This is a genomic window from Actinobacillus equuli, from assembly GCF_900636745.1.
GTDB classification, from domain to species: Bacteria; Pseudomonadota; Gammaproteobacteria; order Enterobacterales; family Pasteurellaceae; genus Actinobacillus; species Actinobacillus equuli.
Genome location: NZ_LR134310.1, coordinates 807,203 through 864,873, shown reverse-complemented (window position 1 = coordinate 864,873; position 57,671 = coordinate 807,203). Strand labels below are relative to the sequence as shown.

55 protein-coding genes and 8 tRNA genes (2 of these 63 running past the window's edge) are annotated in these 57,671 nt (G+C 40.5%); 39 read left to right on the top strand and 24 right to left on the bottom strand.

Annotated features, from left to right (window positions below; translation table 11 throughout):
- Positions 1–302, bottom strand: partial view of a virulence factor BrkB family protein gene (locus tag EL121_RS03975; RefSeq protein WP_039197858.1) — the 5' end (the start) only. 529 nt of this gene lie to the left of the window's left edge; the window shows 302 of its 831 coding nt (coding positions 1–302); it begins with the start codon at positions 300–302; its stop codon lies off the left edge, out of view.
- Between the two features lie 81 nt (positions 303–383).
- Complete coding sequence (gene proA / locus EL121_RS03970) at positions 384–1,622, bottom strand: glutamate-5-semialdehyde dehydrogenase (protein WP_039197856.1); 1,239 nt, start codon at positions 1,620–1,622, stop codon at positions 384–386.
- 200 nt (positions 1,623–1,822) lie between these two features.
- On the opposite strand from proA, the gene EL121_RS03965 reads away from it, so the two are divergent.
- On the top strand, positions 1,823–4,117 hold the full coding sequence (locus EL121_RS03965) for a TonB-dependent hemoglobin/transferrin/lactoferrin family receptor (protein WP_039197854.1): 2,295 nt from the start codon (positions 1,823–1,825) through the stop codon (positions 4,115–4,117).
- Between the two features lie 249 nt (positions 4,118–4,366).
- On the opposite strand, the gene EL121_RS03960 is transcribed toward EL121_RS03965, so the two are convergent.
- Entirely contained in the window at positions 4,367–5,308 is a 942-nt protein-coding gene (locus EL121_RS03960; protein WP_039197852.1) for a transferrin-binding protein-like solute binding protein, read from the bottom strand.
- Positions 5,309–5,320: 12 nt separating this feature from the next.
- Positions 5,321–6,514 (bottom strand): transferrin-binding protein-like solute binding protein, encoded by a 1,194-nt coding sequence (locus tag EL121_RS03955; protein ID WP_039197851.1) that lies wholly within the window; start codon positions 6,512–6,514, stop codon positions 5,321–5,323.
- A 259-nt stretch (positions 6,515–6,773) separates the two neighbouring features.
- Here EL121_RS03955 and mutL point away from each other — a divergent pair, with 259 nt between their 5' ends.
- The 5 genes from mutL (at position 6,774) to EL121_RS03930 (ending at position 11,789) form a co-directional block, all read left to right on the top strand.
- Positions 6,774–8,642, top strand: a complete 1,869-nt coding sequence (gene mutL, locus EL121_RS03950) for a DNA mismatch repair endonuclease MutL (protein WP_039197849.1) — start codon at positions 6,774–6,776, stop codon at positions 8,640–8,642.
- A 78-nt stretch (positions 8,643–8,720) separates the two neighbouring features.
- Positions 8,721–9,665: a tRNA (adenosine(37)-N6)-dimethylallyltransferase MiaA gene (gene miaA / locus EL121_RS03945; protein WP_039197847.1), complete on the top strand. Its 945-nt coding sequence runs from the start codon at positions 8,721–8,723 to the stop codon at positions 9,663–9,665.
- A gap of 67 nt (positions 9,666–9,732) precedes the next feature.
- Complete coding sequence (gene hfq / locus EL121_RS03940; RefSeq protein WP_039197845.1) at positions 9,733–10,011, top strand: RNA chaperone Hfq; 279 nt, start codon at positions 9,733–9,735, stop codon at positions 10,009–10,011.
- 37 nt (positions 10,012–10,048) lie between these two features.
- Positions 10,049–11,416: a ribosome rescue GTPase HflX gene (gene hflX / locus EL121_RS03935; RefSeq protein WP_081978371.1), complete on the top strand. Its 1,368-nt coding sequence runs from the start codon at positions 10,049–10,051 to the stop codon at positions 11,414–11,416.
- Between the two features lie 49 nt (positions 11,417–11,465).
- Positions 11,466–11,789 carry a MazG nucleotide pyrophosphohydrolase domain-containing protein gene (locus EL121_RS03930; RefSeq protein ID WP_039197843.1) on the top strand — a complete coding sequence of 108 codons (324 nt, stop codon included), beginning with the start codon at positions 11,466–11,468 and terminating at the stop codon, positions 11,787–11,789.
- A gap of 46 nt (positions 11,790–11,835) precedes the next feature.
- On the opposite strand, the gene crp is transcribed toward EL121_RS03930, so the two are convergent.
- The 5 genes from crp to coaBC form a co-directional block, all read right to left on the bottom strand.
- Positions 11,836–12,513 carry a cAMP-activated global transcriptional regulator CRP gene (gene crp / locus EL121_RS03925; protein WP_014992167.1) on the bottom strand — a complete coding sequence of 226 codons (678 nt, stop codon included), beginning with the start codon at positions 12,511–12,513 and terminating at the stop codon, positions 11,836–11,838.
- Positions 12,514–12,589: 76 nt separating this feature from the next.
- Positions 12,590–12,808, bottom strand: coding sequence for a YheU family protein (locus tag EL121_RS03920; RefSeq protein WP_039197841.1), 219 nt, complete (start codon positions 12,806–12,808; stop codon positions 12,590–12,592).
- 5 nt (positions 12,809–12,813) lie between these two features.
- Positions 12,814–13,422: a nucleoid occlusion factor SlmA gene (gene slmA / locus EL121_RS03915; protein WP_014992166.1), complete on the bottom strand. Its 609-nt coding sequence runs from the start codon at positions 13,420–13,422 to the stop codon at positions 12,814–12,816.
- Positions 13,423–13,524: 102 nt separating this feature from the next.
- Positions 13,525–13,980, bottom strand: coding sequence for a dUTP diphosphatase (gene dut / locus EL121_RS03910; protein WP_039197839.1), 456 nt, complete (start codon positions 13,978–13,980; stop codon positions 13,525–13,527).
- An 8-nt stretch (positions 13,981–13,988) separates the two neighbouring features.
- Positions 13,989–15,194 carry a bifunctional phosphopantothenoylcysteine decarboxylase/phosphopantothenate--cysteine ligase CoaBC gene (gene coaBC, locus EL121_RS03905; protein WP_014992164.1) on the bottom strand — a complete coding sequence of 402 codons (1,206 nt, stop codon included), beginning with the start codon at positions 15,192–15,194 and terminating at the stop codon, positions 13,989–13,991.
- Between the two features lie 203 nt (positions 15,195–15,397).
- On the opposite strand from coaBC, the gene radC reads away from it, so the two are divergent.
- The 9 genes from radC (at position 15,398) to EL121_RS03860 (ending at position 22,206) form a co-directional block, all read left to right on the top strand.
- Complete coding sequence (radC, locus tag EL121_RS03900) at positions 15,398–16,072, top strand: RadC family protein (RefSeq protein WP_039197837.1); 675 nt, start codon at positions 15,398–15,400, stop codon at positions 16,070–16,072.
- A gap of 155 nt (positions 16,073–16,227) precedes the next feature.
- Positions 16,228–16,464 (top strand): 50S ribosomal protein L28, encoded by a 237-nt coding sequence (gene rpmB / locus EL121_RS03895; protein ID WP_005599762.1) that lies wholly within the window; start codon positions 16,228–16,230, stop codon positions 16,462–16,464.
- A gap of 11 nt (positions 16,465–16,475) precedes the next feature.
- On the top strand, positions 16,476–16,646 hold the full coding sequence (gene rpmG / locus EL121_RS03890) for a 50S ribosomal protein L33 (RefSeq protein ID WP_005624479.1): 171 nt from the start codon (positions 16,476–16,478) through the stop codon (positions 16,644–16,646).
- A 370-nt stretch (positions 16,647–17,016) separates the two neighbouring features.
- Complete coding sequence (locus EL121_RS03885; RefSeq protein WP_039197835.1) at positions 17,017–18,381, top strand: diaminobutyrate--2-oxoglutarate transaminase; 1,365 nt, start codon at positions 17,017–17,019, stop codon at positions 18,379–18,381.
- A gap of 128 nt (positions 18,382–18,509) precedes the next feature.
- A complete protein-coding gene (gene ddc, locus EL121_RS03880) occupies positions 18,510–20,045 on the top strand; it encodes an L-2,4-diaminobutyrate decarboxylase (RefSeq protein WP_039197834.1) in 1,536 nt (511 codons plus the stop codon).
- 196 nt (positions 20,046–20,241) lie between these two features.
- Complete coding sequence (locus tag EL121_RS03875) at positions 20,242–20,574, top strand: DUF413 domain-containing protein (RefSeq protein WP_014992160.1); 333 nt, start codon at positions 20,242–20,244, stop codon at positions 20,572–20,574.
- A gap of 158 nt (positions 20,575–20,732) precedes the next feature.
- Positions 20,733–21,839: a tRNA (uridine(54)-C5)-methyltransferase TrmA gene (trmA, locus tag EL121_RS03870; protein WP_039197832.1), complete on the top strand. Its 1,107-nt coding sequence runs from the start codon at positions 20,733–20,735 to the stop codon at positions 21,837–21,839.
- A gap of 105 nt (positions 21,840–21,944) precedes the next feature.
- A tRNA-Ser gene (locus tag EL121_RS03865) sits at positions 21,945–22,034 on the top strand.
- A gap of 82 nt (positions 22,035–22,116) precedes the next feature.
- A tRNA-Ser gene (locus EL121_RS03860) sits at positions 22,117–22,206 on the top strand.
- A gap of 132 nt (positions 22,207–22,338) precedes the next feature.
- On the opposite strand, the gene corA is transcribed toward EL121_RS03860, so the two are convergent.
- The gene (gene corA / locus EL121_RS03855) at positions 22,339–23,289 is read right to left on the bottom strand and encodes a magnesium/cobalt transporter CorA (protein ID WP_039197830.1); all 951 of its coding nucleotides are present in this window, start codon (positions 23,287–23,289) and stop codon (positions 22,339–22,341) included.
- Positions 23,290–23,589: 300 nt separating this feature from the next.
- Here corA and ubiE point away from each other — a divergent pair, with 300 nt between their 5' ends.
- The 8 genes from ubiE to EL121_RS03815 all read left to right on the top strand — a co-directional run bounded on the left by ubiE (position 23,590) and on the right by EL121_RS03815 (position 29,815).
- Entirely contained in the window at positions 23,590–24,366 is a 777-nt protein-coding gene (ubiE, locus tag EL121_RS03850; protein WP_039197828.1) for a bifunctional demethylmenaquinone methyltransferase/2-methoxy-6-polyprenyl-1,4-benzoquinol methylase UbiE, read from the top strand.
- A 25-nt stretch (positions 24,367–24,391) separates the two neighbouring features.
- Entirely contained in the window at positions 24,392–25,024 is a 633-nt protein-coding gene (locus tag EL121_RS03845; protein ID WP_039197826.1) for a ubiquinone biosynthesis accessory factor UbiJ, read from the top strand.
- Positions 25,021–26,652, top strand: a complete 1,632-nt coding sequence (ubiB, locus tag EL121_RS03840) for a ubiquinone biosynthesis regulatory protein kinase UbiB (protein WP_039197824.1) — start codon at positions 25,021–25,023, stop codon at positions 26,650–26,652. Before EL121_RS03845 ends, ubiB begins: the two co-directional genes overlap by 4 nt.
- A 99-nt stretch (positions 26,653–26,751) precedes the next feature.
- Complete coding sequence (tatA, locus tag EL121_RS03835) at positions 26,752–26,976, top strand: Sec-independent protein translocase subunit TatA (RefSeq protein WP_014992155.1); 225 nt, start codon at positions 26,752–26,754, stop codon at positions 26,974–26,976.
- Positions 26,977–26,979: 3 nt separating this feature from the next.
- Positions 26,980–27,564 carry a Sec-independent protein translocase protein TatB gene (gene tatB / locus EL121_RS03830; RefSeq protein WP_039197822.1) on the top strand — a complete coding sequence of 195 codons (585 nt, stop codon included), beginning with the start codon at positions 26,980–26,982 and terminating at the stop codon, positions 27,562–27,564.
- Positions 27,554–28,300: a twin-arginine translocase subunit TatC gene (gene tatC / locus EL121_RS03825; RefSeq protein WP_039197821.1), complete on the top strand. Its 747-nt coding sequence runs from the start codon at positions 27,554–27,556 to the stop codon at positions 28,298–28,300. Before tatB ends, tatC begins: the two co-directional genes overlap by 11 nt.
- Before the next feature lie 60 nt (positions 28,301–28,360).
- A complete protein-coding gene (gene hemB, locus EL121_RS03820) occupies positions 28,361–29,380 on the top strand; it encodes a porphobilinogen synthase (RefSeq protein WP_039197820.1) in 1,020 nt (339 codons plus the stop codon).
- Between the two features lie 72 nt (positions 29,381–29,452).
- A complete protein-coding gene (locus EL121_RS03815; protein ID WP_018650859.1) occupies positions 29,453–29,815 on the top strand; it encodes a DUF4870 family protein in 363 nt (120 codons plus the stop codon).
- A gap of 65 nt (positions 29,816–29,880) precedes the next feature.
- Here EL121_RS03815 and mutM read toward each other — a convergent pair whose 3' ends face one another.
- The 6 genes from mutM to ispB all read right to left on the bottom strand — a co-directional run bounded on the left by mutM (position 29,881) and on the right by ispB (position 35,739).
- Positions 29,881–30,702: a bifunctional DNA-formamidopyrimidine glycosylase/DNA-(apurinic or apyrimidinic site) lyase gene (gene mutM, locus EL121_RS03810; protein WP_039197819.1), complete on the bottom strand. Its 822-nt coding sequence runs from the start codon at positions 30,700–30,702 to the stop codon at positions 29,881–29,883.
- A 58-nt stretch (positions 30,703–30,760) separates the two neighbouring features.
- Positions 30,761–32,047, bottom strand: coding sequence for a branched-chain amino acid transport system II carrier protein (brnQ, locus tag EL121_RS03805; protein ID WP_039197818.1), 1,287 nt, complete (start codon positions 32,045–32,047; stop codon positions 30,761–30,763).
- Between the two features lie 132 nt (positions 32,048–32,179).
- Positions 32,180–32,905, bottom strand: coding sequence for a 3-oxoacyl-ACP reductase FabG (fabG, locus tag EL121_RS03800; protein WP_039197817.1), 726 nt, complete (start codon positions 32,903–32,905; stop codon positions 32,180–32,182).
- 54 nt (positions 32,906–32,959) lie between these two features.
- Positions 32,960–33,895, bottom strand: coding sequence for an ACP S-malonyltransferase (gene fabD / locus EL121_RS03795; RefSeq protein ID WP_039197816.1), 936 nt, complete (start codon positions 33,893–33,895; stop codon positions 32,960–32,962).
- A gap of 65 nt (positions 33,896–33,960) precedes the next feature.
- Positions 33,961–34,707: an epoxyqueuosine reductase QueH gene (locus EL121_RS03790; RefSeq protein ID WP_039197815.1), complete on the bottom strand. Its 747-nt coding sequence runs from the start codon at positions 34,705–34,707 to the stop codon at positions 33,961–33,963.
- Between the two features lie 36 nt (positions 34,708–34,743).
- Positions 34,744–35,739: an octaprenyl diphosphate synthase gene (gene ispB, locus EL121_RS03785; protein WP_039197814.1), complete on the bottom strand. Its 996-nt coding sequence runs from the start codon at positions 35,737–35,739 to the stop codon at positions 34,744–34,746.
- A gap of 296 nt (positions 35,740–36,035) precedes the next feature.
- Between ispB and EL121_RS03780 the strand changes: the two genes are divergently transcribed.
- The 5 genes from EL121_RS03780 to EL121_RS03760 all read left to right on the top strand — a co-directional run bounded on the left by EL121_RS03780 (position 36,036) and on the right by EL121_RS03760 (position 39,194).
- On the top strand, positions 36,036–36,587 hold the full coding sequence (locus EL121_RS03780) for an NADPH-dependent FMN reductase (protein ID WP_039197813.1): 552 nt from the start codon (positions 36,036–36,038) through the stop codon (positions 36,585–36,587).
- A gap of 221 nt (positions 36,588–36,808) precedes the next feature.
- Positions 36,809–37,222, top strand: coding sequence for a DoxX family protein (locus EL121_RS03775; protein WP_039197812.1), 414 nt, complete (start codon positions 36,809–36,811; stop codon positions 37,220–37,222).
- A gap of 368 nt (positions 37,223–37,590) precedes the next feature.
- On the top strand, positions 37,591–37,902 hold the full coding sequence (gene rplU / locus EL121_RS03770) for a 50S ribosomal protein L21 (protein WP_005618624.1): 312 nt from the start codon (positions 37,591–37,593) through the stop codon (positions 37,900–37,902).
- A 20-nt stretch (positions 37,903–37,922) separates the two neighbouring features.
- On the top strand, positions 37,923–38,180 hold the full coding sequence (gene rpmA / locus EL121_RS03765) for a 50S ribosomal protein L27 (RefSeq protein ID WP_005621788.1): 258 nt from the start codon (positions 37,923–37,925) through the stop codon (positions 38,178–38,180).
- A 36-nt stretch (positions 38,181–38,216) separates the two neighbouring features.
- Positions 38,217–39,194, top strand: coding sequence for a DMT family transporter (locus EL121_RS03760; protein WP_197050926.1), 978 nt, complete (start codon positions 38,217–38,219; stop codon positions 39,192–39,194).
- A gap of 114 nt (positions 39,195–39,308) precedes the next feature.
- On the opposite strand, the gene cdd is transcribed toward EL121_RS03760, so the two are convergent.
- Together cdd and folB are read right to left on the bottom strand one after the other, a co-directional pair.
- Positions 39,309–40,202 (bottom strand): cytidine deaminase, encoded by an 894-nt coding sequence (gene cdd / locus EL121_RS03755; RefSeq protein WP_039197811.1) that lies wholly within the window; start codon positions 40,200–40,202, stop codon positions 39,309–39,311.
- Positions 40,203–40,343: 141 nt separating this feature from the next.
- The gene (gene folB / locus EL121_RS03745) at positions 40,344–40,706 is read right to left on the bottom strand and encodes a dihydroneopterin aldolase (RefSeq protein ID WP_039197810.1); all 363 of its coding nucleotides are present in this window, start codon (positions 40,704–40,706) and stop codon (positions 40,344–40,346) included.
- Positions 40,707–40,791: 85 nt separating this feature from the next.
- Between folB and plsY the strand changes: the two genes are divergently transcribed.
- Entirely contained in the window at positions 40,792–41,394 is a 603-nt protein-coding gene (gene plsY, locus EL121_RS03740; RefSeq protein WP_039197809.1) for a glycerol-3-phosphate 1-O-acyltransferase PlsY, read from the top strand.
- A gap of 382 nt (positions 41,395–41,776) precedes the next feature.
- Here the strand turns inward: plsY and pepN are convergent, their stop codons facing one another.
- The gene (gene pepN, locus EL121_RS03735) at positions 41,777–44,389 is read right to left on the bottom strand and encodes an aminopeptidase N (RefSeq protein ID WP_039197808.1); all 2,613 of its coding nucleotides are present in this window, start codon (positions 44,387–44,389) and stop codon (positions 41,777–41,779) included.
- An 825-nt stretch (positions 44,390–45,214) separates the two neighbouring features.
- Between pepN and EL121_RS11775 the strand changes: the two genes are divergently transcribed.
- From EL121_RS11775 to EL121_RS03690, 8 genes are all read left to right on the top strand, one after another.
- Positions 45,215–46,204 carry a calcium-binding protein gene (locus tag EL121_RS11775; protein ID WP_039197807.1) on the top strand — a complete coding sequence of 330 codons (990 nt, stop codon included), beginning with the start codon at positions 45,215–45,217 and terminating at the stop codon, positions 46,202–46,204.
- A 121-nt stretch (positions 46,205–46,325) separates the two neighbouring features.
- Positions 46,326–49,784: a transcription-repair coupling factor gene (gene mfd, locus EL121_RS03720; protein ID WP_039197806.1), complete on the top strand. Its 3,459-nt coding sequence runs from the start codon at positions 46,326–46,328 to the stop codon at positions 49,782–49,784.
- A gap of 167 nt (positions 49,785–49,951) precedes the next feature.
- A tRNA-Gly gene (locus EL121_RS03715) sits at positions 49,952–50,027 on the top strand.
- Between the two features lie 11 nt (positions 50,028–50,038).
- Positions 50,039–50,125: transfer RNA gene (locus EL121_RS03710), tRNA-Leu, on the top strand.
- Between the two features lie 26 nt (positions 50,126–50,151).
- Positions 50,152–50,227: transfer RNA gene (locus EL121_RS03705), tRNA-Gly, on the top strand.
- 22 nt (positions 50,228–50,249) lie between these two features.
- Positions 50,250–50,336, top strand: a tRNA-Leu gene (locus EL121_RS03700).
- A gap of 32 nt (positions 50,337–50,368) precedes the next feature.
- Positions 50,369–50,455 (top strand) — tRNA-Leu (locus tag EL121_RS03695).
- A gap of 46 nt (positions 50,456–50,501) precedes the next feature.
- Positions 50,502–50,577 (top strand) — tRNA-Gly (locus tag EL121_RS03690).
- Between the two features lie 188 nt (positions 50,578–50,765).
- Here EL121_RS03690 and EL121_RS03685 read toward each other — a convergent pair.
- The 4 genes from EL121_RS03685 to EL121_RS03670 form a co-directional block, all read right to left on the bottom strand.
- Positions 50,766–51,263, bottom strand: coding sequence for a thioredoxin family protein (locus EL121_RS03685; protein WP_039197805.1), 498 nt, complete (start codon positions 51,261–51,263; stop codon positions 50,766–50,768).
- A 32-nt stretch (positions 51,264–51,295) separates the two neighbouring features.
- Positions 51,296–52,315, bottom strand: a complete 1,020-nt coding sequence (locus EL121_RS03680) for a LacI family DNA-binding transcriptional regulator (RefSeq protein ID WP_039197804.1) — start codon at positions 52,313–52,315, stop codon at positions 51,296–51,298.
- A 72-nt stretch (positions 52,316–52,387) separates the two neighbouring features.
- Positions 52,388–53,821 (bottom strand): glycoside hydrolase family 32 protein, encoded by a 1,434-nt coding sequence (locus EL121_RS03675; RefSeq protein ID WP_039197803.1) that lies wholly within the window; start codon positions 53,819–53,821, stop codon positions 52,388–52,390.
- A 51-nt stretch (positions 53,822–53,872) separates the two neighbouring features.
- Positions 53,873–54,796 (bottom strand): aminoimidazole riboside kinase, encoded by a 924-nt coding sequence (locus EL121_RS03670; protein WP_039197802.1) that lies wholly within the window; start codon positions 54,794–54,796, stop codon positions 53,873–53,875.
- A gap of 143 nt (positions 54,797–54,939) precedes the next feature.
- Between EL121_RS03670 and nirK the strand changes: the two genes are divergently transcribed.
- Both nirK and EL121_RS03660 read left to right on the top strand, forming a co-directional pair.
- Positions 54,940–56,019: a copper-containing nitrite reductase gene (gene nirK, locus EL121_RS03665; protein WP_039197801.1), complete on the top strand. Its 1,080-nt coding sequence runs from the start codon at positions 54,940–54,942 to the stop codon at positions 56,017–56,019.
- Positions 56,020–56,198: 179 nt separating this feature from the next.
- Positions 56,199–56,834, top strand: a complete 636-nt coding sequence (locus tag EL121_RS03660) for a DUF417 family protein (protein WP_014992139.1) — start codon at positions 56,199–56,201, stop codon at positions 56,832–56,834.
- Between the two features lie 138 nt (positions 56,835–56,972).
- Here the strand turns inward: EL121_RS03660 and miaB are convergent, their stop codons facing one another.
- A protein-coding gene (gene miaB, locus EL121_RS03655; RefSeq protein WP_039197800.1) for a tRNA (N6-isopentenyl adenosine(37)-C2)-methylthiotransferase MiaB crosses the window boundary here: on the bottom strand, positions 56,973–57,671 show its final stretch. The gene runs 729 nt beyond the window's last position; only the last 699 of its 1,428 coding nucleotides appear in the window; the start codon falls outside the window, past its right edge; its stop codon occupies positions 56,973–56,975.

Sequence of the window (57,671 nt, the reverse complement as noted above, 5' to 3'; positions counted from 1 at the left end):
GCGACGACAAATAAGCCGATAATGCTGATTAATCCCATCTTTTTCGAATTGCTGACAAACAACTCAATATATTCTTCGACCATATGTCCCGCATTTGGCGCAAAGTTATCATAGATAAAATCTTTAAGTAATTCGGTGGCTTCGTGAAAGATTGGGAAAAAAGTAAAGACGGAAAACACCACCATGATTAACGGCACTATCGCTAACATTGTGCTGTAAGTCAGGTAGCCCGCCGAAATAGCAATTTTATTTTGCTGCCAGCGTTTAAAGAATATTTTGCAAAATAGAGTAAGCGTATTCATGGTAAAAATTTGATGAAATTTAACCGCTTACGAACACTCAAATTCAGCATTCGTAAGCAAGAAAAGGCTAGAGAGGGTGATTTATTTTCTAACCAAATAATCCCCTTCACAGACCCATTTATAGGTGGTGAGCGCCTCTAAGCCCATTGGACCTCGTGCGTGGAGTTTTTGGGTACTTACTGCCACTTCCGCCCCTAAACCGAATTCACCGCCGTCAGTAAAACGGGTACTTGCGTTGATATAGACTGCCGCCGCATCGACTTGGGCGACAAATTGGCGCGCCAGTTGGTAATCAGAAGTCAGAATTGCTTCCGAATGTTGCGATCCGTATTCACGAATATGTTCCACTGCCTTGGCTAAGTTATCGACCACCACCACATTTAAATCTAACGAGAGCCATTCTTGACGCATTCTTGCTTCATCAAGCGGTTCAATTCCCTCAGTTTTTTGCAAATCATCGGTATGTAATGTCACGCCTAATGCTTTCATTCGATTTGCAAGTTTCGGTAAAAATTCGACCGCTATTGCTTTTTCAACTAATAAGGTTTCGAGCGTGTTACAAGTGCTTGGGCGTTGCGTTTTGGCATTCGCAATCAGCTCTAACGCTTTTTGTTGGTCGGCACTTTTTTCGACAAACATATGGCAAACACCGATCCCACCGACAATTACCGGAATGGTCGAGTTCTCTTTACAGAACTGATGCAAACCGGCACCGCCACGAGGGATTACCATATCAATGTAGCGATCGAGTTTTAATAATTCGAGTAACAAAGCACGAGCCGGATCGGTAACCGCCTGAACCGCCAGTTTCGGTAAACCGGCGGTTTCTAACGCTTGTTGCACCACTTCTACTAACACAGCATTGGTAAATTTGGTTTCTTTACCACCACGTAAAATCACCGCATTGCCGGTTTTTAAACAGAGAGAAGCGACATCAATCGTTACGTTCGGACGTGCTTCATAAATCGTAAGAATAACCCCGAGCGGTACACGCTGACGTTCAATTTTCAGTCCTGAATCTAACACACCACCATCAATCACCTGCCCGACCGGATCGGCTAATTTCACCACATTACGTACATCGTTAGCAATACCTTGCAAACGGCTTTTATTTAATAACAAACGGTCGATGATAGCGGTCGAAATTCCCTGATTTTTTGCAAATTCAATATCTTTGGCATTAGCGGCAAGGATTTCAGTCGAGCGTTGTTCCAATTGTTCGGCAATAGTAAGAAGCGCTTGGTTTTTTTGAACGCTTCCGAATTGAGCAAGTTCGACACTGGCGGTTTTAGCTTGTTGGGCGAGGATAATCATTGACATAGTGGTATCTCTAAATAGTGGAAATGGACCACAGTCTATCATAGCTATTTAGATGGGTTAAAGCGGAAAATTTTAGCTAATTGGTAAGAAAAATAGTTCTCATTTATATAGATTGAGGCTGCAATTTATGTTTATAATTGTAATTATTTGTATTTAACGAAAATAAAAGTCAGTTGCAAGCAAAATAAAAAGGGAATCCAATGAAGACCTATCAAAAAATATCAATGGCGACGTTATTTGGTGTTTTTGGCGTAGTGAATACGACACAAGCACAAGAAACAATTGCAGAACTGGAGGAAGTTACTGTAACGGCTGAACAAGAACAATCTAAAAAAATTGGCGAAATTAAGAAAAATCGCCGAGCCATTCAAGAAGAGTTAATTGCCGATACCAAAGATCTCGTCCGTTATACCACCGATGTGGGGATTGCCGATAGCGGTCGTCATTTGAAAGGTTTTGCGATGCGTGGGGTGGAGGGAAACCGTGTAGGGATTAGTATTGACGGGGTAAACTTGCCGGATTCGGAAGAAAACTCGCTATACGCACGTTATGGTAACTTTAATACCTCACGTTTAACCATTGATCCTGAGTTAGTGACAGGGATTGATATTGTACGTGGTTCGGATTCATTTACCACAGGTAGCGGCTCACTTGGTGGCGGCGTGAATTATCGTACTTTAGATGCTGCAGATATTGTGTTACCCGGCAATAAAGTCGGTGTGTTATTAAAAAATAGCTACGCCAGCAAAAATAGTGAATGGGTACACACTGCCGGCGCTGCCTATAAAGATGAGAAGTTGGATGCGGTCTATTTATATTCCACCCGTTACGGTCATGAGCAAAAAAGTTTAGGTAACGGTAGAGTGGCTTGGAATAACACCAGCGGTGCACCGGATCCGTCATTTCATCGTAACCACAGTAACTTGGTGAAATTCGGCTACTTATTTAACGAAAAACATCGTGTAAGTGCTGCTTACAGTAATCAGCTTGCGAAAGCATTTACCGATGAACGCTCTTATAACTATTTGGACTCTTCTTGGCGTGATACTGATGATGAAGGTGAACGTCATAATGTAAATGTCGCTTATGAGTATTTTCCGACTAGTGGTTATCTGTCTTATTTAAAAACCGAATATGATTACCAAAAAACCGATGTTCGAGCGATTAACTACAAAGGAAGTAGTGATTTCCAAAAATTGCATATCAAAAAATCATTAGATGAAATTTATGATCGTAATATGAATAATGAATTTCATCGTATCGGTTTACGTTTAGATTCTATTCCGTTTGAAACGGAGTACGGTACGCATCAAGTGACTTTACGTACTGCCGTATCGCAACGTGATTTTAAAAATGAAAATACCGATACTTATTTATTCTCTGACTCAACATCTACTTCGACTTATGCGATTCAACACCCGATTCGCACTCGTGCGTTTTATATTGCCGCACAAGATCAAATTCAGTGGAATGAAATGTTCTCCGGTACGGCAGGGCTACGTTATGACCAAGAACAACTTGCCCCACAAGAGTTGAATGCTAAATGTTATAATTGCGATACCCGTGGTAAAGCAACGACATTTAAAAATTTAACCGGCTCATTAGGTTTGAATGCACAAGTGACACCAGTATGGCATCTAGGTTATTACGTTTCAACCGGCTATCGCGTACCGTCCGCTTCGGAGATGTTCTTCTCGTATAAACATCCTTCGGGTAACTGGTTGGCAAATCCGTATTTGAAAGCGGAACGCAGTGTAAATAATTCGATCAGTATTCGAGGCGAAAACCAACTCGGGCGTTTAAATGTGAGTCTATATCATATTCGCTATAAAGATTTCTTGTTTGAACAAGAAACTAATGGGTTAACCCAAATGGAATGTGATGCGCATTGCCAATATTACGGTTATAACTCAATTAATCCGACCATTTTCAACCAAGCGATTAATGTGGATAAAGCACGAATTTCCGGCTTGGAAGTGACGAGCAAGGTAAATTTAGACCAAGTTACCGCATATATTCCGAAAGGCTTTAAATTCTTAGGCAGCGTGGGGTATTCGAAAAGTAAATTATACGGTACGGAAGCAAGCTTACTTTCTGTTCAACCGGTAAAAGTGATTTTAGGCTTAAGTTATGAAGATCCGAATGATCTTTGGGGTATCCATTCTCGTTGGACTTATTTAGGCGCTAAACATGCCAAAGATGCAACCATTGTTACCTATGATGATTCTCGTACCAAACGAATAACGGAACCTTTCCCATATTTAAGCGGTTCGGCAACCTTAGTTGATGTATACGGCTTCTGGAAAGTACATAAAAATGTAACTTTACGTGCAGGCTTATACAATATTTTCAATCGTAAATATCATACATGGGACGCATTACGCGGTATCAACCGTTTAGGCACAACCAATACGGTTGATAAGGAGTTACGCGGTTTAGAACGTTTTGTTGCACCGGGACGTAACTATTCGGCTTCGGTAGAAGTTCGTTTCTAGTTTGATATAATCGTTTTAATAAACTACAGAAAACACGGATTACACAGTATTGCTGTAACCCGTGTTTTTTTATGGGCAAAGGGAATTGTGTGAGAAGAGGTGTTATTGATCGCGATGTAATTAAACGAACCTTAGCGTATATAAAGCTTTCCAGTGTACTCCGTGTATTCTATGGTTATAAAGATTAAAAAAGCGGTGTAATTTGCAAAAAATTTTACAAATTACACCGCTTGAGAGGATAAAGGTTAACTAAAACTCTGTAACTGTTGTGGTATCAGAACGTTTATTTGACGCACCAAATGCCCCATTCTTACCTTCTTTCGCATAATTAAATACACCGCCTACATCACGAGCCAATGAACCATAAAATGCGCCTTTGGTTTCAATACCATCTTTGCTTGTACCGCTAAAGGTATTACCGTTAATATCGCCGCCAAAACTTAATTTAGTTGCATCACCGGCTAAATCAACTTTAACTTTTTTATTGGTAAAGTCAGCAATTACTTCAGAAGTAAGCTGTTTATAATCGTTTCCACTACCATAAACGGCAAAACCGGTATATTTGAAGCTTCCTTTCGCTTCTATTGGGTAATAGTATTCACCACGAACAGAAATATTACCGGTTTCAGGTGTTAAAAAGCCTTGAACAAAGGGGTGTCCTACATTATTAATGATCGCAACACCATAACGCACTGCTTTAAAATCTAACCCTCGTTCGCCATATTGCCCTTGACTACCGACATAGCCGGAAAGTTTTTTATTAGCTAAAGGATCTAGATCTTTATTTGATAGTGTTTTTAAATTTTCAACAGCAATTTCTCGTAATTTATCATCAACATTGAACAGAGTGATTTTTGTACCGTCAATGTCTAAAGCATCTAAATCATCATTTTTAGATGGGTTTATACCTTTAAATGATCCATTACCAGAAGTGTTTAAAATGACACCGCTTAAGAGTGTACTTTCTTTTGTAGCAAAGCCATCATTTACTGCGCTAAAGAATTTGCTATTTGCATTTTTGGCACTAGTGTTTGTGCTTGAATTGCTACCGGCTGCCGGTGGATTTTTAGCACTTTTAGCTTTATCAATTTTTGGCGGCTCAGTTGAACCACCGCCACCACCGCTTGAATAACAAGCGGTTAATGCAAATGAACAAGCTACTGTGAGTAGTGTTAGGGGGAGTTTTTTCATTGGTAATTAACCTTATTTTATTTCAAAAGTTTTTAAATTTTTATTTTCTATTGGTGTACAGCTAGAGTAGCCACAGTTTTGTTGAGTAGCTCCGAAAACACCATTATTCCCTTTTTCTGCACCTTCAGTTTGATAGAATATTCCACCTATATCAGAAGCTCTTTTACCAAAAAAAGCTCCTTTTGTTACGATACCGTTATGAGTACCTTCAAATGTATTGTTATTGATATTTCCACCAAAAGTTAATTTATTTTCTCCCGTTGTATTTAAAACATTAACTTGAACTTTCTTATTATCAAAGTCGGCATAAGCAGTTGTAGCATATTCCGCATATTGATTACCATTACCATAGAAAGTGGTACCTTTATACTCATATACTTTTTCTACTGGTAATGAGTATAGTGGTTGAGGAGAACTATTATTACCTCTTGAAGCATCCCAATAGTTAAATGGAGATTTTGTTTCTTCTCCGGTTTGGGCTGCAGTTGTAGGTGTTAAATACCCTTGTACGAATAATGAGGTTTTACCATCTTTATCAGTATAATATCCATATCGCATATGTTCAAAATCACTTCCTGTACTTTTACGAGGAAGACTCCCTACTTTGCCTTTACCATTTTCAGTAGTAATATCAAATATTTTTCCTTCAATTTCTTCATTATAAGTAGAGGCAAGGTGAGATTTCATTGCATCTGTATCAAATAATGTGATTGAGTGTCCGTCAATTACTAAAGTATTTAAATTTTGATTTGTGCTATTCTTATCAATATTAGAGATAGATAATTTTGTGTCATTGATAGTAGCATTACTACCACTTAGAGATATAATTTTACTTTCTCCAGAGATTATACCGTTGTCTTTAAATGCTTTTTCTAACGCTTTCTTAGCTTCTTCCGCTGTTAATACTTTGTCAGTTGGATTTACAACTACAGGCTCTTTTTTCTCTACTGCGTCGGCATTATCATTTTGCTTTTTAGCTAATTCGGCTTCTAATTCTTTCTTTTTCTTTTCTAAATCAGCGAGTTTTTTCGCTGTTTCTGAATCTTGTGCGCGTTTTACTTTTTCTTCGGCTTTTTTAATTGCTTCTTCAGTTTTGTTTTTTACTAAATTTTCATAGCGTGTCGCGCCTTTGTTGCTCGATGAACAAGCAGTGATTGCTAACGAGCATACAACTGCGATTAAGCTTAAACGTAAGTTTTTATTCATTATATGTATTCCTTTAGATTTTTATAAAAGTGGTATCCAGACTTAGTCAAATTACGCTTTGGTTATGACCTAATTTGATAGTTATTTTGTAAATTTTTAAGTAATTTACAGTTCGGATTCTATCAGTGCTTAATTGTAAATTCAATACAAATAAAAATAATTCGTAACTCTATTTGTGGGTGGTTAGTAGTTCTTTTTCTACTCAATTTTGCAGATTTTGGGTAAAATGAAGTACTTTTTGCTTAATGACATTCATGCTATGACTCAACACCTTATTCATGTTCTTCCTCCTCAACTTGCTAACCAAATCGCTGCCGGTGAAGTGGTGGAGCGTCCTGCATCCGTTGTAAAAGAATTGATTGAAAACAGTTTGGATGCCGGCGCAAATCAGATTCAAATTGATATTGAGAAAGGTGGTGCGCAACTTATTCGTATTCGAGATAACGGCTGTGGCATTAGTAAACAAGATTTAGCTCTAGCTTTGGCTCGTCACGCTACCAGCAAAATTTCTAGCCTTGAAGATTTGGAGATGATTTTAAGCCTTGGCTTTCGTGGTGAGGCTCTGGCAAGTATCAGCTCAGTTTCACGACTTACATTGACCTCTCGCCCCGAAGGGCAAGCGGAAGCATGGCAAGCTTATGCGCAAGGACGTGAAATGGAAGTTGAAATCCAGCCGGCTTCGCATCCGGTCGGCACGACAATTGAAGTGGCGAATTTATTCTTTAATACGCCGGCACGCCGTAAATTTTTGCGTACCGATAAAACCGAATTTGCGCATATTGATGAAGTGGTTCGTCGTATTGCGCTAGCAAAACCGAATATCAGTTTTACTCTAACTCATAACGGCAAAACAGTACGCCAATATCGCAAGGTACAAGATAATTCAGTCGAACAGCAGCAACGCCGAGTGGCGGCAATTTGCGGTGATGAGTTTATCCAAAATGCGATTCATATCGACTGGCAACACGGAGACTTACACTTACACGGTTGGATTGGTTTGCCAAATATTTCCAGACTGCAGAATGATTTGTGTTATAGCTATGTGAACGGACGAATGATGCGCGATAAAACCATTAATCACGCCATTCGCCAAGCCTATGAATCGACCAATATGCCGGCAGGCAATTATCCTGCGTTTGTGGTCTTTTTAGATATTGACCCAAGTCAAGTAGATGTGAACGTGCATCCGGCAAAACACGAAGTGCGTTTTCATCAAGGGCGCTTAGTACATGATTTTATTTTGCAAGGCGTACAAACTGCCTTACAGGGGCAAACGGAAATTGGTTTAACCGATCAAGTGAATGAGCCCTTGCCGAGTTATCAACGAGATACTAATCGTATAGCGGCGGGTAGTAATAGCTTTTTAGCGCCGCAACAAGCGGTCGAATTTACAGAAAATTTTGCAAAACCGACCGCTTCTCGTGTACCAAGTTACTCAGCTCGTACAACGAGCGTCTCTAAATCGGCACAAAAATGGTATGGAGAATTAGTCAGTCAGCCACAAACTCAATCGAATAACATAGCGGATTTAGTTGAACCGAAAGCTAATTTTGCACCGGTGATTTTTGCTCAAGAGATAGATGAAGCAGAACATAAGCCAACACAATCTTTACCGGTGACAGCAAGTCATTGGCAGCCGTTAGCCATTGTGCGAAATCAGGCGCTATTATTAAAAGCGGAACAACAATTTTATTTGCTTTCATTGGAAAAATTAGCCCGTTTGCGTTTTCAAACACAACTTACCAAAGGAGAAAGCCAAGCGTTACTGATTCCGCTGAATTTAAGCTTAGATGAAACGCAGACACAGCGTTGGCAAACACTCAAGGCACCATTGGCAGAATTAGGCTTCGCAATTAGTGAGAAAGCGTGGCAAGGGCAAATTCGTCTTTCGGTTGCCCAAGTGCCGAGATTATTACGAGAGCAGAATTTACAACAAATCTTATTAGGTTTATTAGATTCACAAGCGGTCGATTTAGCTCACTTTTTTGCAAAATTTGCGCCGATTCCGACCGCTTACAGCCTCGCTGAAGCGGTAAGTTGGCTGGCAGAGACCGAACCGTTAGCGAAAGCGGAGCTAGACAAGTTAAAAATTGAAGTGGATTTTTCGCCATTTCTAGCTATTTGCTAAATTTTTATAAGTATCGTGATTTGGCTTTTGGTAAATTTCCGCTAAAATTCGACCGCTTATAACTTTAGATAGAACAAAATGAATAAAAAACCTTTTGCAATTTTTTTAATGGGCCCAACAGCTTCGGGCAAAACGGATTTGGCGATTACCTTGCGCCAAACGCTTCCGGTGGAAGTGATTAGTGTGGATTCGGCACTGATTTACAAAGGTATGGATATTGGAACGGCAAAGCCGAGTAAGGCTGAGTTAGCGCTTGCGCCTCATCGGTTAATTGATATTTTAGACCCGCTAGAAAGTTATTCGGCGATGAATTTCCGTGAAGACGCATTGCGTGAAATGGCGGAGATTACCGCAAACGGACGTATTCCGTTATTGGTCGGCGGGACAATGTTGTATTACAAAGCATTGTTGGAAGGACTTTCGCCGTTACCGTCTGCCGATCCGAATATTCGTGTGGAAATTGAAGCGAAGGCAGAGCAAATCGGCTGGGACGGATTACATGCGGAATTACTAAAAATAGACCCTACCGCCGGTACTCGTATTAATCCAAACGATAGCCAACGTATTAATCGTGCTTTGGAAGTTTTTTATCTGACCGGTAAGACGATGACAGAGCTGACCGCACAATCGGGTGAAGCGTTGCCTTATGATGTGTTACAGTTTGCGATTGCGCCGCAAGATAGAGCGGTATTACATCATCGGATTGAACAGCGTTTTCATAAAATGATGGAACTTGGCTTTCTACAAGAAGTCAAAAAACTATACGCAAGAGGGGATTTACATAAGGACTTACCTTCTATTCGTTGCGTGGGATATCGCCAAATGTGGGAACACCTTGACGGTGATATTTCGCTTGATGAAGCCGTATATAAAGGTATTTGTGCAACCAGACAGCTTGCAAAGCGCCAAATTACTTGGTTGCGTGGCTGGGGAAGTGAAATTGAATGGCTAGATAGCTTAGATCCGACCAGTTCGAAGCGGAAAATGATTGAAAAGATCGAGCAAAGATGGCGTAATCTATGATAATATCTCTATTGCCTTTGGCAGAAATAAGACGATATTTAACACAAAAATAAAAAAGGAAAAGAAAATGGCAAAAGGTCAATCTCTACAAGATCCATATTTGAATGCACTTCGTCGTGAGCGCATTCCTGTTTCAATTTATTTAGTTAACGGCATTAAATTACAAGGTCAAATTGAATCTTTCGATCAATTCGTAATTTTATTGAAAAATACCGTGAGCCAAATGGTTTATAAACATGCAATTTCAACTGTAGTTCCTGCTCGTTCAGTTTCTCATAACAACGGTGGTTCTTCACACGCTCAACAAGCTCAAGCAGTTGAAGCTCCAGCAGACAAAGCGGAATAATAAAGCTATTACTACGCAAGCTTTTTTTACCGAACAGATGCCAAATACAGATGAAAATGCTGTATTTGGTTTTGCTTTATCTGAGAATGGGAAAACTTCCGATAAAGAGTTATCGCATACGAAAGATAAAGCAATTTTAGTCCACCTCTTCCTTTCTCAACATAAAGATATTGAGAATCTGATGGAATTCCAAACGCTTACTGAATCGGCCGGTGTTGAAATTCTTGCCACACTAACCACTTCTCGTTCTGCACCGCATATCAAATATTTTGTCGGACAAGGTAAAGCCGATGAAATCGCTCAAGCGGTTGAAGAACTCGGTGCAACCGTAGTTTTGGTCAACCACGAACTGAGTCCTTCGCAAACCCGTAATTTACAAGCGTTATGTGAATGTCGTGTCGTGGATAGAACCGGTCTGATTTTAGATATTTTTGCCCAACGTGCCAGATCACACGAAGGTAAATTACAGGTCGAGCTGGCTCAACTTAAACATTTGGCAACACGTTTGGTACGGCGTTTGGGCAATCAAGATCAGCAAAAGGGCGGGGCAGTCGGTTTACGCGGACCGGGCGAAACTCAGCTTGAAACTGATCGCCGTTTGATTAAGGTACGAATTCAGCAACTTCAAAATCGCTTGGAGAAAGTGAATAAGCAACGCAGTCAAAATCGCAAAACTCGTCAGAAAGCGGATATTCCGACCGTTTCTTTAGTCGGCTATACCAATGCAGGGAAATCTACCTTATTTAATGCGATTACCAATGCCGGTGTTTATGCGGCAGATCAGTTGTTCGCAACGCTTGATCCGACTTTACGCCGAATGCAGATTCAAGATGTCGGTACCACAATCTTAGCGGATACGGTAGGTTTTATTCGTTTCTTACCGCATGATTTGGTTTCCGCCTTTAAATCGACTTTACAAGAAACCACCGAAGCGAGTTTACTGTTACATGTCATTGATGCGGCGGATGATCGTAAAAATGAAAATATTGATGCGGTTAATCAAGTCTTAGATGAAATCGGTGCGTTAGAAATTCCAACGTTATTGGTATATAACAAAGTCGATAAACTCGAGGGCGTAATGCCGCATATCGAGCGTAATGACGATGGTAGACCGGTGGCGGTTTATCTTTCTGCACAAGCCAATCAAGGTATTGATTTGTTGTATGAAGCGATTCGGGAATGTTTACGCAATGAACTTGTGTGCGAGAAAGTATTATTACCGGCAACCGCTGGGCAAATTTATACGCAATTCCGTTTACAACATTGTATTAAAAATGAAGTCTTTAATCAGTTTGGTGACCGATTGATTGAAGTAGAAGTAGATTTAGTGCAATGGAATAAGTGGCTAAAACAATTTCCTGAATTAGCGGAGTATATTGAATTCGCAAGTTGGGAAGAGAACTAGAATACAAGCGGTAGCATAGCTACCGCTTTTTGCAATTTAAGGAAGTCGTATGCAGATTCAAGATTATCAAAATTGGGTCAGAGAATTTTATCAGACACAGGGCTGGTATCGTTACAATCCGTTTATTCGAGTGAACTTTTTAAGCGAAGAAGTCGGTGAAGTGGCGCGGGCGGTACGAGCGATTGAAATCGGTAGAGATCGTCCGGATGAAACCGAGGCGTCTTATCAAGAGAAAAAGGCGTGTTTGATCGAAGAACTGGGCGATGTGCTGGATAATTTGTTTATTTTGGCGGATAAATACGATATTTTGATTGAAGAAGTGATTGAAAAGCACCAAGCAAAATTCATTAAACGTTATGTAAAAGACGAATAAAAAAGCCGCTTGTTAGGATTAACAAGCGGTCTGATTTCATTAAAATTTAGCGAGTACCGTAAACCACAATGGTTTTACCGTGTGCTGAAATTAAGCCTTCATCTTCTAACATTTTTAAGATTCTGCCGACCGTTTCACGTGAACAACCGACCATTTGTCCGATTTCTTGTCGGGTGATTTTAATTTGCATTCCCTCAGGGTGAGTCATCGCATCCGGCATTTTCGCCAGATTCATTAAAGTTTGTGCAATACGACCGGTTACGTCTAAGAAAGCAAGATTACTTACTTGGCGTGAAGTTTGGCGTAAACGGCGAGCCATTTGCGCAGAAAGATACATTAAAATATCCGGATTTAAATGCACAAGCTGTTTAAATTTTTTATATGAGATTTCCGCAATTTCGCAAGCACCTTTTGTTTTGACCCAAGCGGTACGCGGTTGAACAGATTCTTCAAATAAACTGATTTCACCAACAAACTCGCCTTGACCAAGGTGGGAAAGAATCATTTCTTTGCCTTCATCGTCTTTAATAAACACCGCTACTGAACCGCTCACAATATAGAATAAAGATTCCGCATCTTCACCGGCGTGAATCAGTGTGTATTTTGACGGGTAACGATGAATATGACAGTGAGTCAGAAACCACTCCACAGCAGGGTCATGGATTGATGGTGGTGCTGAGATTTCTCCGTCAATTTGAGGCGTAGAAATTGAAATATCTTGCATCTGCATAAAGACCTCTATAAATCATTTATAATTATTTGATATCCTAAACGCTAAAATTGTATCACGAGACGCTCAATTAACCTAAAAAAGATTTTTTGTCTTTAATATCAAGGCTTTGATGCAGCTCCGACCAGACAATCACGACTTTATCCGCTTTTAATTGAGTTAATAAACGCTCACGTTTTTCCTCTAAAGAAAGTTCTCTTTCGCCGTAATCGGTGCCTTCTCGTAAAATAAATGAATCCAATACATTATTTAATGTTGCGGGTTCAAGTTCTTGCCATGGAATAATCATAAAACTTACTCAAATAACGGCTTAATCAATGCCCATTGTTTTTCAAAATGTTGATGTTGGTTATAACTGAAGTTGGAACGTACTAAACGTAAGAATTGACCTTCGCAAAAATTGACTAAATAGCCGGCGAGCGCTCGTTCATCTTCGAACGTTTTACCTTCACGTAATTTACTCATCTGTAAAATGTTGGCGAACTGAAACTCTAAGCCGTCAAAAAATTTGGCAACACGTGCTTTTAATTGATCGTCTTCAAACATTAACGCATGACCGGTCAGAATGCGAGTTACCCCCGGGTTTTTGCGTGCAAATTCAATTACGGTGTAGAGGATTGCTTTCACCGCCAATGCGGTCGAATTTTCTTTACGTTTACTTGCATTAATATAACTGGTTAGCGTTTGTTCGATACGTTCAATCAATGCTTCAAACATTTTAGTTTTGCTTGGGAAATAACGGTAAAGCGCGCCTTCCGAAACGCCAACTGCTTTGGCTAAACGTTCGGTGGTTACACGTTGCATACCGTCTTCGGAATTTAATAAGCCAATCAGCACTTCAAGTACTTGTTGCTGACGTTCTTTCACCGATTTTTTAGGCATCTTAACTGTTGGTTGTGTCATAAATTTCTCTTGTTTTAGTAATCTGCTCATCATTACAAGAAGCCGCAAGCGGTCATTTTTGCAAAATTTTTTACAAATTCGACCGCTTGTTTGGGTATCTAATTACTGTTTACCCGAATGACCGAAACCGCCTTCGCCACGTTCGGTTTGTTCAAAATCGTTTACGATATTGAAGCTTGCTTGTACTACCGGTACGAAAACTAACTGAGCAATACGGTCGCCGACTTCAACGGTAAAAGGTTTATCGCTGCGGTTCCACAATGACACCATTAACGGACCTTGATAGTCGCTATCGATTAAACCGACTAAATTGCCTAACACGATACCGTTTTTATGCCCTAAACCTGAACGAGGCAAAATCACCGCCGCTAAATTCGGATCAGCGATATAAATTGAAATACCGGTTGGAATCAGTACGGTTTGACCGGGTTCTACGATTAAAGCGCTTTCAGTTAAGGCACGTAAATCTAAACCCGCCGACCCTTCGGTTGCATAGGCCGGTAATGGAAATTCGTTGCCGATACGGCTATCTAAAATTTTTAAATCGATTTGTTTCATTTATGTTCCTATTTGTCGTGTTTAAATTGCTCAATAATCTCGTGAACTAAGGCTTCCGCCAGTTTGCCTTTATCTGCAAGCGGTAGCATTTTTTCACCGTTTTGCCAAAAGAGTTGTAGGGCATTTTGATCTTGCCCGAACACTTGTCCGCCGGACACATCATTGGCGCAAATTAAATCTAAATTCTTACGTTTGAGTTTATCTTTAGCGTAGTTCGCTACATCTTGCGTTTCCGCTGCAAAACCCACGGTAAACGGGCGATTTTCAGTTAAATTTGCCACATTGGCGATAATATCCGGGTTTTTAACTAATTTAAGAATCAGTTCGTCATTACCAGTGGTTTTCTTGATTTTTTGTGGAGCGACTTCAGCCATTCGATAATCGGCAACGGCAGCACAACCGATAAAAATTGCAGATTTTTGTGCAAATTTGACCGCTTGTTGTTCCATTTCTACCGCCGATTCCACATCGATTCGAACGACATTTGCCGGTGTGGCAAGATTGACCGGACCGGCAATCAGATTCACTTGTGCACCACGTTTGGCAAATGCTTCAGCAATCGCAAAGCCCATTTTGCCGGAACTGTGATTGCTGATATAACGCACCGGATCGATCGCTTCACGGGTTGGGCCGGCGGTAATTGTCACGCTAATATCTTTCAGATCTTGTGAGCGGTTAAAGTGATCGCATACTGTTTGGAAGATCTCACTTGGCTCGGACATTCTGCCGGCACCGACATCACCACAAGCTTGGAAGCCGCTATTCGGACCGATCATTTGTATGCCGCGATTTGCCAATACGGCTAAATTTTCTTGCGTAACCGCTTGTTTGAACATTTGTTGGTTCATTGCCGGTGCGAGTAAAATTGGGCTGGCAGTTGCTAAACAGAGGGTAGAGAGCAAATCATTTGCCATACCGGCACGTAAACGAGCGATAAAATCGGCAGACGCCGGTGCAATAACGACTAAATCCGCCCATTTTGCCAATTCAATATGACCCATTGCGAGTTCCGCTTGCGGATCTAATAAGGAATTGGAGACCGCATTTGCCGAAATCGCTTGTAGGGTAAGCGGGGTCACAAAAGCTTCTGCCGCCGGTGTTAATACGACACGAACGTCTGCATTGGCTTTTTTGAAATGACGAATTAATTCAATCGTTTTATAAGCGGCAATGCCACCGGTAATGCCGACTAAAATGCGCTTGTTACTGAGCATAGCAATTCCTATTCTAAAAAAATATTTATTCATTTTCTGAGCATAAGCAAAGAAGATGAGCTGGATAATTCTACCTTAATAAGTACTCACTCACAATAAAGCGATTTTTGCGATCTGTGTCGAAAAAATAAAACTTTCCTTTTGATTCAAATAATTAGCTTCTTTATGCTTTTTTCCTATTTGGTCTAACTGAGTAAAAAATAATGTGTAATGCAGAATTAATGCCACGAGAAAAATTATTAGCTTATGGAGCAGAGTCCTTAACTGATCAAGAATTATTGGCGATTTTTTTGCGTACCGGTATTAAGGGGCTGCCGGTGATGCAATTATCTGAAACGGTGCTCAAACAATTTGGTTCGTTAAGAGGGTTACTTAGTGCGGATGTAACAGCATTTTGTCAGATGAAAGGATTGGGACAAACGCAATTTATTCAATTACAAGCTTCAAAAGAAATGACTAAGCGTTATTTGGCACAACAAATGCAAGCGCGAGAAAACATTACAGAACCTTATTTAGCCGTGATGTGTTTTCAGACGGAACTGGAATCGGAAGAACGAGAAGTATTTATGGTGATGTTTCTCGATAATCAGAATCGCTTAATTAAAAAAGAAAAAATGTTTTACGGTACGATTAATCAAGCAACGGTTTACCCTAGAGAAATAATCAAAGAAGCATTAAAATGCAATGCGGCGGCAATTATTGTCGCCCATAATCATCCCTCAGGTCTTTGTACGCCTTCGGAATCGGATAGAATACTCACTAAGAAGATTGAAATGGCGTGTGATTTGGTTGAAATTCGCTTTGTTGATCATATTGTCGTCGGAAAAGGTGATTATTTTTCCTTCGAAGAAGAGAGGTTTCGCCGAAATAATTCATAAATTGAGACTTGAATAACGCTATCAAAGCGAGTATAATCCGTGGTCTTTAAATATGACTTTGGTCGGGCTGAGCCTGACGAGGCAATTAGATAAACTGATATAAGTCCTAATCGCCCGAACCATTTAAACATTACTTAAGTAATTGGAGAATTAAAATGTCAAGAGTTTGCCAAGTAACCGGCAAGCGTCCAGCAGTTGGTAACAACCGCTCACACGCATTAAACGCGACTCGTCGTCGTTTTTTACCTAACTTACACACTCACCGTTTTTGGGTTGAGAGTGAAAACCGTTTCGTAACTTTACGCTTAACAGCGAAAGGTATGCGTATTATCGACAAAAAAGGCATCGATGCAGTATTAGCTGAAATCCGTGCTCGTGGCGAAAAAATCTAAGGAGCTAACCAATGGCAGCTAAAGGTAATCGTGAGAAAATCAAATTAGTTTCAACTGCTGAAACTGGTCACTTCTACACAACGACTAAAAACAAACGTAATATGCCTGAAAAAATGGAAATCAAAAAATTTGATCCAGTTGTGCGTAAACACGTTGTTTATAAAGAAGCTAAAATCAAATAATTTGATTCAATGTTTCAAGAGCCCAGCTTTTCAGCTGGGTTTTTTTACGCCAATTTGGCAACCGTTTGCATTTTAGACATTTGAGTAAGCTATCTAAGGTTACATATAAAAATTACTTTATTTTTTGCCAAAAAAATGTACTATTATGCGTCCTTAAATGTCACCCGCATTTAAGCCTGTTTCCAACCTGCACCGCCTTTCTTTTGTTAAATCTAGGGGCAGGGTAAAAACAAAAAAGCTGAAACGCTTTTTTTAATAAGTAGCGAGTCAAATGCCCCATGGCATCTGTTTTTTCAGAAACAGAAAGCTTAGGCTTCCCGCAAGGCACCCGACTTATTTTTTTCACCTATCAATAGGAAACTCATTTCAAATGACAATTACCACTCCTGTAAAAGCAGTTCTCGCATCAAACAAACATTTCTTAGATCGCCAAGATAAAATGGAATCAAATGTTCGTAGTTATCCTCGTAAATTACCTTTTGCGTATGCAAAAGCACAAGGTTGCTGGGTAACGGACGTTGAGGGTAACGAATACCTTGACTTCTTAGCGGGCGCAGGAACACTTGCATTAGGTCACAATCACCCGGTATTAATGCAATCAATCAAAGATGTATTAGAAAGCGGTTTACCGTTACATACGCTTGACTTAACTACTCCGTTAAAAGATGCATTCACAGAAGAATTACTTTCATTCTTCCCGAAAGATCAATATATCCTTCAATTTACCGGCCCATCAGGTGCGGATGCTAACGAAGCGGCAATCAAATTAGCCAAAACTTATACCGGTCGTGGCAATGTGATCGCATTCTCTGGCGGCTTCCACGGTATGACACACGGCGCATTATCATTAACTGGTAACTTAGGCGCTAAAAATGCGGTACAAAATTTAATGGCCGGCGTGCAATTTATGCCGTATCCGCATGAATATCGTTGCCCGTTCGGTATCGGTGGTGAAGCAGGTGCAAAAGCGGTTGAACACTATTTCGAAAACTTTATCGAAGATGTGGAAAGCGGTGTGGTAAAACCGGCGGCGGTAATTTTAGAAGCGATTCAAGGTGAAGGCGGTGTAGTACCGGCGCCAATCAGCTTCTTACAAAAAGTGCGTGAAGTGACCAAAAAACACGGTATCTTAATGATCGTGGACGAAGTTCAAGCTGGTTTCTGCCGCAGTGGTAAAATGTTCGCTTTCGAACACGCAGGCATTGAGCCGGATATCGTGGTAATGTCAAAAGCGGTTGGCGGTTCATTACCGTTAGCGGTATTAGCAATTCGTAAAGAATTCGATGCATGGCAACCGGCGGGTCACACCGGTACTTTCCGTGGTAACCAATTAGCAATGGCAACCGGTTATGCTTCATTAAAAATCATGCGTGAAGAAAACTTAGCGCAAAATGCACAAGAACGTGGCGAATACTTAACCAACGCATTGCGTGAATTAAGCAAAGAATTCCCATGTATCGGTAATGTGCGTGGTCGCGGCTTAATGATGGGTATCGATATCGTTGATGAGCGTAAACCACAAGATGCAACCGGCGCTTACCCACAAGACGGTGAATTAGCGGTAGCAATTCAAAAAGCGTGTTTCAATAATAAATTATTGTTAGAACGTGGTGGCCGTGGCGGTAACGTAGTACGTGTTCTTTGTGCAGTAAACATCAACCAAGCGGAATGTGAAGAGTTTATCAAGCGCTTCAAACAATCTGTAGCGGATGCAATCAAAGCAGTACGTGGTTAATTTTAACCCTACACGAGCCGTGTAGGGTTGCTTTATCTGAGCCACGCTGTGGCTCTTTTTATATCCTAGCCCCAACGGGGCTGAGCTTAATTAACCTAGCACGGCGCGTGCTAGGTACGAGAGAAAAAATGGCAGATATTTCAAAACACAGACAATCACTTTTCTGTAACGATCCGCAATCTATCGCTGATTACGAAAATGCGATGAATAATGCGGTGCAAGCGGTAAGTACTTGGTTAAAAAACGACAAAATGTACACTGGTGGCTCAATCAAGCAAATGCGTGCTTTGATTGATGGCTTTAATCCGTCAAAAGAAGGCGTAGGCGTACAAAAATCACTTGATCACTTAGTGGAAATTTTCTTAAAACCAAGTCTTAAAGTACATCACCCACATTCACTTGCGCATTTACATTGCCCGACAATGGTAACCAGCCAAATTGCGGAAGTGTTAATTAACGCAACCAACCAATCAATGGACTCTTGGGATCAAAGCCCGGCGGGTTCGATTATGGAAGAACATTTAATTGATTGGTTACGTCAAAAAGTTGGCTATGGTGCTGGTACTTCAGGCGTGTTTACTTCAGGCGGTACGCAATCAAACTTAATGGGCGTATTACTTGCACGTGACTGGGCGATTGCGAAAAACTGGAAAAACGAAGACGGCTCGGAATGGTCAGTGCAACGTGACGGTATTCCTGCGGACGCAATGAAAAATGTGAAAGTGGTTTGCTCGGAAAATGCTCACTTCTCAGTGCAAAAAAACATGGCAATGATGGGTATGGGCTTCCAATCTGTGGTAACAGTGCCGTGCAACGAAAACGCCCAAATGGACGTTGTGGCATTAGAGAAAACATTGGCGGATTTAACTGCACAGGGCAAAATTGTTGCTTGTGTGGTGGCAACAGCCGGTACCACTGACGCTGGTGCAATCGATCCGTTAAAAGAAATTCGTGCAATCACCAATAAATTCGGTGTGTGGTTACATGTAGATGCAGCTTGGGGCGGTGCGTTATTACTTTCTAAAGATTTCCGTCATTTCTTAGATGGTATTGAAGAAACCGACTCAATCACGTTAGATTTCCACAAACACTTCTTCCAAAGTATTTCGTGTGGTGCGTTCTTATTAAAAGATCAGGCAAACTATCGTTTTATCGACTATAAAGCGGATTATCTTAACTCAGAATATGACGAGGCACACGGCGTACCGAACTTAGTGGCGAAATCATTACAAACCACTCGTCGTTTTGACGCATTAAAATTATGGTTCACGGTAGAAGCGTTAGGTGAAGATTTATATGCTTCAATGATTGACCACGGTGTGAAATTAACTAAAGAAGTGGAAGGCTATATTAACGCGACTGACGGCTTAGAAATGTTAGTGCCAAGCCAATTCGCCTCGGTATTGTTCCGTGTGGTACCGCAAGGTTATCCGGCAGAATTTATCGATACCTTAAACCAAAACGTAGCGGACGAGCTTTTCGCTCGTGGCGAAGCAAATATCGGTGTAACCAAAGTGGGCGATAAACAATCACTTAAGATGACCACGTTAAGCCCGATTGCAACCTTGGAAAACGTGAAAGCGTTATTAGCACAAGTATTAGCGGAAGCGGATCGTATTAAAGATTCGATTGTAAACGGTACTTACGTGCCACCGATTGATTAATTGGTAAAACTTTAGTGAAAAAAGACCGCTTGTAAGATTGTCTTACAAGTGGTTTTTTTCTGGTCGGTTGAATAAGATTTGTTATAAGAAAATAGCCGACTTTATGCGTTTTTTCTTGACTTATTTTGAATAATTGATTTAATGGTAGGTCGATTTTTTCTTTTCAAATTCAGCAGTAAATTATAAGAGGCATATTATGGCAGAGAGTTTTAGCGTAACACGTCGTTACTTTGATGATAAAAATTATCCACGCGGTTTTGCTCGTCACGGCGATTACACCATTCGTGAATCTCAAACTTTAGAGCAATTCGGTCAAGCGTGTTTAGCATTAGAAACTGGCGAACGTAGTCCAGTGACGGCAGAAGAAGAGCGCTTTGTTGCTGTAATGAAAGGTGATGAAATTGCTGAAAGCATTATTGAAAAATCATGGTTAAAATACCGTACTTTAACCAGCAAAACAAAACGTATCTATACGCTTTCAGGTAATGCAGGTAACGATGCCGGTGATGATTTCAGCGCTGCTGAATAATAGGCATTTCTAAGTATTTGCAATTTTAAGTGTGCCACGGAATACGCTGAAAACACGAAAGTGTTAGTCAGGGTATTTTGTGGTTTCTTTTTTTATATTAATTTTACTTTTCTCAGCCAGTCTCTTATACGGTTGGGGACAATGAATAGTGATAAATTATGAACCTTCCTATTGAGCAATATTCTGATCTTCTTGCAAAAAAAGCAGAAAATTTGACCGCTTTACTTGCGCCTTTTAATCCGCCTGCACTTGAAGTGTTTGAGTCTGAAACCAGCCATTTCCGTATGCGTGCCGAATTCCGAGTATGGCATGATACTAACGAAGCCGGAGAAAATGAGCTCTATCACATTATGTTCGATCAGGAAACTAAGCAACGTTATCGAGTTGATCAATTCCCGATTGCCAATCATCTGATTAATAAAATGATGAGTAGTTTGCTAGCTGAAATTAAGGGCAATGAATTACTGACTCGTAAATTATTCCAAGTGGATTACCTTAGCACGTTAAGCGGTGAAATTGCGGTATCAATGCTTTACCACAAGAAATTGACGGAAGAGTGGCAAGCGGAAGCCAGTGCTTTAAAAACACGTTTGGAAAACAAGGGCTTTAATGTACAACTTATTGGACGTGCGACAAAACAGAAGATCGCTTTGGATCGTGATTATGTTGAAGAAGTATTGCCGGTGGACGGGCGTAATTTAATTTATCGCCAAGTAGAAAACAGCTTTACCCAGCCGAATGCTAAAATGAATATCAAAATGTTAGAATGGGCGAGAAGCTGTACTAAAAATAGTACCGGTGATTTATTGGAACTTTACTGCGGTAACGGGAATTTCTCGATTGCATTAGCGGAGAATTTCCGTAAAGTGTTAGCCACGGAAATTTCAAAATCTTCAGTTCACTCTGCGCAATATAATATTGAGCAGAATGAGATTGATAATTTGCAAATTATTCGAATGTCAGCGGAAGAATTTACTCAAGCGATGAATGGTGTGCGTGAATTTAATCGTTTAAAAGGAATTGATTTAAAAGCTTATGATTGCAATACGATTTTTGTTGACCCGCCACGAGCAGGTTTAGATCAAGATACCCTAAATATGGTGCAGGCTTACGAGCGAATTTTATATATTTCGTGCAATCCGCATACGTTAGCCGATAATTTACAGCAATTAACCCAAACGCATCGTATTGAGCGTGCGGCACTTTTTGATCAGTTCCCTTATACTCATCACGTAGAAAGTGGTGTGTGGCTGATTAGGAAATAAGCATAAATAGTCGGTTATGCTGAAAAATAAATCACTTGATGATTTTTAACGATTTTTCGCTTGACCGATTTTGATAAAACTTATATTATTCCGCTCGTTTTCAACGGAGGAATGGTCGAGTGGTTGAAGGCACCGGTCTTGAAAACCGGCGAGGGTTTACGCCCTCCGTGAGTTCGAATCTCACTTCCTCCGCCATCAAATTTATAGCTTGTTGATTCGTAAATCAGCAAGTTTTTTTCTCTCAAAGAGAATACAATTTAGAATATGTTTTCAATCCGGAGGAATGGTCGAGTGGTTGAAGGCACCGGTCTTGAAAACCGGCGAGGGTTTACGCCCTCCGTGAGTTCGAATCTCACTTCCTCCGCCATCTATTCAGAGCCGCTTGTAATGCAAATTACAAGCGGTTTTTTCTTGGCAAAATTTTGCAAATTTCCTGATAAATCTGACCGCTTACAGCTAACAAAAAAGCACAGAACTTACATTCTGTGCTTTTTGCATTTTATAACCAACCTTTGCGTTTAAAGTAGATATAAGGTGCGGCGGCTGCGCAAATCATTAAGCCGATTGCCATCGGATAGCCGTATTTAAAATGTAATTCCGGCATAAATTCGAAGTTCATTCCGTAAGTCGAGGCGACTAACGTTGCCGGTAGGAACATCACCGATACGACCGAGAAAAACTTCATAATTTTATTCTGCTCAATATTGATATAACCCATTGCCGCTTGCATCAAGAAGTTCACTTTTTGGAACAACGATTCGTTATGTGGCTGGAGTGATTCAATATCTCGCATAATGTCACGAGCTTGTTCAAGCTGATTGTTTGGTAAGCGGGTTTTACGCAATAAGAAACTTAACGCACGTTGCGTATCCATCAGACATAAACGCACTTTTGAGCTGGCATCTTCCAATTCGGTTAAATCGGAAAGCGCATCGTCAAAATTTTCACTTTCTTGCTTACCGTTTAAGATTACACGGCTTAAGGTTTCTAAATCCGCATAAATTGTTTCGATAACATCCGCAAGCTGCTCGATTTTGGTTTCGAATAAGTCGAGCAGTAATTCGTACGCATTGCTATCAATTAATTTTTCACGGCGCGAACGCATTCGATATAAACGGAACGCCGGTAAATCACGTTCACGTAGAGTAAATAAACGCCCGTCGCGAATGGTAAATGCTACGGTGGCAATATCTGCGTAATCGTCATCATCTAAACAATAGAAAAAAGAGTGAAGGTGTAGGCCGTCTTCGTCTTCGAAGAAGCGCGCGGAAGCCTCTAAGTCTTCCAATTCGTGTTCTTCCGCAAGCGTTTGGTCTAAACCACGCTGTAGTACGCTACGTTCGTCATCGCTCGGATCGATTAAATCAATCCAAATTGCATCGTTTAAGTCGGTAGCGGTTTCGTCAACGCTGATAAGACGTGCGTTATCTAATGCAAATGCACGGATCATTTTATTCTCCAATGGTTAGGAGGTAATGAACAAAAAGGAACAAAAAAGATACTAGGCGAGAGTTACCGACTTGTCGGTAACCTGAGGGTTTGGACAAGTGGGTTAGAAATCTGATAAGTATCGACTGTGACTGTCCAAAATTGTAATCCTCAAATAAAAATAGTGTGCGAATGGTACAGATTAACCGCTTTCTAGTCAAGCAAGCGGGCATTTACTTGCTTGATTTTGCAAAATTTTAAGGAAAAATGACCGCTTTTTTGCTATCGTTAGCACTCCGAAATAATCGATGAGAATTTGACAATGACTGATTTACAACACACGACAGAAACGACTGAAAACGAAACAACGCATTTTGGTTTTAAAACCGTTGCCAAAGAAGAAAAACAGCAACTAGTTGCTAATGTATTCCACAGCGTTGCTGGCAAATACGACTTAATGAATGATTTGCTTTCGTTTGGTATCCATCGTGTTTGGAAGCGTTTTACCATTGATTGCAGTGGCGTGCGTAAAGGGCAAAAAGTGTTGGATCTTGCCGGCGGAACCGGTGATTTTACTGCAAAATTTTCGCGCATTGTCGGCGAAAGCGGCGAAGTTGTGTTAGCTGATATTAATAGCTCTATGTTAGAAGTCGGCCGTGAAAAATTGCGTAATTTAGGCGTAGTCGGTAATGTCAGTTATGTACAAGCTAACGCAGAATGTTTACCGTTTGCGGATAATACCTTCGATTGCGTGGTAATCAGTTTCGGTTTGCGTAATGTGACGGACAAAGACAAAGCGTTACGTTCGATGTTTCGTGTGTTGAAGCCGGGTGGCCGTTTATTAGTATTAGAATTCTCGAAACCGATTATTGATCCGATTAGCCAATTATATAATTTCTATTCTTTTAATATTTTGCCGAAAGTGGGCGAAGTAGTGGTAAATGATGCAGATAGCTATCGCTATCTTGCCGAATCGATTCGTATGCACCCGAAACAAGACGAATTAAAAGCGATGATGGAAAATGCCGGTTTTGAAAGCGTCAATTATTACAACTTAAGTGCCGGTATTGTAGCGTTGCATCGAGGGTATAAGTTTTAATTTATTGTAATCCAAGGAATACGCTATGTTATCTCAACTTAAACAGCAGCTTATGTTGCCGCAGTTTGCGTTCGGCGCGATAGAAACCGCTTTTAATGCGTTGCTTCAACGTTCGCCGCACGTATTGCCGGCATTACGTAAGTTAGCGGGCAAGTGTTTACATATTGAATTAACTTCACCGGCAGTTAATTTTTATCTGATCTTTAGCGAAACTCGTGCGGAATGGCTGTCGGTTTACGAAGGCGAAGCGGATTGCCACGTACAACTGTCGTTTGAAACCTTACCGAAACTTGCCGATAAAGCCAAATTAACCGAGCTGATTAATAATAAATCATTGGTGCTGAACGGCGATATTCAGGTGTTACAACATTTCACTGCATTGTTAGATGAATTGGAAAAAGATCCTGCCGAATTGTTGTCGCCTTTTGTCGGCGATGTGTTGGCTCAGACTTCAACCGATTTTGCTAAAAAACTATTTAACAAACTAAAAGGACAAATTGAGCAGAATCATCAACATATCGCAGATAATTTGATGAATGAGCGTCCGGTATTGGTACATCGCTTACAAGCGGTTAATTTTTACGATCAAGTTGCAGAGCTTGAGCAACAAGCGGTCGAATTTGAACGAAAATTTGCAAAATTTGAGAATAAATCATGACGTTTAACAATACTCGCCGCCTTTATCAAATTATCACTACGTTTCTGCGTTACGGTATTGATGAAATCATTCCCGATATTCCGCTCACTCGCCATGCTCGTTTAGGACGTAAGGCGATCTTTTGGGTGCGAAATCAGCACAAAGATCAGCCGTTCGGTGTGCGTTTACGTTTAGCTTTGCAAGAGTTGGGGCCGGTGTGGATTAAGCTCGGGCAAATGCTTTCTACCCGCCGTGATTTATTTGAGCCGGAATTAGCGGATCAGCTTGCTTTATTGCAGGACTCGGTTGAACCTTTTAAGGGTAAATTAGCCCGTCAAATTATTGAACAAGCCTTAGGCGGAAACCTTGAAACTTGGTTTGACGACTTTGATGAGCAAGCGCTTGCCTCCGCTTCGATTGCACAGGTTCACACGGCAAAATTTAATCAAAATCAATCGCTTGCCGGCAAAGATGTGGTGATTAAAGTGATTCGTCCGGATATTGAACCGCTTATCAAAGCGGATATTGCGTTAATGTATCGCTTGGCAAGCTGGATTCCTCGTCTGTCGAATGATGCGAAGCGTTTGCGTGCGACCGAAGTAGTGCGTGAATATGAAAAAACGTTACTTGATGAGCTGGATTTGACCCGGGAAATGGCAAATGCGATTCGCTTGCGCAATAACTTTGAAAATAGCGAAATGTTGTATGTGCCGGAAATGTATCAAAGTTTTTGCCATAAAAACGTGATTGTGATGGAACGTATTTATGGTATTCCGGTGTCGGATGTCGAAACGCTTAAAGCCAACGGTACAGATATGAAATTATTGGCGGAACGTGGTGTACAAGTGTTCTTCACCCAAGTATTTCGTGACAGTTTTTTCCATGCCGATATGCACGCCGGTAATATTTTCGTTAATCCGAATCATCCGGAAAATCCGCAATATATCGGCATTGATTGCGGTATTGTCGGCACACTGAATCAAAATGATAAACGCTATTTAGCGGAAAGTTTTGTCGCTTTTTTTAATCGCGATTACCGCCGTGTGGCGTTAATGCACGTGGAATCGGGCTGGACACCGGCAGATACTGACATTGATGCGTTTGAGCAGGCTTTCCGTGAGGTGTGCGAGCCGATTTTCGCCAAACCGTTATCGGAAATTTCTTTTGGTCACGTGTTGCTGAATCTGTTTAATGTTGCACGTGAATTTAATATGGAAGTGCAGCCGCAATTAGTATTACTGCAAAAAACCTTGCTCTATATTGAGGGATTAGGCAGACAGGTTTATCCGCAGCTGGATTTATGGCAAACCGCAAAACCGTTTTTACAAAATTGGTTGAATGAACAAGTGGGCGTGAAGGCGATCTTACGTGATTTAAAACAACGTGCGCCGCAATTTAGAGAACATTTTGCCGAATTTCCGGAAGCGGTATTCAACGCCTTACAGCAACAGAAGCAGATTAATTTCCGCTTAGATGAGCTGAATAAAACCTTGCAAGCGCAGGGGCAGCAAAAATCGCGTAATGTACAAAGCATTATTAGCGGTTTGATTATTATCGGTGTGTTATGGCGATTTGATAACTTACCGTTATGGGTAAGTCTCGGTTTATTATCAGTGGCTCTGTTATCCTTGTTCTTGCAAAGAAAATAAGGCTCATTTGCTTTCGTTACTTTTGTTTGGAAACGAAAACAAAAGTAACATATAATACAAACAATTTTTCTTAAACTTAAAACAAAAAGAGGAACCTTTATGGGTGGTATCAGCATTTGGCAATTACTTATTATTGTAGCAATTATCGTTTTATTATTTGGTACAAAAAAATTACGTACGTTGGGTACGGATTTAGGTGAATCTGTGAAAGGCTTTAAAAAAGCAATGGCAGATGAGAAACCTCAAGATGCTAGTTTTGAGAAAGTAGAAGCAAAAGAAGCTGCAGCTACCGAACAAAAAGCAAAAGAAAAAGAGCAGGCATAGATTGTGTTTGATATAGGTTTTTCTGAATTAGTACTTATTTTCGTTGTGGGGCTGGTTGTACTGGGTCCACAACGTTTACCCGTTGCTATTCGTACCGTGATGGGTTGGGTTCGTACAATTCGAGGATTAGCCGCTAACGTGCAGAATGAATTAGCACAAGAACTTAAATTACAAGAGCTGCAAGAAAGTATTAAAAAAGCAGAAGCGTTAAATTTAAGTTCGCTTTCGCCCGAATTGAGCAAAACGGTGGAAGATTTAAAACAATCTGCGCAACAAATGCAGGCTGATCTCGCTTCAGCAAAAGGGGAAATTACCAAATTAACCGATGAGCAAGTCGCTGAAATTCAAGCAAAAATTGAGCAAGAAGAACAGCAAATTGCCGTGTCGGAATCGCAAAAAAATCTGGAAAAGCAACCGCTTGTTGAGGATGAAGCTACGATAGAAACTGCGGAGTTATCTCCGGCAGAGCTCGCAGAGCAAGCCGAATTGGATGAATCGCAATTCACCGCATATTATCCGCCTGACGATGATCTGGCAACGCCAAGTTCATCAGTATCACAACAACAGGATAAACAGAATGTCAGTTGAACAATCTCAACCTCTGATTAGCCACCTTGTTGAATTAAGAAACCGCTTGCTCCGTAGCTTTATTTGTGTGCTTGTGGTTTTTTGTGCTTTAGTTTATTGGGCAAATGATATTTATACCTTGCTCGCTACGCCGTTAACGGAAAATTTACCGGCTGGGGCGACCATGATTGCAACCAACGTTGCTACACCGTTTTTTACCCCGATTAAGTTGACCGGTGTTGTAGCGGTATTTTTATCGGTTCCCTTTATTCTTTACCAAATTTGGGCATTTGTTGCTCCTGCATTATATAAGCATGAGAAACGATTAATTTACCCGCTATTGGTTTCAAGTACATTATTATTCTATTTAGGTGTCGCATTTGCTTACTATGTCGTGTTCCCATTGGTATTCGGTTTCTTAACCAGTACCGCGCCGGAAGGGGTGCAAATGGCAACCGATATTAGTAGCTATTTAGATTTCGTGCTCACCATTTTTTTAGCATTCGGTATCTGCTTTGAAGTGCCGGTTGCGATCATTTTACTTTGTTGGTCTGGTGTCACTTCTGCCGATGATCTGCGTGAAAAACGCCCTTATATTATTGTGGCGGCGTTTGTGATCGGTATGCTATTAACACCACCGGATATTTTCTCCCAGACGCTTTTAGCCATTCCGATGTGTTTGCTATTTGAAGTCGGGTTGTTTTTCTCGAAGTTCTATAAGCCGAGAGATGAGCAAGAGGAAACTATCGCTAATTAATCTAAACCCGCTCACAAGCGGGTTATTTTTTATTAAATTTTGCAAAATTAGGAAGAAATTATGGCTCAATATCTTAACACTTCGTTTCCCACTCGCCGTATGCGCCGTTTACGTAAACACGATTTCAGTCGCCGTTTAGTTGCAGAGAATCAATTGACTGCCGGAGATTTAATTTATCCGGTATTTGTAATTGAAGGTGAAAATCAACGTGTGAAAGTGCCGTCAATGCCAGGAGTGGAACGCTTGACTATTGATCAGCTTTTAATTGAAGCGGGGGAATTGGTTAAATATGGCGTGCCACTAATTGCATTATTTCCGGTAGTGGGTGATGCGAAAAAATCACTGATGGCGGAAGAAGCGTACAATCCGGAAGGTTTGGCACAACGTGCGGTACGTGCATTAAAAGCGGCGTATCCTGAATTAGGCGTGATGACCGATGTGGCGTTAGATCCGTTCACGACACACGGTCAAGACGGTATTATTGATGAAGAAGGCTATGTGCTGAATGACATCACAACTGAAGTATTAGTAAAACAGGCGCTTTCTCACGCAGAAGCTGGAGCGGATATTGTTGCACCCAGCGATATGATGGACGGCCGTATCGGTAAAATTCGTGAAGCACTTGAAGCGAAAGGCTTAATCAATACGCAAATTATGGCGTATTCGGCTAAATATGCGTCAAATTATTACGGCCCGTTCCGTGATGCGGTCGGTTCGGCAGGCAATTTAAAAGGCGGTAATAAATTTACTTATCAAGTTGATCCGGCGAATGCGAATGAAGGTTTACACGAAGTGGCAATGGATATTCAAGAAGGGGCGGATATGGTGATGGTAAAACCGGGTATGCCGTATTTGGATATGGTGTGGCGTGTAAAAGAAACCTTTGGCGTCCCGACTTTTGCCTACCAAGTATCGGGTGAATATGCAATGCATATGGCGGCGATTCAAAACGGTTGGTTAAAAGAACGTGAATGCGTAATGGAAGGTTTGCTTTGCTTTAAACGCGCGGGAGCGGACGGTATCTTAACTTATTTCGCTAAAACGGTGGCGAAATGGTTATACGAAGATAATCACCAATAATCACAAGCGGTTAGATTTGAGGAATTTTTTGTAAATGCTTCAGTCTAACCGTTACTTTTTTAGGAGATATAAATGAACGAACAATTTTCTCTTCAACCGTCGAATGATTCATTACGTACCGTGATGTATATCACATACGGCTTATTCGGCTTAGGCATTATTTTCGGCGGTTTACCGGCGATTGCCGGTGTAATCTTGGCGTATATCAAGCGTGCAGATATGCAAGGCACGGCTTATTACGATCATATGTGTTTCTTGATTCGTACTTTCTGGGGAACGCTAGCCGGTACTATTTTAGGGATTGTCCTGTCACTAATCGGCATTGGTATCTTGGTGATTTGGGCGATTGGAATTTGGTATATTTTCCGAGTTATCTACGGTGCGGTAAAATTATTTGATAACAAATCGGTAACGCCGACCGGTTGGTTTATGTAGCGAATTGCAAAAAAGCGGTCAAATTTGACCGCTTTTTTACGATTGGCATTTATTGTTCACATTGATTAGCGAGGCAGCTTTTGGCAGCGAGGGCAGAAATAGCTATTACGTTGCCCGATAACTTTTGCTTCAATGATTGTGCCGCAATCATTACAGGCTTCACCTTTGCGGCCGTAAACTTGCAATACTTGGGCGAAATAACCCGGTTTACCGTCTGGTTGAATAAAATCTTTCAGTGTCGTTCCGCCTTGAAGAATCGCTTTAGTCAGTACTTCTTTAATCACTTTCACTAAGCGCTCACATTGTTTTTCAGTCAGATTTTGCGTAGCAAGTTCCGGATGAATTCCTGCCATAAACAGTGACTCACAAGCGTAGATATTACCCACACCCACCACAATATCGTTATTCATAATAAAGTTTTTGACTGCCACGGTTTTGTTACGGCTTCGTGCAAATAAATACTCAGCAGTAAAAGCTTCCGATAGCGGCTCTGGTCCTAACCGAGTAATTAATTCGTGTTGTTCGGCATTTTGAGTCCACAGCCAACAGCCGAATTTACGAGGATCGTTATAACGTAAAACTGTCCCATCTTGCGTGATAAGGTCAACATGGTCATGTTTGCCGGCAGCTTGTTGGTTTTCCTGCAAAATACTTAGTGAGCCGGACATTCCCAAGTGAATCAAAATATCGCCTTGTGTGGTATGTAAAATTAAATATTTGGCACGGCGAGATAATGAAACGATTTTCGCCCCTTGCATTCGGTGCAACTCATCGGAAATAGCCCAACGCAATTTATTGGTTCGAATCGCAATTTGTTTAATCGTTTTACCTTGTAAATAAGGTTCCACACCTCGTAAGCTAGTTTCAACTTCCGGCAATTCAGGCATATATTTTCTCCAAAGATTTGAGATAAACAAAGGGCAAGGATAACCTTGCCCGATATAATTATTTCGCTCTTACGAAACGACTAAGGATTGCGCCAATCACTAATCCGCCTATCGCAAACGGTAGCCATTCCATTGAGTATGCTTTGAGTGGTAAGTTATCTGTAATACCGACACCAGCTACTGATAGGATAGAGATAATTGTCACTAGAATCAATGATGTGCGTAATGCTAATAATGGTAACTTTACAAACAGATTCAATAAAAGTAAAAAAATCACTGACATTGCAATTGGGTAAAGTACCAGTAACACTGGGATTGATTTGCTGATTACCGCACTAAGCCCTTGGTTCGCTAAACCAAAGCCGATTAGGGTACAGATAAGCGCATAAGTTTTATAAGAAATTTTCGGAAAAATTTCATTGAAGTATTCGCTTACCGCAACGATTAGACCGATTGCAGTGGTTAAACACGCAAGCGAAACAATCGCACCTAAAAGTGTTCTGCCTAAATCACCAAATGCTTGGGTTGCGGCAACGTTAAGAATATAAGTACCAAGATCCTGTTTCTTTGCCGTTAAATCTGCAACAACATCAGCAGAAATTGGTAATTTATTGCCGATCCAACCGATAGAAAGATAAATTAACGCTAATAAAATTGCCGCAATCATACCTGCCATCGCAGTTTGCTTGCTTAATGCTTTTTCGTCCGAAAGACCTTTACTTTTAATCGCATTAATTACAATAACGGAGAATGCCACGGAAGCTAAGGCATCCATGGTGTTATAACCTGCTAATATACCGTTTACCATTGGCGCTTCAATAACGCTCGAACTACTTGGATTGCCTGAGAACATTGTAATACTGCTGATAACAAGCGCAAGAATTGCGAGGAGTAGCAATGGTGTCAAAATAGATCCGATTCGCTCTACCATTTTGGAAGGATTCAAACTTAACCAGATCGCTAATGAGAAATAAACTAAAGTAAAAATCAATAACGAAAGTGGTGTTTGTTCACCTAAAAATGGTAATACTGCCATTTCATAAGCGGTTGCAGCTGTACGTGGAATCGCAAAGAAAGGCCCGATAGTTAAGTAAATTGCTACCAAGAACAAAAGTGAAAACCAAGGATGAATACGATGTAAAGCTGCTTTGTAGCCCCCTTTATAAGAAGCACTCACAATAATACCAAGTAAAGGTAAACCAACCCCGGTTATGACAAATCCGATAGTTGCAGTCCAAAAATCCGCACCGCTTTCAAAACCTAATTTCGGCGGAAAAATTAAGTTACCCGCCCCAAAGAAAATGGCAAACAGCATAAAGCCGACCACAAATGTATTTTTAGTCATATACATACCACACTTTTAATTTGTTTATAAACAAATATTAAACACGAAAGGAAAAACAGAAACCCGAAAAATAGCAAAACCGAACTTTACCGAAAAAGTAAAGTTCGGCTAAAAATGGACCGCCTGTAGCGGTTAGCTCATGTATAAACCACCGTTGACATGGATAGTTTCGCCGGTGATGTATTTTGCATCATCGCTTGCTAAGAATGCGACTGCTTTCGCAATATCTTGTGCAGAACCTAATTGAGCTGCCGGGATTTGGCTTAAGATCGCTTGTTTTTGATCTTCATTTAATTCGTCAGTCATATCGGTTGCGATAAAGCCCGGTGCTACAACGTTTACCGTAATGCCACGAGAAGCGACTTCTTTTGCTAATGATTTAGAAAAGCCTACTAAACCTGCTTTTGCCGCACAGTAGTTGGTTTGCCCCGGGTTACCCATTGAGCCGACAACTGAACCGATAGTAATGATACGTCCGCCTTTTTTCATCATTGGACGTAATACCGCTTTAGATAAGCGATAAACAGAAGTTAAGTTGGTTTGAATAATGTCGAACCAATCGTCTTCTTTCATACGCATCAATAAACCGTCACGAGTGATCCCCGCATTGTTTACTAAAATATCAACATCACCGAAATCCGCTTTAATTTGAGCTAAAACGGCTTCGATAGAAGCTGCATCCGTTACGTTTAAAACTAAACCTTTGCCGTGTTCGCCTAAGTATGCAGAAATACTTTCCGCGCCTTTTTCCGATGTTGCAGTACCAATCACGGTTGCACCTTTTGCTACCAATTCTTCTGCGATAGCTTTACCAATACCACGAGTTGCACCCGTTACTAATGCGATTTTACCTTGCATTTTTGACTTGCTCCTATTTATTGTAGGGACGCCATGCTTGGCGTCCGTTATATATTACTGTGCGGCAGCTTCTAATGAAGCCACGTCATTGACTGCTTTGGCATTTAACTCTTTCACGATACGACCTGCTAAACCGGTTAATACTTTACCCGGGCCGATTTCATAAAGAGTTGCAACACCTTCGTTTGCCATTTTTTCTACCGTCTCAGTCCAACGAACCGGGTTGTAAAGCTGGCGAACGAGTGCGTTACGAATTGCCTCAGCATCTGTCTCTACACTAACATCAACATTATTAATAACTGGTACAACCGGTGCGTTTAACGTGATATTTTGTAATGCTTCGGCTAATTTATCCGCAGCCGGTTTCATTAATGCACAGTGAGAAGGTACGCTTACCGCTAATGGTAATGCACGTTTTGCACCTGCCGCTTTACATAATTCACCCGCTTTTTCTGCAGCCGCTTTTGTACCGGCAATAACCACTTGTCCCGGGCTGTTGAAGTTTACTGCTGAAACGATTTCGCCGACTTCCGCTTGAGCTTGTTCACAAGCATTAATAATCGCTTCGTTATCTAAGCCGATAATCGCATACATTGCACCTGTACCTGCCGGAACAGCTTGTTGCATTGCATTACCACGTAATTCCACTAATTTGATTGCGTCTTGGAAATTTAATACGCCCGCACAAACTAATGCTGAGTATTCGCCTAAGCTGTGACCAGCCATCACAGACGGTTTTAATTCAGGGTATTTTTGTTGCCACACACGATAGATCGCAACCGATGATGCTAAAAGCGCCGGTTGTGTACGTTGTGTTTGACCTAAATCTTCTGCAGTACCGTTTTGGACTAAATCCCAAAGATCGTAACCTAAAACATCAGATGCTTGTCTGAAGGTTTCTTCTACAATTGGAAATGCAGTTGCAAGATCCGCTAACATTCCGACCGCTTGTGAGCCTTGACCTGGAAATACCATTGCAAAATTTGACATATTTTTTCCTCTTATTTGTAAATTTGGTATTTAAGACGCACTTTGTGCATCCGTTATAAATAGTGTTAATCCGGCGAATAATAGAGCTTACCGATTTCAATACGCTGACGACCGGTTTCTAAACGCCATTTATTCGAATCGCGTAAAGAATATACACAACCGCAGTATTCTTGCTGGTAGAAACGTTCACGTTTACTGATTTCGATCATACGTTGCGAGCCGCCATTTTTACGCCAGTTGTAATCCCAATAAACCACATCATCGAATTTTGCCGCCGCACGATGTCCGCAATCGTTGATTTGGTTCATATCTTTCCAACGAGAAATACCTAAACAGCTGGTATAAACCGGGAAGCCGTTATTGTGTGCGTATTCCGCCGCTTTTTCGAAACGCATATCAAAGCACATCGTACAACGAATACCACGCTCCGGTTCCCATTCCATTCCTTCCGCTTTTTTAAACCATTCACGGCGATCATTCTCGTAATCATCATCGAAATCAATAAACGGAATGCCCCATTTCTCGGCAAAGCGAATGTTTTCTTCTTTGCGAATCAGGTATTCTTTCATTGGGTGAATATTCGGATTATAGAAGTAAATGGTAAATTCAATACCCGATGCATGGATTGCTTCCATCACTTCGCCGGAACAAGGGGCGCAGCAAGAATGCAACAATAATTTATTATGTCCGCCGGGAAGCGTTAATTTTTCACGCACAAAAGGTGCATTTGGATCCTTGCCTTTACGCGTTAGCTTTTTCTTTTGTTGCAACGCTTGTTTATGCTCTAAAGGTTGTTGGTTTTGTTCTGTCATAAAAATTGTAAAAAATTCTAAAAATTTGACCGCTTATTAATACGAACGATCGACCGATAAATAAGCAAGAGAAATCAATGCTTGTTTGTATTCGCTTTCCGGTAAAACTGTAAGTGCATCAACCGCTTTCTGTGCTTCTTGTTTAGCACGAGTCATTGCATACTCAAGTGATTGGTGTTCCGCCATAATTTCTAATACGGCTGGAATTTGTTCACGTTCTCCGCCGTTTTCAATTGCAGAACGAATCATATCCATTTGTGCTTGATTACCTTTCGCTTGTGCAGCGTGCATAGCGTGTAACAATGGTAAAGTCGGTTTGCCTTCAACGAAATCATCACCCACATTTTTACCGAAGCTTTCCGCTTTTGCCGAGTAGTCTAAAATATCATCAATTAATTGGAAGGCAGTACCGAGGTAGCACCCGTAATTTTTCAACGCTGTTTCAACCGATTTTTCTACCCCTGCCACAATCGCAACACATTGTGTCGCCGCTTCAAATAAGCGTGCGGTTTTATTGTAGATAACACGCATATAATTCGCTTCGGTAGTATTCGGGTCATTCACATTCATTAATTGTTGCACTTCGCCTTCAGCAAGTGCATTAGTGGCAGCAGACATCACTTTTAATACTTCAAGTGAATCAACACTGGTCATCATTTGGAATGAACGCGTATAAATAAAATCACCGACTAATACGCTTGCGGCATTACCGAATGTGGCATTCGCCGTTGCACGGCCTCGACGCATATCCGACTCATCAACCACATCATCGTGTAATAAGGTTGCGGTATGGACAAATTCGATAAAAGCGGCACAGGTAACGTGTTTGTTACCGGTATAACCTAATGCGTTAGCGGCAAGCACCGCAATTAACGGGCGAATACGTTTTCCACCACCGGCAATAATATAATGGCCTAGTTGGTTGATTAAAACGACTTCGGAGTTAAGCTGAGCGAGAATCTCCGCATCTACCGCTTGCATATCTTGTTTGGCAAGCGCTTGAATTTGCTCGAGTGTTAATAGCGTTGTCATTGCGTTCTCATATTAAATGTGAAAATTTGGCGGTGATTCTACCTTAAATCTGGCAAGCTTCAAAAAAGAATCGAAAAAAGCGGTCAATTTCGGCAATTTTTTTACAAAATAACCGCTATATTCTTTCTCTTAGCTATTCTATTCTCTCATTTTCCTAAATGTGGGGGCTTTTGGTTATATTATTTACTAAGAGTAAATAGTTTATCCACTCTAAGCTATCTAAACATGAATAAAATTTTTCGATAGAATAACTTTCGAAAAATTTTATTCATTTTTTAGAATTTAGGACGTTAATTATGGCAAAACAAATCGCTGTGTTAGTTGGTAGTGGCAGTAAAACATCAATTAGTCAGTTAGTTGCGAATCACTTAAAAAATGTAGCGCCGGCAAGTCTTCAATTAAATTTCGTTAATATTGCGGATCTTCCTTTATATGATCGTGATTTAGATGAAAATAGCCCTGAGGCATACATTCGTTTACGTAACGCAATTGAACAAGCTGATGGTGTATTATTGATTACGCCTGAACATAACGGCGGTATGTCAGCAATGATTAAAAATGCAATTGATGTAGGTTCACGTCCGATGGGACAAAGCAAATGGCTTGGTAAACCTGCCGGTATCGTTTCTGTTGCAGCAGGAATGTCTGGTGGTGTGCGAGCAGCGGATCAATTACGTGTAGTGGCTTCTGGCGCATTTATTAATATGCCGGTTGCGCCGTTTGCAGCGAACGTTGGTGGAATTTTCAACGGTGTATTTAACGAAAATGGTGAGCTTGTTTCTGAAGCTGTAGCAGGGATGTTAAAAGGCTTTATTGACGGCTATGCTGATTTTGTCACTAAATTCTAATCAGTTCATATAAGACTTCTATATTACAACTACTTAATCAAGCGGTTGAATTTTTGCAAAATTTTGCTGAAATTTGACCGCTTTTTTGTTGTCTATATCACTGTTAATTGTTTCAAAATTGGAAATAGTTTATCAATAAAAAGACTATTTATCTTCTATTGTTCAATAGATAAAATGTGTACCTCTATTGTTTAGTCTTATTATTTAAAGGAAAGCAAAATATGAACTCAAACTTAGCAAAATTTACTCCATACGCATTAGCATTATTACGTATTGTTGCAGCTTATATGTTCTTACTACACGGTACGGCAAAATTCTTTGAATTTCCGGTATCAATGACAGGTGGTAACGGTGCTGTACCGTTAATGTCAATGTACGGTATCGGCGGTATTTTAGAAATCGGTGGCGGTATTTTATTACTTTTAGGCTTATTCACGCGTCCTGTGGCATTTTTACTTTCGGGTATGATGGCGTATGCTTATTTCTTTATGCACGCAACGGCGGAGAATATTGCCCTCCCTCTAGTAAACCAAGGTGAATTAGCGCTGTTATACTCGGTGGTATTCTTCTTATTAGTGTTTGTCGGCGCAGGCGCATTTGCATTAGATAATAAACGTCAAAATACTAACAAATAAGGCTTTTAGCCGATAAAAAAGTGAAGCGGTCATTTTTTGCAAAAAAATTGCAGAATCTGACCGCTTTTTTGTTATAATGGCGTTATCTAAAAATCGAGAGGGGAAAAGCTACGATTTTTTTCGTAAATTTCAGATGAACAAGCGAAAAAATACGTAGTTTTTTTAGGTTAATCATAGGCAAAAATAATGCTTGTTGCTTTCTTTAATGCTGAAAATAGGGCGTAAGGGAAAATAACGCAGAAATTTTTCAATTTTTCTGAAAATCGTTCTTGCTCTTTGCATAGTTTTTGCGTAGAATTGACCACCTATTTTATATGAATTTAAGAGTGCCTAAGCAGAAGCGATTGGCACAAATTAGCGGAGTAAATATGTACGCAGTTTTCCAAAGTGGCGGCAAACAACACCGAGTAAGCGAAGGTCAAGTAGTTCGTTTAGAGAAACTTGAAATTGCAACTGGTGAGAAAGTTGAATTTGACTCAGTGTTAATGGTCGTTAACGGTGAAGATGTTAAAATTGGTGCACCAGTAGTTGCTGGCGCAAAAGTAGTGGCTGAAGTTGTAGCACAAGGTCGTGGCGATAAAGTTAAAATCGTTAAGTTCCGTCGTCGTAAACACAGCCGTAAACAACAAGGTCATCGTCAGTGGTTCACAGAAGTGAAAATCACTGGGATTCAAGCATAATTTCAGAGGAGATCAAGTAGATGGCAACTAAAAAAGCTGGTGGTTCAACTCGTAACGGTCGTGATTCTGAAGCTAAACGCCTTGGTGTTAAACGTTTTGGTGGCGAATCTGTATTAGCAGGTAGCATCATCGTTCGTCAACGTGGTACTAAATTCCACGCTGGTAGCAATGTTGGTATGGGTAAAGACCACACTTTATTCGCAACTGCTGACGGTAAAGTTAAATTTGAAGTGAAAGGCGAGAAAAATCGCAAATACGTAAGCATCGTTGCTGAGTAATTCATTTCAATATAGATTTGAAATAAAACCCCACGAATGTGGGGTTTTTTCTTACCTTTTTTCCAACCTCATAAAAAATTCATGAAACAACAACCCTTGCTTGGCTTTTTATTTTCTTTGATAGCCATTCTGATGTGGGGCATGCTACCGCTTGCGATTAAACAGGTACTAAAATCACTCGATTCTCAAACAATTGTTTGGTTTAGATTCTTAGTCGCAACGCTTGGTGTTTTTGCCATGCTTGCCTTTGCAAAAAAATTACCAAATTTAACAGCTTTCTTTCGCCAATATCACAGGCTATGGTTAATTGGAGTCATTGGATTGTCTTGCAACTTCTTCCTATTTAATCTCGCCTTAAATTATATTCCGGCTGCGACCAGCCAAGTCCTTAGTCCGCTTTCTTCTTTTGTGATGATTGCATTGGGGGTTGTGTTGTTTAAAGAAACGATTGGTATCCATCAAAAAATTGGTTTTGTGTTGGTGGTTAACGGCTTAGTGATGTTTTTTAATAACCGTTTTGCGGACTTAATCGCAATGAATAGTTATGCATACGGTGTATTACTTGGTATTTGTGCAAGTTTGATTTGGATTGGTTATAGTTTGTCGCAAAAAATCATGTTAGCGCATTTTAGCTCGCAACAAATTCTGTTACTGATTTATTTCGGTTGTACCTTAGTCTTTACGCCTTTTGCACATATGGGAGAATTAGCTAAATTAGATTTAGCTACTTGGGGCTGGTTAGGATTCTGTGGCATTAACACCGTTATTGCTTACGGTTGTTATGCTGAAGCACTAAATCGCTGGGAAGTTTCTAAGGTAAGTTTAATGATGACGCAAATTCCGATCCTTACCATTATGCTTACCGCATTAAGCCATGCTATTTTACCCGAATTATTTGAGGCACCGGATCTTAATGGGTTAAGTTATATTGGGGCGATTACAGTGGTTTCCGGTGCAATGCTTTCCGCTGTCGGACATAAATTATTCTACCGTAATCAGCTACGTAAAAAATGAGATAAGAAGTAGTAGGAACAGTTATGCAATTATCAGAGCATAATTTGATAGGCTAATGATAAAAAAGTGATGAGTAGTTGGATACTCATCACTTTTTTATTATTGCTCATTGGGTTACAGTTCAATATATTCGACATCTAAACGAAGTAGCGTTTGGGATAATTCTTCGGTCATTCGTCTATGACTGAGGATAGCTTGTTTTTCTGCCATTACGATACGTGTAACAAGTTTATCTAATAAACCGTTTAAGCGGCGGTAGTTTAATGCACTTTGTAAAGGCAGGAAGCTTGGGTTAAATGCGGCATTTTCAGCATAACGACCGGTAATAACTTGTTCACCTACTTGTAGGGCAATACCACTCATTGCGTGACTATACGGTGCATAAGATTGCTGTGCAGCAACAATTGCAGCTTGAGAGAGCGGATCACCAGTGAGTTCAAACGTATGGTGCTGAGTATCGAAAAGAACCTGTTCAATATTCAAATCTTTCGGTCCGAACGAATCCGGTAGATAGTTTTGCAATAAATTATTTTGGCTGTGAGGTAAATGAATTTTTAGCGTTTTAGCCGAATTTAATTCATTCATAAATTGACGGCAGTGACCACAAGGTGTGTAGTTTACTACCATATCGCGAATAGATTTTTCACCCGCTAGCCATGCATGTGATACTGCGCTTTGTTCAGCATGTACAGTTTGCTGCATTGAGGTTGATGAAAACTCTTGATTTGCACCAAAGTAAAAATTACCTGATTCACCAATAGCAATTGCACCGACATAAAATTTAGACACGGGTACAAGCGCATAACAAGCGGCAAGAGGTAAGCAATGTAATGCTAATTCAATGGGAGAAAGCTCAAATTGTTGGCACCATTGTTGAATTTGAGCGCCTGAAAAACTTGCTTTATATTGTTGAGCTTTTAATTGATCTGCAATTGCTGCTGTAATCGGGTTGTTTTGTTCCAAGACCGTTTTTTCAAGTCGCTCTTGGAGTGCAAATAAAGTAGCCATCCTATTCTCCTTTGTTTGACGGGGAGTTATTATACCTGTAAATAAGCATACTGACTGTGATCAAGATCGCACTAATGATATGAAATGGGCAGATTGCTTCATTTAACAACAAAATGCTACAAATAAAGAGGGTTATGAGTGCTAGTTTGCATTACGACCTCGTTCTATGATTACGCCTACGCTACTAGCTTGTGCAACCGCCTTAGGTTTATGCAATTCGATTCTAAGCGCTTGAATACCATAAGTTTGTTGTAAAAGATCCGCAATTTGATGTGCAACGGTTTCGACTAATTTGAAGGGCTTGGATTCTACAAATTGCAATATTTTTTCCGAAACTTCCGCATAATTTAAACAATACTGCACATCGTCTGTTTGAGCTGCTTGGGTGAAATCCCATTCCATTTCAATATTAAAGACTAAACGTTGTTTAATAGTATGTTCCCAATCATAAGCGCCGATTGAGGCGAAAGCAGTAAGCTCGTGAATAAAAACTTTATCAGCCATTTTAGTTTTCCTTATTTGTTTATGATAACATTTGTAAAAATATAGCATACAAGCGAAGTAGCCCCTAGAAATTAAAGGAAAAATTATGAGTATCACCGCTTATTTATTGATTGTTTTAGCCTATATATTGGGTTCTATTTCTAGCGCCATTATTTTCTGCCGTTTAGCGGGACTACCGGATCCCCGTGAGTGTGGGTCTCATAATCCCGGTGCAACGAATGTGTTACGTATCGGTGGAAGAATTTCCGCATTAGGGGTTTTGCTGTTTGATATTTTAAAAGGAGGTTTACCGGTACTATGTGCTTTCCGTCTGGGATTTGAACCCTCAGAAATCGGCTTTGTAGCCTTAGCGGCTTGCTTAGGGCATATCTTCCCCGTATTCTTTCAGTTTCGAGGGGGAAAAGGTGTAGCAACTGCATTTGGTGCATTGTTACCGATTAGTACGTTGGTTGCCGGTGCTGCTTTATGTAGTTGGTTAATTGTTTTTTTACTATTTGGTTTTTCTTCATTAAGTGCAGTCGTAACGGCGTTAGTTGTCCCGTTTTATATTTGGTGGTTTAGACCTGAATTTACTTTTCCCGTTGCATTAGTTTGCTGTTTGTTAGTCTATCGTCACCACGACAATATTCAGCGTTTATGGCGAGGTCAAGAAGAAAGGATATGGAATAAGTTAAAAGTAGGTAAGTAAATAGTAGGATTACAAGCGGTCGGATTTTTTCGATGTTTAGCAAATGCTTTGCTAGCGAAAGAATCTGACCGTTTTTTTATTGTTATTCCTACAAATGAAAAAGCTTAACTCTGTCGAATTAAGCTTTTATTAGAAGTATTGTATGTATGTAAGGTTACTTTAAAAATACTTGAACTAAGTTCCGCATCCTACATCATTTAACTCAAGCTTCGAACACTTATGAACGCGTGTTCATTTTTTTAAAGCCCAGCCATTATATCCCAAAAAAAGAATTTGAAAATACCCTTATAACAAATATAACCTTTCTTTTTAGTAAATAATAAGAATACAACAATACCTATTATAAATTACAATCTAATTGCATAGATTGAAACAAATAATACTAATGCAATGCTTTTTCTATTTTCTCAAAAAGATCTCGCGCTAAATTATCTAACCCTTTTAGACGCTCTAAACCACGTCTCATCAGGGTTTGGCGCTGATTGTCATAACGTGATAATTTGATTAACGGCTCAATGAGACGAGCGGCAACTTGTGGGTTTGTTTCATTTAATTTAATTAAAATATCTACGAGGAAACGGTAGCCGGAACCATCAATTGCATGGAATGCTTTCGGGGTCTGACCACAAAATGCTCCGACCAAAGAACGCAGTCTATTCGGGTTATTGAAGTTAAAACTACGGTGATTTAATAGACCTTGTACGATTTCAAGTACATTATCATCAGGGCGTGTTGCTTGGAGCATAAACCACTTATCCATCACTAAGCCATCGTGGTGCCATTTCTCTTCGAAATCAGCCAATAATTGGTCTCTACACGGTAATTGTGCCTTCGTTGCCGCCGAAAGTGCAGCGAGGGTATCAGTCATATTATCCGCCTGTTTATAGTGATTATAAGTAAGCGAGTTGCCTAAATCCGTAAAGGCTAAGTAAGATAGACATACGTTACGTAATGCGCGTTTAGACATATCCTCCGCTACAACTTGGTAAGCACCGCATTTATGGCGAATATAAATTTCATGTAAACGATCACGTAATATTTCTGCAATCGTTCTTAGCATAAATTCTCGTACGATAGCGATACCGTTTGGATCGATTACCTTGAATAATTCGGCAAACTCGGTTTCTTTCGGTAATGTCAGCATCAATGCGGTTAGCTCTGCATTTTTATCCGCATTATCAAGCACATAGATAAGTGCTTCAGTTAAATCGGCAGAGAACGCTAATGCTTCACCGGATTGATGGCGAGACAGATTGGTACGAAGCTCATTATTGAATAAGGTTTGCGCCGCATCCCAACGTACAAAATCATTTTGTGCGAATTTAAGTAATGTAATTAATTGTTCATTGGTATAACTATAATCTAAACGTACCGGTGCGGAGAAATCACATAGTAATGCCGGAACAGGTTTATACATTACGTTATGAAATTCAAACATTTGGTGCTCTTGTAATACGTTTAATACGTTATGTTGGGTCGTACCTTCGAATTGTAGTTCGATAGGTTCACCATTTTGTTCGCTATATAACTCGATTTTTAGCGGAATATGCAAGTTTACTTTTTCTAATTGATCCGCAGTTGCCGGCGTATGCTGTGACACATGTAAACGGTAGATATGATGCATTTCATCATATTCATCACTCACGCTAAGCTCAGGCGTACCGGATTGGCTATACCAACGACGGAATTGGGTTAAATCTACGCCTGAAGCACGTTCCATTGCTGATACGAAATCCTCGCAAGTTGCAGCAGAGCCGTCATTTTCCGCGACATACAGTTGCATTCCTTTTTGGAATTTTTCTTCACCCAATAAGGTGTGAATCATACGAATCACTTCTGCGCCTTTTTCATATACGGTAACCGTATAGAAGTTATTCATTTCAATCACTTTTTCCGGGCGAATAGGGTGTGCCATCGGGCTGGCATCTTCGGCAAATTGCACTGCACGTAATAAGCGTACGTCTTCAATACGCTTTGCCGGGCGTGACCATAAATCTGATGTAAATTCTTGATCACGGAAAACAGTTAAGCCTTCTTTAAGGCTTAATTGGAACCAATCTCGGCAAGTAATGCGGTTACCGGTCCAGTTATGGAAATATTCGTGTGCAATCACGCTTTCAATATCTAAATAGTCGGTATCGGTTGCCGTTTCCGGTTTTGCTAAGACGAATTTAGAGTTGAAAACATTTAAGCCTTTGTTTTCCATTGCACCCATATTAAAGAAATCAACCGCTACGATCATATAGATATCTAAATCGTATTCTAAGCCGAAACGTTCTTCATCCCATTTCATTGAACGTTTTAAACTTTCCATCGCCCAACCGGCACGATCTAAATTGCCACGATCAACATAGATCTCTAATGAAACTTCTCGACCACTTTTTGTGATGAATTTATCTTGTAACAGATCAAAATCACCGGCAACCAAAGCGAATAAATAGCTTGGTTTAAAGAACGGATCTTCCCATTCGACCCAATGACGACCATCATCTAAATCACCTTGTGCAATGCGATTACCATTCGAAAGTAAGAACGGATATTTCGCTTTAGAAGCGGTAATTTTTGTACGATATTTTGCAAGTACGTCCGGACGATCCAACATATAAGTAATTTGACGGAAGCCTTCTGCTTCACATTGGGTACAGATACCGTCACCGGATTGGTATAAGCCTTGCAGAGAAGTGTTTTGTACAGGATTTAAGCCGGTTTCAATTTGTAATTTAAATTTATCCTCAGTGATATGGCTAACGTCAACAGTTAAAGACTCATCATCTTTCTCAAAATTAGAATAAGAATCGCCATTAAGTTTTAGGGAAAGGAAGTCAAAACTATGTCCATCTAAACGTAGATGTGTAGCTCCTGCTGTTTTACGTTCTACGGATAAAGTTGAGGTAACAAAGGTTCTGTCCGGATCAAGTTGAAAATCAAGAGAGATGTCTGTAATTGTAAAGTCTGGTGCTCGATAGTCTTTTCTATATTTTGCTTTAGGTTGCATGATGTTTTCCTTAGTTTATTTGGCAAGAGAATACTCACCGAAGAGATGCAGATGCATTTTACTAAAAGCTTGCAATTTTTCCAAAGAATCTCACCGCTTATCTTCATTTAGGTTTCATATATTTTTTCTTCTAAAAAGAGAATGTGATGGATTTTACTGAACGGTTCAAGTGAAATAGATAAAGTAGTAATAAAAAATTAAGCATTTCTCATTATTATATTGAACTATTTACTAATATTTTTATGAAAAAGAATGATTACATCTATGAATTTTCCTAAGTTGAAAATGGTATAATCTTTACTTTATATACTTCTAAGTGGATAGATATTTAAGGTTGTTTCTTGAATATCCTTGTTTTAATTTATAAAAATTGGGGTGAAAACATAATAAATACGACATCATTAATGGTTTAGCTGGTCAGTAAGGTGTAGTATTTTTCATAGCATGTTTAGTTATATATGAAGTTACTATTGGATTTAGAAAATATGGCGAAGACAGACACAATATTATTAACAGCTTGTTAGTATTAGCTTTAACGGCAGAGAATGTATTTCCCTACAGCAATTCCTTTTTATTATAAAAATTCATTACATTAATATGTTAATATTAATTAAATTTGTATTGGTTTGTTTTTGAATAATCATTTTATTTTTTTATTTCAAATTTTATTCATATTGAATTTGATTTAAATTATTTTCTTTATTTTGTAAATTTATTTTTATATAAATTTACCGTGAGTAAAAAATATATCATAAAGTCTAGTATATAATTCCACTGCAAATTAATTAAATTTGCATTAGTTAATTTATACTAGGAGAAATTTATATGTATGTAGCACGAATCACACATAGCATTAGTGTTCGCGGATTTATTAATTCTTTTTTCCAATCTTATGGAAGATTTATTTTTAAACCGTCCTTTGGTCAACAGCCTACGCTTGAGCAAAAACCAATAGATGTTCAAAAACCGGATTTCGGTCAAAAACCAATTCAATTCGATGAACCTGATTTTGGTCAAAAACCAATTGACCCTCAACGTCCAATTGATCCGCAACAACCAATTCCACAAGAGCCAGTTCCACAAGAGCCAGTTCCACAAGAGCCAGTTCCACAAGAGCCAGTTCCGCAAGAGCCGGTTCCACAAGAGCCGGTTCCACAAGAGCCAGTTCCGCAAGAGCCGGTTCCACAAGAGCCAGTTCCGCAAGAGCCAGTTCCTCAAGAGCCAGTTCCACAAGATCCAACTTGTGGTTGTCCGGAAGATGATGCTCCAACACCACCTTGGGAAGCAGATAACCAAATTTTTGGTGATGAATGTGATAACGTACTTTGTGGTACAGAAGCTAAAGATATGATCGATGGCGGCGCGGGTAACGATACGTTATATGGTTTCGGCGGCCACGATAATTTATTCGGTGGCGAAGGTCACGATATCTTAGTTGGCGGTCTTGGTGCTGGAGATTACCTTTCTGGTGGTGTAGGTAGCGATACTTATATCTTCAGCGGGGATTTCGGCCACGATGTGGTTGCAGACAAAGGTGCGAAAAGTGATTTTGATTTGATCAGATTCACGGATTTAAATGCAGATGAAGTAACCTTCAGCCTTAAAGGTAGCAATTTATTTATTACAGATACTACAGATGAAGGTAACTATATCGAAGTGGTTAACTACCTCAATGATGGTGCGAATTCAATTGAACAATTTGATTTCAAAGATGGTAGCGCAACAGTTGATGTAGTTTATAACGCTAATGGTTCTTGTGATATTTGTGTTTCATACACGCCATTACAACAAGAGCAAGTAAATTTCTACGCTTAATTTAATATACATCATTAATAAAGGGGGCTGTTATAGTCCCCTTTTATTTATTTAATCGGTTTTGTAAAAGTAGGGCTTTGGGCTACAATATTTGCAAATTTTTTAACAAAATCGACCGCTTATGTCATTTATTCAGTTTAATCTACCTTTAATTGCTCAGCAAGAAGGGGGCAAATTCCAAGATCATCAAACGCTCGGTAATTTAGTTGGGCATTCAGATACTTTAGCCATTGCGGAAGCTGCTGCGCAGTTTAATGGTTTAAGCGTGGTAGTAACGCCGGATACCCGCACCGCATTACGTCTTGAAAAAGCCTTAAAGCAATTCAGCAAATTACCGGTTTCGGTCTTTCCCGATTGGGAAACGCTACCTTACGATAGTTTTTCACCGCATCAAGATATTATTTCTGCCCGTCTTTCAGCATTATTCCATTTGCAGCAAGGCAATAAACAGATTTTTCTATTGCCAATCAACACGCTTTTACAGAAAGTTTGTCCGCCGAGTTATCTCGCCAACAATGTGTTACTGATAAAGAAAGGTGACCGCTTTTCAATCCAATCATTACGTTTACAGCTTGAAAATGCCGGTTATCGTGCAGTGGAACAAGTGTTGGAATACGGCGAATATGCTGTAAGAGGGGCGTTACTCGATCTTTACCCGATGGGAGCGGAAAGTCCGTTCCGTTTGGATTTTTTTGATGATGAAATTGACTCAATCCGCACCTTTGATGTGGACAGTCAACGCACAATAGCCGAGATCAACGAAATTAATTTATTACCGGCACATGAGTTCCCGACTGATAGCAACGGGATCGAGCATTTTAGAACTAAATTCCGTGAACAATTCGGTGAGATTCGTCGTGAGCCGGAGCATATTTATCAGCAAGTCAGTAAAGGTATTTTGAACGCAGGGATCGAATATTGGCAACCACTGTTTTTTGAAGAAATGGCGAGCCTATTTGATTATTTAGCGGAAAATACCTTATTTATTACCTTTGACGGTATTGCAGAAAAGGCGGAGCAATTCCATAAAGATACCACTCAACGCTATGAAAGTCGCCGCGTTGATCCGATGCGTCCATTATTACCGCCGGACAAATTATGGTTCTCGGTTGATGAAGTCAATCGTGGCTTAAAAGCTTATCCACGTTTGACGCTAAGTGCGGAGAAAGTCAGAAAATCGGCTGCTAAACAAAATGCGAATATTGAAAAATTGCCGGAATTAGCGATTAATTCGCAGTTAAAAGATCCGTTTGATGCGTTCAATAAATTCCGTAGTAAATTCGATGGGCAGCTTTTATTTTCAGTAGAAAGTGAAGGTCGCCGAGAAACCTTGCTTGAATTACTTTCACCGCTAAAAATCAAACCGAAACAGGTTAAATCGTTAGCGGAAATTGATTCGCAAATTTCATTGATGGTTTCACCGCTTGATCAAGGCTTTATCATTGAAAATGCAAGCGGTCAAAATTTAGCAATTATTTGCGAAACGGATTTCTTGGGCGAAAAAGTTCAAACAAAACGTTCGGAGAAAAATCGCAAAACAGTCAACCCGGATACGCTCATTCGTAACCTTGCAGAACTCAAAATTGGACAAGCCGTAGTGCATTTAGAAAACGGTGTCGGACGTTATGCAGGGTTAACTGTGCTGGATGCCGGCGGCATTAAAGCAGAATACCTTGTCTTACTCTATGCGAACGAGGCAAAACTCTATGTCCCAGTGGCTTCATTACATCTGATTTCCCGTTATATCGGTGGAGCGGATGAAACCGCTCCGCTGCATAAACTCGGTTCGGAAGCGTGGGCGAAGACACGCCAAAAAGCGGCAGAGAAAATCCGAGATGTAGCGGCGGAATTACTCGATGTGTATGCGAAACGAGAATCGCAAAAAGGCTTTGCGTTTGCCTACGATCGTGACAGTTTTATGCAGTTTAGCCACACATTCCCATTTGAGGAAACTGAAGATCAGAAAACCGCAATCAATGCGGTTATCAGCGATATGTGCTTGCCAAAAGCAATGGATCGCCTTGTCTGTGGCGATGTCGGTTTCGGTAAAACCGAAGTCGCAATGCGTGCCACTTTCTTAGCGGTGGAAAATCATAAACAGGTTGCGGTACTTGTACCGACTACGCTTTTAGCACAACAACATTTCGAGAATTTCAAAGATCGTTTTGCCAACTATCCGATTAATGTCGAAGTGCTTTCTCGCTTTAAAACCGCTAAAGAACAAAAGGCGATTTTAGAAAAAGTGGCAGAAGGCAAAGTGGATATTCTGGTCGGCACGCACAAACTGCTACAAGAAGACGTGCAATTCCGTGATCTCGGTTTACTTATTATTGACGAAGAACACCGCTTCGGTGTACGTCAGAAAGAGAAGATCAAACAATTGCGAGCTAATGTCGATATTCTTACGCTCACCGCAACACCGATTCCTCGTACGCTGAATATGGCATTAAACGGTATGCGAGATCTGTCTATTATCGCTAGTCCGCCGGCACGCCGATTGACGATCAAAACTTTTGTTCGTCAACACGATGATTTAGTCGTGAAAGAAGCAATTTTGCGTGAAATTCTGCGTGGTGGGCAAGTGTATTACCTGCACAATGACGTGGCGACAATCGAAAACTGTGCGACTAAGCTGGCGGAATTAGTACCGGAAGCTCGGATTGTGATTGGACACGGGCAAATGCGTGAACGTGAATTGGAACGTGTGATGAGTGATTTCTATCATCAGCGTTTTAATCTATTGGTCTGTTCCACCATTATTGAAACGGGAATTGATGTGCCGACCGCTAACACGATTATTATTGAGCGTGCGGATAAATTTGGTTTGGCACAGTTACACCAGTTGCGTGGACGTGTTGGACGTTCTCATCATCAAGCTTATGCCTATTTGCTGACACCACCGCCGAAAACATTAACCAAAGATGCACAACAGCGTTTAGAAGCACTCAGTTCGATTGATAATCTCGGTGCCGGATTTGTGTTAGCGACTCACGATTTAGAAATTCGTGGGGCGGGCGAATTGCTCGGTTCGGAACAAAGCGGACAGATTGAAAGTATCGGTTTCTCACTCTATATGGATCTGCTTGAAAATGCGGTAAAAGCCTTACAAGAAGGGCGTGAACCGACTTTAGAAGAAATCACCCAAAATCAGGTAGAAATCGAGTTGCGTATACCGGCACTGTTACCGGACGATTATGTACCGGATGTGAATATGCGTTTATCGTTCTATAAACGGATCGCCTCGGCAGAAAGTGTTGAAGCATTGAAAGATTTGAAAGTAGAACTTATCGACCGTTTCGGATTATTGCCGGAAGCAACTAAGAATCTATTCCAAATCACTCAGCTTCGTCATGTGGCAACCTCGCTCGGCTTGAAGAAAGTTGATGCGGGGATTAACGGCGGCTATTTGGAATTTAAATCGACCGCTCAACCTGACCCGATGAAGTTCCTACAACTGATTCAGTCGGACAAAAATGTCTATAAATTCGAAGGGGCGCAAAAATTCCGCTTTAATTTACCACTTACAAGTAATGCGGAGCGATTGGAATTTGTTTCAGCGCTAATTGAAAAATTAATTTAAGTTATTAATGACAAGCGGTGTAATTTTATTAATTTCTAGCAAAAAATCGTCAAATGGATTGAATTTTCGCCTAATGAAACTTTTTTTGAAATTTGTGTTTGACAACTTTTCAAAAATCCCTAAAATACCGCACATAAATCGCTACGCAATAACGTAGCGTTTTTATTGCGGGAATAGCTCAGTTGGTAGAGCACGACCTTGCCAAGGTCGGGGTCGCGAGTTCGAGCCTCGTTTCCCGCTCCATTTTAAGGTGAGCCCGAGTGGCGGAATCGGTAGACGCAAGGGATTTAAAATCCCTCGCCTTTCGGGGCGTGCCAGTTCAAGTCTGGCCTCGGGCACCATTTTAGAATGACAAAATTTAAATTATGCGGGAATAGCTCAGTTGGTAGAGCACGACCTTGCCAAGGTCGGGGTCGCGAGTTCGAGCCTCGTTTCCCGCTCCATTTTAAGATTTAAAACGGTTGTGCCCGAGTGGCGGAATCGGTAGACGCAAGGGATTTAAAATCCCTCGCCTTTCGGGGCGTGCCAGTTCAAGTCTGGCCTCGGGCACCATTTTAAAGCTTAAAATAAAATTAATTATCGAAGCCCGAGTGGCGGAATCGGTAGACGCAAGGGATTTAAAATCCCTCGCCTTTCGGGGCGTGCCAGTTCAAGTCTGGCCTCGGGCACCATTCGATAATAAACTTCCAAATTATTTTAAATTAAAATAATTTCGACGCGGGAATAGCTCAGTTGGTAGAGCACGACCTTGCCAAGGTCGGGGTCGCGAGTTCGAGCCTCGTTTCCCGCTCCATTTTATCAAGTCAAAATAAGATAGCACCACGAGGTGCTTTTTTTATATCTAAAATTTCTCTTTCTTTAAGCAAAAAGTGCATTCCGAAGTTTTATGCGTATTATTATTTGTTTTATATAAGCGTCTTATATAGAAAACCCACCTATTAGGGCTTGGTAGTGCTTGTAAGGTGGGTTTATCAAAATAGCTTATGCATTCTTTGTTAGAATCGCTAATAATTCCGCTTCAACTTGTTTACCGAATTTTCCCATACGGAAATCGGCTTTTAGTTCGTCAAATTTTTCCGGCGCCGCTTCTATTTTCTGTTTTAAGAATTGCGGGAACTCACATAAAACTAATTCAGTTTTGCCGTTACGAATATCAAAGATACTTGGGATTTTTTGTGCAGAAATAACCGCTTGTTGTTGCTCATCACTGTCAAAATGCTTACGCTCTTTGTTATCTTTACGTGAAACATATTTCACTTTGATATTCGGGTTGAGCTTCGTCATACGTTGGAAGTAAGCCACGATTTCGACACAATCCGGGCAATAAGGCTCTGCCATTACTAGCCAATCGCCTTGTACGCCGAGTGCTTTAAGCTTTTCTTCGGTTTCCGCTTCAAGTTTGACGTCAACATAAACCTCCAGTTGATTTTCACGGTCTTCGTCACTGCTAAATTCTAAATATTCATAAAAATGTGCCATAGGATATCCTTTTAAAAGTAACTATATTTGTTTTAGTGTCGCCAAATAATTTCACAATCAACTTTGGCATTGCTAATCGCTTTGCGTTGTAGCTTTTCTCGCATAAGCTGGAATGTTTTCAGTGCAATTTGCTCGTGATCTTGTGCAATCGAATGAATATGAAACGGTAAAGCATCTAATAAATGGTGATCATCAAAAGTGGCTAAATGTAGCTCTTGATTCATCAATTTCGCCATTTGTTTATGTTCGGTTAAGTAACGTAATACCCCTTCCAAAATCGTGTAAGAGGCGGTAAATACCGCTTCGGGCAAACGCCCTAAACGTTTAACAATTTCGGCAAACATTTGATAGCCGGATTCCGGTTGGTAGTCCTTATGTAAAATCCAGCTACTTTGTACCGCTAAATGCGATTGCTCCAAGCCTTCATAAAAGCCTTCTAAGCGAGAGGCACTTGGTGAAAGCGAAAGTTGTCCGCCTAAATAGAAAAACTCTTTCGGTTGATAAGCACGTACGATATTTTCCACCAACTTCGCGACACTTGGCGTGTCATCGCTGATAATGTAATTCAGCTCCAAGTTCGGAATATGGCGGTCGATATGTAGCACCGGAGTGTGTCGAATGATCTTTTGATAATAATTCGGATCTTGATGAGTCGGAGCGGTAATCAGCAAATCAACCTGACGATCCAATAAACGTTCAATTACCAGTTTTTCTTGTTGCGGATTATCATCGGAACAGGCAATTACTAACTGTAAACCGTTGTCTCGGCATAGCTTCTCAAGATTACGAGCAGTGGAGGCAAAGCCGTAATTGGTGAGATCCGGAATTACCAAACCAATAACGTTAGAGCGTTGCGCCTGTAATGCTTTCGCATAAACATTGGCGCGATAACCGTATTGTTCAGCGATCGCTTGTACTTTTTGGCGGGTTTCCGGTTTAATACGAAAATCATCACTTTTACCATTAAGAACTATACTCGCGGTCGTTTTCGATACACCGCTGAGTGCGGCAATATCATTGAGCGTTAGACGTTTTTTAGGTTTTGATTCCACGGTTTTTTCCTCAAAAATGATTTTCGTATGGAAGTAAAACGGCACAAGTTTTTTACTTGTGCCTTATTGTGATTAATTTTGGATTTGAATTGCCTGTACTTGGGCAATTTGTACGGTTAACGGACGAGAAGTTTCTAACAGATTGATTCGATTTGCAATAAAGAATCGTGATGTCATCACTTTTTCTCCGCCATTGATGAAAATTTCTACTACAGAACGGTCAAAGAAAATCTCTAAGTTATTGAGTTTCTCCACTTCACAATGGCGTTGGCTACCGAATTTTTCCATAAGATCCGTTTGCTCTGTTGCACTGCGATCTAGCGTTAATAAACCGTTTTCATAGCGTAGGCTCAAAGTTTGCCCTTTTTCATTGCTAAAGAAGTCTAATGCAAGCGGTTGATTTTCGACAGAAATTTGCAAATAGGCGGTATCAAGATTGTCGATTGCAATTTTTTGCTCAATTTCGACCGCTTGTTTTGTGGCTAATTTAACGATTGGTGTTTGCTGAATTTTACCGTTTTCTACCTTTATTTGACGTGGCAGACTTAAGGTTGAATGCCATTTATATTTATCGGTCGGGTAGGTTAAATCCGGTAGGCCGATCCAGCCAAACATAATACGATCAGAATTCTGTACCGATTGCGGCGCATAGAAATCAAAACCGTAATCCAGTTCTTCGATATGTTCGGCAGTTAAATTATTGCCGTCTAATTTACCTAGCGCATAGGTGGCGTGATAATTATTTTGGAACTGATGCGCTTCACGTAATTTGCCTTGTGGAGACCAAACAAACACATCTTTACCGCTAAGTTGGAACAGATCCGGACATTCCCACATAAACACATTGCTGTTATCAAAGTCTTTGACCGCTAATTCGGAAATTAAACGAGGTGTGCTATCGAGATCGTCCATCTCATACACTAAGCAAGTTCCGGTTAGGTTCTCACGCTGTGCGCCAAGTACAAAGCGAATTTTACCCTCTGCAGTCACAAACGGTTTAGGATCACGAACGTGTTCGGTATAGCCAGCTGGTGCTTGGTCGATAATGCAACGTTTTTCTAATAATTTGCCCGATTTATCAAAAATCGCAATGTTTTGGTGCGGAACACGTTGATTATCGCTTGCACGGCGAGTATTACCGGTATAGAACGCCACGATTTTATCTTGCCACATAATCGCACCGCCTGAATAGCAACCATGTGATTCAAACATTTCATCTGGGATCAAGCGGTCGGATTTTTCAAAAGTTTGCAAATCACGGGTAATAAAATGTTCCCAGTGTTTCATTCCATGCATGGCATCATAAGGGAACCATTGTGCGAAGATATGATATTTCTCACCGTCAAAAATTAAGCCGTTCGGATCGTTAAATAAACCGGTTTGTGGCGCTAAATGGTAGGTCGGATAGAAATCCTTATCCGAAAGTACGGTTTGGCGGATTGTCGCTAATTCGCCTTGTTCTGCTGCGTGAAGACTTTTGTATTTGCCGTTATTGAAAATCTGCATAGTAAAATCCTAAGTTGCAAAAAAGCGGTGAAATTTCACCGCTTGTTGTGATTATTGCGCTAAAAATGCTTCTAGCTCTGCTTTATTTGGTAATGCTGACATCGCACCTTTTGCGGTTGTTGCTAAAGCGCCTGAAGCGTTCGCTTTACGAATAACATCCACTAATACGCTTTCGTCTTTCCAATCCGCAACTTGTGATAAACCGGCAAGTAAACCGCTTACAAATGCATCGCCGGCACCAGTGGTATCAACCGGTTTTAACGCTTTGCCGGCAACCACTTGGCTATTACCATTTAAGTGATAAATCGCACCGTCTTTACCTAAAGTGATAATGATTAATTTCTCCGGATATTGTGCAGTAATCACTTTGGTTGCTTGCTCAAGCGTGGTGGTATTGGTTAATAACGTTAATTCTTCTTCAGAGAATTTGAGTACGTCTGCCATAGCCACCACGTTATTTACTACTTGTTTCATTTCTTCAAGACTTGTCCAAAGCGATTCACGTAAATTCGGGTCAAATGAGAAGAAACCGCTCGCTTCTTTTACACGGCGAATCGCTTCAATCGTGGTTGAACGTGAAGGGTCATTGATAAGTGCGATAGAGCAGCAGTGTAGGAAATCACCTTTTTGGAAAGTCGGTAAATCACTTACTTCAAGAAACTGATCCGCACTTGGATTCACCATAAAGGTAAAGCTGCGCTCACCGTCATCTAAACCGACGATCACAGTCGAAGTACGTTGTTTCGGATCGAGGATCATATGTTCGGTTGAAACTTTTTCCGCATTAAGTGTTTGCTGCATAAATTTGCCAAGTGGATCTAAACCTACTCGACCGATAAAACCAGCTTCTACACCTAAACGTGAAACACCCACCGCAACGTTTGCCGGCGCACCGCCCGCACATTTTAAATAGTGATTTTCACCATCCGGAATTAAATCCACAACCGCATCGCCGGTAACCCAAATCTTGCTCATACACGCCTCTTTATTTAGTAAAAAATAGTTAATTTATCTTAGCTAAAACGGTTTAGTTTTGCAAAAACTATTTCAAATTCTACCGCTTACCAACTTTAGTCATTATAATTTAAATGAAGGTTTCACACACGAAGGAATTACCGATGAAAAAGTCTCTTATAGCACTCTGTTTTGCAGCATTTTTAGCTAGCGCTCCACTCATGGCGGAACAAACAAATCTAGAAAATTCTGGTTTAACGCCTGTTGCAAACTTACCGACAATTGAGGCGGAATTAACCGTTGCACCGAATGTACCCAAGCCGTTAACACGTAATACGCCGGCAAAAGTGGTAGTTAAATTAGAGACGCTGGAAAAGGTGATGGAAATCGAAAAAGGTGTGAAGTTTAAATATTGGACGTTCAACGGATCAACACCGGCGCCTTTTATTCGAGTACGAGAAGGAGATATGGTGGAAGTTCAGGTATCCAATCCGGCAAACGGCAAAATGGCACATGCGGTTGATTTCCACTCTGCCGCCGCACCGGACGGCGGGGCAAAAGCCAGTTTAACCGAAATCGGTAAGCAAACGACTTTTGCCTTTCGTGCCATGTCACCGGGGCTATATTTATACCATTGCGGTGCGGATCCGGTCTCGGTGCATTTAGGTAAAGGAATGTTCGGTTTAATGTTAGTTGAACCGAAAGAAGGATTACCGAAAGTCGATAAAGAATTCTATTTAATGCAAAACGAATTTTATGTAAAAGCCGGCGCCAATCCCGATCTGAAAATCTTCGATATGACAAAAGCCGGTTATGAATTACCTGATTATGTCGTATTTAACGGTAAAGTCGGCTCCACTATGGGTGAAAATGCCTTAAAAGCCAAAGTCGGGGAGAAAGTGCGTTTGTTTGTCGGCAATGCCGGCCCAAATAAAATTTCTTCTTTCCATTTGATCGGTAAACCGTTTGATACGGTATATGTGGAAGGCGGATCACTTAAAAATCACCACGTACAAACCACGCTGATTCCGGCGGGCGGTGTCACTGTGGTCGAAATGGAAATGAAAGTACCGGGCGAATATACCTTTATTGATCACAGTATTTTTAGAACCGATAAAGGGGCGAAAGGTAAGTTGATTGTTGAGGGAGCGGAAAATCCGGAAATTTATACCGGCAAAACCAAAGAACAAAAATACGATAAAGTAAATCCGGATGCGGATATTGATGTGGGATATGTTCATTAAGTTTGGCTAGATAATAAACATTTTTTATGCTTTTTGGATATAAGAATATATTGATTAGATTTTTTAACTATAAATTAAAATTTATTTTCTTTTGCCTGTAAGGAATACTTATTAAGGGGTACGAAACGATGATAAGAAATCGTTTCTTATCCTTGAATTTGTATTTATAGAGGTTAAAAATGAACGCATTTAACATTTTTGTTGAATTTGTTGCAAAAATCGTTGCACCGATGCAGCGTCAATTTATCAACTTTATTCGTATTGCGATTTTTATCGTTATGGCGTGGATTGGCGGGCTCAAAGTTTGCCAATATGAAGCGGACGGTATTGCGCATTTTGTATCGAATAGCCCATTCTTCAGTTATATGTATGAAAAAGGCCCGAACCTAGTACCGAATGATAAAGGCGAAATGGTAATGGAATATACCTTACATAAAAATCCTGAAGGTAAAATGGTGGCGAAAAATATTGAATGGCATAAAGAAAACGGTACTTACACCGCTTCTTATATTATCGGTGCAACGATTGTAACCGTTGGTATTTTAACCTTACTTGGTATTTGGAATGCGACGGCAGGTTTGGCGGGGGGCTTACTTACCTTTGGTATGTCAATTGTCACGCTCTCTTTCTTAATTACGACGCCGGAGGCATGGGTACCGAACCTCGGTGGTGATATGCCGACGCCGGCACACGGTTTCCCTTATTTATCCGGTGTTGGTCGCTTAATTGTAAAAGATATTATTATGATGGCGGGAGGCTTAACCGCAGCGGCAGAATGTGCGAATCGTATTCTTGCACGTAAGAAAGCAGCATAAGGAGATCCTTCGACAAGCGGTCTTTTTTGCTGCAAAATTTGCAAAAAATAGACTAAATTTGACCGCTTGTTATAGCTAGATCCAATGTTTGTACATAAAAAAACTCAGCCATAAGGCTGAGTTTTTTTATCTAATCTTTTACAGATTTACGACATATTTGCCGACACCCAGTTCATCTTCTTTACGAGTACGAGCAATCACACTTGCCGCAGATTCTACGACACGTAAGCCCATTTCGTCTTCGGTACGAACCACATCGCCGCGTAATGAGTTGGTATAAACATCGGTGATTTTAATATCTACAAATTTACCAATCATATCCGGTGTGCCTTGGAAGTTAACGATACGGTTGTTTTCGGTACGACCGGTCAATTCCATAATGTCTTTTTTAGACGGACCTTCCACCAATACACGTTGTTCCGTGCCTAACATTGCACGGCTGAATTGCATAGCTTGGTGATTGATACGTTGTTGTAAACGCGCTAAACGTTCTTTTTTCTCTTCTTCCGAAATATCATCCGGTAAGTCAGCTGCCGGTGTACCCGGGCGAGCAGAGTAGATAAAGCTGAAGCTCATATCAAAGTTTACTTGTTCGATCACTTTCATCGTTTGTTCGAAGTCTTCCGCCGTTTCACCCGGGAAGCCAACGATAAAGTCTGAACTGATCTGAATATTCGGACGAACTTCACGTAATTTACGAATGATCGCTTTATATTCTAATGCCGTATGATTACGTTTCATCATGGTTAATACACGATCCGCACCGCTTTGAATCGGTAAGTGTAAGAAGCTCACTAATTCAGGTGTGTCACGATAAACTTCAATGATGTCATCGGT

What these genes read in the sequence shown, in the direction of transcription:
- proA (WP_039197856.1), bottom strand. Translation starts at nt 1,622, where the DNA reads ATGTCAATGATTATCCTCGCCCAACAAGCTAAAACCGCCAGTGTCGAA.
- EL121_RS03965 (WP_039197854.1), top strand. Translation starts at nt 1,823, where the DNA reads ATGAAGACCTATCAAAAAATATCAATGGCGACGTTATTTGGTGTTTTT.
- EL121_RS03960 (WP_039197852.1), bottom strand. Translation starts at nt 5,308, where the DNA reads ATGAAAAAACTCCCCCTAACACTACTCACAGTAGCTTGTTCATTTGCA.
- EL121_RS03955 (WP_039197851.1), bottom strand. Translation starts at nt 6,514, where the DNA reads ATGAATAAAAACTTACGTTTAAGCTTAATCGCAGTTGTATGCTCGTTA.
- mutL (WP_039197849.1), top strand. Translation starts at nt 6,774, where the DNA reads ATGACTCAACACCTTATTCATGTTCTTCCTCCTCAACTTGCTAACCAA.
- miaA (WP_039197847.1), top strand. Translation starts at nt 8,721, where the DNA reads ATGAATAAAAAACCTTTTGCAATTTTTTTAATGGGCCCAACAGCTTCG.
- hfq (WP_039197845.1), top strand. Translation starts at nt 9,733, where the DNA reads ATGGCAAAAGGTCAATCTCTACAAGATCCATATTTGAATGCACTTCGT.
- hflX (WP_081978371.1), top strand. Translation starts at nt 10,049, where the DNA reads ATGCCAAATACAGATGAAAATGCTGTATTTGGTTTTGCTTTATCTGAG.
- EL121_RS03930 (WP_039197843.1), top strand. Translation starts at nt 11,466, where the DNA reads ATGCAGATTCAAGATTATCAAAATTGGGTCAGAGAATTTTATCAGACA.
- crp (WP_014992167.1), bottom strand. Translation starts at nt 12,513, where the DNA reads ATGCAAGATATTTCAATTTCTACGCCTCAAATTGACGGAGAAATCTCA.
- EL121_RS03920 (WP_039197841.1), bottom strand. Translation starts at nt 12,808, where the DNA reads ATGATTATTCCATGGCAAGAACTTGAACCCGCAACATTAAATAATGTA.
- slmA (WP_014992166.1), bottom strand. Translation starts at nt 13,422, where the DNA reads ATGACACAACCAACAGTTAAGATGCCTAAAAAATCGGTGAAAGAACGT.
- dut (WP_039197839.1), bottom strand. Translation starts at nt 13,980, where the DNA reads ATGAAACAAATCGATTTAAAAATTTTAGATAGCCGTATCGGCAACGAA.
- coaBC (WP_014992164.1), bottom strand. Translation starts at nt 15,194, where the DNA reads ATGCTCAGTAACAAGCGCATTTTAGTCGGCATTACCGGTGGCATTGCC.
- radC (WP_039197837.1), top strand. Translation starts at nt 15,398, where the DNA reads ATGTGTAATGCAGAATTAATGCCACGAGAAAAATTATTAGCTTATGGA.
- rpmB (WP_005599762.1), top strand. Translation starts at nt 16,228, where the DNA reads ATGTCAAGAGTTTGCCAAGTAACCGGCAAGCGTCCAGCAGTTGGTAAC.
- rpmG (WP_005624479.1), top strand. Translation starts at nt 16,476, where the DNA reads ATGGCAGCTAAAGGTAATCGTGAGAAAATCAAATTAGTTTCAACTGCT.
- EL121_RS03885 (WP_039197835.1), top strand. Translation starts at nt 17,017, where the DNA reads ATGACAATTACCACTCCTGTAAAAGCAGTTCTCGCATCAAACAAACAT.
- ddc (WP_039197834.1), top strand. Translation starts at nt 18,510, where the DNA reads ATGGCAGATATTTCAAAACACAGACAATCACTTTTCTGTAACGATCCG.
- EL121_RS03875 (WP_014992160.1), top strand. Translation starts at nt 20,242, where the DNA reads ATGGCAGAGAGTTTTAGCGTAACACGTCGTTACTTTGATGATAAAAAT.
- trmA (WP_039197832.1), top strand. Translation starts at nt 20,733, where the DNA reads ATGAACCTTCCTATTGAGCAATATTCTGATCTTCTTGCAAAAAAAGCA.
- corA (WP_039197830.1), bottom strand. Translation starts at nt 23,289, where the DNA reads ATGATCCGTGCATTTGCATTAGATAACGCACGTCTTATCAGCGTTGAC.
- ubiE (WP_039197828.1), top strand. Translation starts at nt 23,590, where the DNA reads ATGACTGATTTACAACACACGACAGAAACGACTGAAAACGAAACAACG.
- EL121_RS03845 (WP_039197826.1), top strand. Translation starts at nt 24,392, where the DNA reads ATGTTATCTCAACTTAAACAGCAGCTTATGTTGCCGCAGTTTGCGTTC.
- ubiB (WP_039197824.1), top strand. Translation starts at nt 25,021, where the DNA reads ATGACGTTTAACAATACTCGCCGCCTTTATCAAATTATCACTACGTTT.
- tatA (WP_014992155.1), top strand. Translation starts at nt 26,752, where the DNA reads ATGGGTGGTATCAGCATTTGGCAATTACTTATTATTGTAGCAATTATC.
- tatC (WP_039197821.1), top strand. Translation starts at nt 27,554, where the DNA reads ATGTCAGTTGAACAATCTCAACCTCTGATTAGCCACCTTGTTGAATTA.
- hemB (WP_039197820.1), top strand. Translation starts at nt 28,361, where the DNA reads ATGGCTCAATATCTTAACACTTCGTTTCCCACTCGCCGTATGCGCCGT.
- EL121_RS03815 (WP_018650859.1), top strand. Translation starts at nt 29,453, where the DNA reads ATGAACGAACAATTTTCTCTTCAACCGTCGAATGATTCATTACGTACC.
- mutM (WP_039197819.1), bottom strand. Translation starts at nt 30,702, where the DNA reads ATGCCTGAATTGCCGGAAGTTGAAACTAGCTTACGAGGTGTGGAACCT.
- brnQ (WP_039197818.1), bottom strand. Translation starts at nt 32,047, where the DNA reads ATGACTAAAAATACATTTGTGGTCGGCTTTATGCTGTTTGCCATTTTC.
- fabG (WP_039197817.1), bottom strand. Translation starts at nt 32,905, where the DNA reads ATGCAAGGTAAAATCGCATTAGTAACGGGTGCAACTCGTGGTATTGGT.
- fabD (WP_039197816.1), bottom strand. Translation starts at nt 33,895, where the DNA reads ATGTCAAATTTTGCAATGGTATTTCCAGGTCAAGGCTCACAAGCGGTC.
- EL121_RS03790 (WP_039197815.1), bottom strand. Translation starts at nt 34,707, where the DNA reads ATGACAGAACAAAACCAACAACCTTTAGAGCATAAACAAGCGTTGCAA.
- ispB (WP_039197814.1), bottom strand. Translation starts at nt 35,739, where the DNA reads ATGACAACGCTATTAACACTCGAGCAAATTCAAGCGCTTGCCAAACAA.
- EL121_RS03780 (WP_039197813.1), top strand. Translation starts at nt 36,036, where the DNA reads ATGGCAAAACAAATCGCTGTGTTAGTTGGTAGTGGCAGTAAAACATCA.
- EL121_RS03775 (WP_039197812.1), top strand. Translation starts at nt 36,809, where the DNA reads ATGAACTCAAACTTAGCAAAATTTACTCCATACGCATTAGCATTATTA.
- rplU (WP_005618624.1), top strand. Translation starts at nt 37,591, where the DNA reads ATGTACGCAGTTTTCCAAAGTGGCGGCAAACAACACCGAGTAAGCGAA.
- rpmA (WP_005621788.1), top strand. Translation starts at nt 37,923, where the DNA reads ATGGCAACTAAAAAAGCTGGTGGTTCAACTCGTAACGGTCGTGATTCT.
- EL121_RS03760 (WP_197050926.1), top strand. Translation starts at nt 38,217, where the DNA reads ATGTGGGGTTTTTTCTTACCTTTTTTCCAACCTCATAAAAAATTCATG.
- cdd (WP_039197811.1), bottom strand. Translation starts at nt 40,202, where the DNA reads ATGGCTACTTTATTTGCACTCCAAGAGCGACTTGAAAAAACGGTCTTG.
- folB (WP_039197810.1), bottom strand. Translation starts at nt 40,706, where the DNA reads ATGGCTGATAAAGTTTTTATTCACGAGCTTACTGCTTTCGCCTCAATC.
- plsY (WP_039197809.1), top strand. Translation starts at nt 40,792, where the DNA reads ATGAGTATCACCGCTTATTTATTGATTGTTTTAGCCTATATATTGGGT.
- pepN (WP_039197808.1), bottom strand. Translation starts at nt 44,389, where the DNA reads ATGCAACCTAAAGCAAAATATAGAAAAGACTATCGAGCACCAGACTTT.
- EL121_RS11775 (WP_039197807.1), top strand. Translation starts at nt 45,215, where the DNA reads ATGTATGTAGCACGAATCACACATAGCATTAGTGTTCGCGGATTTATT.
- mfd (WP_039197806.1), top strand. Translation starts at nt 46,326, where the DNA reads ATGTCATTTATTCAGTTTAATCTACCTTTAATTGCTCAGCAAGAAGGG.
- EL121_RS03685 (WP_039197805.1), bottom strand. Translation starts at nt 51,263, where the DNA reads ATGGCACATTTTTATGAATATTTAGAATTTAGCAGTGACGAAGACCGT.
- EL121_RS03675 (WP_039197803.1), bottom strand. Translation starts at nt 53,821, where the DNA reads ATGCAGATTTTCAATAACGGCAAATACAAAAGTCTTCACGCAGCAGAA.
- EL121_RS03670 (WP_039197802.1), bottom strand. Translation starts at nt 54,796, where the DNA reads ATGAGCAAGATTTGGGTTACCGGCGATGCGGTTGTGGATTTAATTCCG.
- nirK (WP_039197801.1), top strand. Translation starts at nt 54,940, where the DNA reads ATGAAAAAGTCTCTTATAGCACTCTGTTTTGCAGCATTTTTAGCTAGC.
- EL121_RS03660 (WP_014992139.1), top strand. Translation starts at nt 56,199, where the DNA reads ATGAACGCATTTAACATTTTTGTTGAATTTGTTGCAAAAATCGTTGCA.